The 57,671-nt window shown below is 59.3% G+C and carries 44 protein-coding genes, 1 pseudogene and 1 riboswitch (1 of these 46 running past the window's edge); of the genes and pseudogenes, 32 read left to right on the top strand and 13 right to left on the bottom strand.

The annotated features are described in order from the left end of the window. Positions 1-1,011 precede the first annotated feature (1,011 nt). The 6 genes from ACZZ0D_RS21810 (at position 1,012) to ACZZ0D_RS21785 (ending at position 4,983) form a co-directional block, all read left to right on the top strand. Positions 1,012-1,383: a hypothetical protein gene (locus ACZZ0D_RS21810; RefSeq protein ID WP_463554263.1), complete on the top strand. Its 372-nt coding sequence runs from the start codon at positions 1,012-1,014 to the stop codon at positions 1,381-1,383. 9 nt (positions 1,384-1,392) lie between these two features. Continuing rightward, positions 1,393-1,776, top strand: a complete 384-nt coding sequence (locus tag ACZZ0D_RS21805; RefSeq protein WP_463554262.1) for a hypothetical protein — start codon at positions 1,393-1,395, stop codon at positions 1,774-1,776. Positions 1,777-1,892: 116 nt separating this feature from the next. Then, positions 1,893-2,282, top strand: a complete 390-nt coding sequence (locus tag ACZZ0D_RS21800) for a hypothetical protein (RefSeq protein WP_463554261.1) — start codon at positions 1,893-1,895, stop codon at positions 2,280-2,282. Between the two features lie 126 nt (positions 2,283-2,408). Beyond that, positions 2,409-3,131: a DUF4123 domain-containing protein gene (locus tag ACZZ0D_RS21795; RefSeq protein WP_463554260.1), complete on the top strand. Its 723-nt coding sequence runs from the start codon at positions 2,409-2,411 to the stop codon at positions 3,129-3,131. Between the two features lie 318 nt (positions 3,132-3,449). Further along, complete coding sequence (locus ACZZ0D_RS21790; RefSeq protein WP_463554259.1) at positions 3,450-3,767, top strand: hypothetical protein; 318 nt, start codon at positions 3,450-3,452, stop codon at positions 3,765-3,767. A gap of 376 nt (positions 3,768-4,143) precedes the next feature. After that, entirely contained in the window at positions 4,144-4,983 is an 840-nt protein-coding gene (locus ACZZ0D_RS21785) for a 23S rRNA (adenine(2030)-N(6))-methyltransferase RlmJ (protein ID WP_053116708.1), read from the top strand. A 109-nt stretch (positions 4,984-5,092) separates the two neighbouring features. On the opposite strand, the gene msrA is transcribed toward ACZZ0D_RS21785, so the two are convergent. The 5 genes and pseudogenes from msrA to aceE all read right to left on the bottom strand — a co-directional run bounded on the left by msrA (position 5,093) and on the right by aceE (position 15,201). Next, the gene (gene msrA, locus ACZZ0D_RS21780) at positions 5,093-5,758 is read right to left on the bottom strand and encodes a peptide-methionine (S)-S-oxide reductase MsrA (protein ID WP_053116709.1); all 666 of its coding nucleotides are present in this window, start codon (positions 5,756-5,758) and stop codon (positions 5,093-5,095) included. A 180-nt stretch (positions 5,759-5,938) separates the two neighbouring features. Next, on the bottom strand, positions 5,939-8,662 hold the full coding sequence (locus ACZZ0D_RS21775) for a putative bifunctional diguanylate cyclase/phosphodiesterase (protein WP_463554258.1): 2,724 nt from the start codon (positions 8,660-8,662) through the stop codon (positions 5,939-5,941). 253 nt (positions 8,663-8,915) lie between these two features. Beyond that, positions 8,916-10,313 carry an alkaline phosphatase D family protein gene (locus ACZZ0D_RS21770; RefSeq protein WP_463554831.1) on the bottom strand — a complete coding sequence of 466 codons (1,398 nt, stop codon included), beginning with the start codon at positions 10,311-10,313 and terminating at the stop codon, positions 8,916-8,918. 266 nt (positions 10,314-10,579) lie between these two features. After that, the gene (aceF, locus tag ACZZ0D_RS21765; RefSeq protein ID WP_463554257.1) at positions 10,580-12,544 is read right to left on the bottom strand and encodes a dihydrolipoyllysine-residue acetyltransferase; all 1,965 of its coding nucleotides are present in this window, start codon (positions 12,542-12,544) and stop codon (positions 10,580-10,582) included. Between the two features lie 11 nt (positions 12,545-12,555). Beyond that, positions 12,556-15,201, bottom strand: a pseudogene (gene aceE, locus ACZZ0D_RS21760) (pyruvate dehydrogenase (acetyl-transferring), homodimeric type). Positions 15,202-15,585: 384 nt separating this feature from the next. Between aceE and glnE the strand changes: the two are divergent. The 14 genes from glnE to ACZZ0D_RS21690 all read left to right on the top strand — a co-directional run bounded on the left by glnE (position 15,586) and on the right by ACZZ0D_RS21690 (position 34,893). Further along, positions 15,586-18,525 carry a bifunctional [glutamate--ammonia ligase]-adenylyl-L-tyrosine phosphorylase/[glutamate--ammonia-ligase] adenylyltransferase gene (glnE, locus tag ACZZ0D_RS21755; protein WP_463554256.1) on the top strand — a complete coding sequence of 980 codons (2,940 nt, stop codon included), beginning with the start codon at positions 15,586-15,588 and terminating at the stop codon, positions 18,523-18,525. 1,795 nt (positions 18,526-20,320) lie between these two features. Beyond that, the gene (gene waaF / locus ACZZ0D_RS21750; RefSeq protein WP_053116714.1) at positions 20,321-21,355 is read left to right on the top strand and encodes a lipopolysaccharide heptosyltransferase II; all 1,035 of its coding nucleotides are present in this window, start codon (positions 20,321-20,323) and stop codon (positions 21,353-21,355) included. 1 nt (position 21,356) lies between these two features. Further along, entirely contained in the window at positions 21,357-22,418 is a 1,062-nt protein-coding gene (gene waaC, locus ACZZ0D_RS21745; RefSeq protein ID WP_053116715.1) for a lipopolysaccharide heptosyltransferase I, read from the top strand. Beyond that, positions 22,418-23,539 carry a glycosyltransferase family 4 protein gene (locus ACZZ0D_RS21740; RefSeq protein WP_053116716.1) on the top strand — a complete coding sequence of 374 codons (1,122 nt, stop codon included), beginning with the start codon at positions 22,418-22,420 and terminating at the stop codon, positions 23,537-23,539. The genes waaC and ACZZ0D_RS21740 overlap by 1 nt, the downstream gene beginning before the upstream one ends. Next, the gene (rfaP, locus tag ACZZ0D_RS21735; RefSeq protein WP_053116717.1) at positions 23,539-24,345 is read left to right on the top strand and encodes a lipopolysaccharide core heptose(I) kinase RfaP; all 807 of its coding nucleotides are present in this window, start codon (positions 23,539-23,541) and stop codon (positions 24,343-24,345) included. Before ACZZ0D_RS21740 ends, rfaP begins: the two co-directional genes overlap by 1 nt. Continuing rightward, positions 24,345-25,079, top strand: coding sequence for a lipopolysaccharide kinase InaA family protein (locus tag ACZZ0D_RS21730; RefSeq protein ID WP_053116718.1), 735 nt, complete (start codon positions 24,345-24,347; stop codon positions 25,077-25,079). Before rfaP ends, ACZZ0D_RS21730 begins: the two co-directional genes overlap by 1 nt. Further along, on the top strand, positions 25,076-25,828 hold the full coding sequence (locus ACZZ0D_RS21725) for a lipopolysaccharide kinase InaA family protein (protein ID WP_426618560.1): 753 nt from the start codon (positions 25,076-25,078) through the stop codon (positions 25,826-25,828). The genes ACZZ0D_RS21730 and ACZZ0D_RS21725 overlap by 4 nt, the downstream gene beginning before the upstream one ends. After that, on the top strand, positions 25,828-27,279 hold the full coding sequence (locus tag ACZZ0D_RS21720; protein WP_463554255.1) for a lipopolysaccharide kinase InaA family protein: 1,452 nt from the start codon (positions 25,828-25,830) through the stop codon (positions 27,277-27,279). The genes ACZZ0D_RS21725 and ACZZ0D_RS21720 overlap by 1 nt, the downstream gene beginning before the upstream one ends. A gap of 333 nt (positions 27,280-27,612) precedes the next feature. Further along, the gene (locus tag ACZZ0D_RS21715) at positions 27,613-29,370 is read left to right on the top strand and encodes a carbamoyltransferase family protein (RefSeq protein WP_008079282.1); all 1,758 of its coding nucleotides are present in this window, start codon (positions 27,613-27,615) and stop codon (positions 29,368-29,370) included. Beyond that, complete coding sequence (locus tag ACZZ0D_RS21710) at positions 29,354-30,484, top strand: glycosyltransferase (protein ID WP_053116722.1); 1,131 nt, start codon at positions 29,354-29,356, stop codon at positions 30,482-30,484. The genes ACZZ0D_RS21715 and ACZZ0D_RS21710 overlap by 17 nt, the downstream gene beginning before the upstream one ends. Beyond that, entirely contained in the window at positions 30,484-31,380 is an 897-nt protein-coding gene (locus ACZZ0D_RS21705) for an antimicrobial resistance protein Mig-14 (RefSeq protein ID WP_463554254.1), read from the top strand. Before ACZZ0D_RS21710 ends, ACZZ0D_RS21705 begins: the two co-directional genes overlap by 1 nt. Before the next feature lie 8 nt (positions 31,381-31,388). Then, on the top strand, positions 31,389-32,825 hold the full coding sequence (locus ACZZ0D_RS21700) for a PIG-L family deacetylase (protein ID WP_463554253.1): 1,437 nt from the start codon (positions 31,389-31,391) through the stop codon (positions 32,823-32,825). Beyond that, positions 32,822-33,976, top strand: coding sequence for a glycosyltransferase family 4 protein (locus ACZZ0D_RS21695; protein ID WP_463554252.1), 1,155 nt, complete (start codon positions 32,822-32,824; stop codon positions 33,974-33,976). The genes ACZZ0D_RS21700 and ACZZ0D_RS21695 overlap by 4 nt, the downstream gene beginning before the upstream one ends. A 32-nt stretch (positions 33,977-34,008) precedes the next feature. Further along, complete coding sequence (locus ACZZ0D_RS21690) at positions 34,009-34,893, top strand: glycosyltransferase (protein ID WP_463554830.1); 885 nt, start codon at positions 34,009-34,011, stop codon at positions 34,891-34,893. 18 nt (positions 34,894-34,911) lie between these two features. On the opposite strand, the gene ACZZ0D_RS21685 is transcribed toward ACZZ0D_RS21690, so the two are convergent. Both ACZZ0D_RS21685 and ACZZ0D_RS21680 read right to left on the bottom strand, forming a co-directional pair. Continuing rightward, the gene (locus tag ACZZ0D_RS21685; protein WP_463554251.1) at positions 34,912-36,129 is read right to left on the bottom strand and encodes an acyltransferase family protein; all 1,218 of its coding nucleotides are present in this window, start codon (positions 36,127-36,129) and stop codon (positions 34,912-34,914) included. After that, entirely contained in the window at positions 36,129-37,991 is a 1,863-nt protein-coding gene (locus ACZZ0D_RS21680) for an O-antigen ligase family protein (RefSeq protein ID WP_463554250.1), read from the bottom strand. Before ACZZ0D_RS21680 ends, ACZZ0D_RS21685 begins: the two co-directional genes overlap by 1 nt. 159 nt (positions 37,992-38,150) lie before the next feature. Between ACZZ0D_RS21680 and msbA the strand changes: the two genes are divergently transcribed. The 4 genes from msbA to hldE all read left to right on the top strand — a co-directional run bounded on the left by msbA (position 38,151) and on the right by hldE (position 43,042). After that, on the top strand, positions 38,151-39,953 hold the full coding sequence (gene msbA / locus ACZZ0D_RS21675) for a lipid A export permease/ATP-binding protein MsbA (RefSeq protein WP_159811690.1): 1,803 nt from the start codon (positions 38,151-38,153) through the stop codon (positions 39,951-39,953). Positions 39,954-40,209: 256 nt separating this feature from the next. Further along, positions 40,210-40,914: a sulfotransferase family 2 domain-containing protein gene (locus ACZZ0D_RS21670; protein WP_463554249.1), complete on the top strand. Its 705-nt coding sequence runs from the start codon at positions 40,210-40,212 to the stop codon at positions 40,912-40,914. Next, positions 40,907-41,518 (top strand): adenylyl-sulfate kinase, encoded by a 612-nt coding sequence (gene cysC, locus ACZZ0D_RS21665; RefSeq protein ID WP_212549870.1) that lies wholly within the window; start codon positions 40,907-40,909, stop codon positions 41,516-41,518. The genes ACZZ0D_RS21670 and cysC overlap by 8 nt, the downstream gene beginning before the upstream one ends. 102 nt (positions 41,519-41,620) lie before the next feature. Next, the gene (hldE, locus tag ACZZ0D_RS21660; protein ID WP_282356079.1) at positions 41,621-43,042 is read left to right on the top strand and encodes a bifunctional D-glycero-beta-D-manno-heptose-7-phosphate kinase/D-glycero-beta-D-manno-heptose 1-phosphate adenylyltransferase HldE; all 1,422 of its coding nucleotides are present in this window, start codon (positions 41,621-41,623) and stop codon (positions 43,040-43,042) included. 161 nt (positions 43,043-43,203) lie between these two features. Here hldE and ACZZ0D_RS21655 read toward each other — a convergent pair whose 3' ends face one another. The 4 genes from ACZZ0D_RS21655 to ACZZ0D_RS21640 form a co-directional block, all read right to left on the bottom strand. After that, complete coding sequence (locus ACZZ0D_RS21655) at positions 43,204-44,166, bottom strand: metal ABC transporter ATPase (RefSeq protein ID WP_463554248.1); 963 nt, start codon at positions 44,164-44,166, stop codon at positions 43,204-43,206. 31 nt (positions 44,167-44,197) lie between these two features. Beyond that, complete coding sequence (locus tag ACZZ0D_RS21650) at positions 44,198-45,010, bottom strand: aldo/keto reductase (RefSeq protein WP_463554247.1); 813 nt, start codon at positions 45,008-45,010, stop codon at positions 44,198-44,200. Beyond that, positions 45,007-46,182, bottom strand: coding sequence for an NAD(P)/FAD-dependent oxidoreductase (locus ACZZ0D_RS21645; protein WP_463554246.1), 1,176 nt, complete (start codon positions 46,180-46,182; stop codon positions 45,007-45,009). The genes ACZZ0D_RS21650 and ACZZ0D_RS21645 overlap by 4 nt, the downstream gene beginning before the upstream one ends. A 207-nt stretch (positions 46,183-46,389) precedes the next feature. After that, entirely contained in the window at positions 46,390-46,722 is a 333-nt protein-coding gene (locus ACZZ0D_RS21640; RefSeq protein WP_053116736.1) for a DMT family transporter, read from the bottom strand. 111 nt (positions 46,723-46,833) lie between these two features. On the opposite strand from ACZZ0D_RS21640, the gene ACZZ0D_RS21635 reads away from it, so the two are divergent. Next, entirely contained in the window at positions 46,834-47,730 is an 897-nt protein-coding gene (locus ACZZ0D_RS21635; protein WP_053116737.1) for a LysR family transcriptional regulator, read from the top strand. An 11-nt stretch (positions 47,731-47,741) separates the two neighbouring features. Continuing rightward, positions 47,742-49,016: a lipid IV(A) 3-deoxy-D-manno-octulosonic acid transferase gene (gene waaA, locus ACZZ0D_RS21630; protein WP_463554245.1), complete on the top strand. Its 1,275-nt coding sequence runs from the start codon at positions 47,742-47,744 to the stop codon at positions 49,014-49,016. Between the two features lie 169 nt (positions 49,017-49,185). Here the strand turns inward: waaA and ACZZ0D_RS21625 are convergent, their stop codons facing one another. Then, positions 49,186-50,619 (bottom strand): TolC family outer membrane protein, encoded by a 1,434-nt coding sequence (locus ACZZ0D_RS21625; protein ID WP_053116739.1) that lies wholly within the window; start codon positions 50,617-50,619, stop codon positions 49,186-49,188. A gap of 206 nt (positions 50,620-50,825) precedes the next feature. Next, positions 50,826-50,931: riboswitch (TPP riboswitch) on the top strand. 146 nt (positions 50,932-51,077) lie between these two features. Here ACZZ0D_RS21625 and thiC point away from each other — a divergent pair. Both thiC and cytX read left to right on the top strand, forming a co-directional pair. Next, positions 51,078-52,967, top strand: coding sequence for a phosphomethylpyrimidine synthase ThiC (thiC, locus tag ACZZ0D_RS21620; protein WP_463554244.1), 1,890 nt, complete (start codon positions 51,078-51,080; stop codon positions 52,965-52,967). 110 nt (positions 52,968-53,077) lie between these two features. Continuing rightward, positions 53,078-54,370, top strand: coding sequence for a putative hydroxymethylpyrimidine transporter CytX (gene cytX / locus ACZZ0D_RS21615; protein ID WP_463554243.1), 1,293 nt, complete (start codon positions 53,078-53,080; stop codon positions 54,368-54,370). On the opposite strand, the gene ACZZ0D_RS21610 is transcribed toward cytX, so the two are convergent. Next, positions 54,339-55,085, bottom strand: a complete 747-nt coding sequence (locus ACZZ0D_RS21610) for an RsiV family protein (RefSeq protein ID WP_463554242.1) — start codon at positions 55,083-55,085, stop codon at positions 54,339-54,341. The genes cytX and ACZZ0D_RS21610 overlap by 32 nt on opposite strands. 227 nt (positions 55,086-55,312) lie before the next feature. Here ACZZ0D_RS21610 and ACZZ0D_RS21605 point away from each other — a divergent pair, with 227 nt between their 5' ends. The 4 genes from ACZZ0D_RS21605 to ACZZ0D_RS21590 all read left to right on the top strand — a co-directional run. Continuing rightward, positions 55,313-55,930: an NUDIX domain-containing protein gene (locus tag ACZZ0D_RS21605; protein WP_053116743.1), complete on the top strand. Its 618-nt coding sequence runs from the start codon at positions 55,313-55,315 to the stop codon at positions 55,928-55,930. Beyond that, on the top strand, positions 55,921-56,373 hold the full coding sequence (locus ACZZ0D_RS21600; RefSeq protein WP_053116744.1) for a DUF1249 domain-containing protein: 453 nt from the start codon (positions 55,921-55,923) through the stop codon (positions 56,371-56,373). The genes ACZZ0D_RS21605 and ACZZ0D_RS21600 overlap by 10 nt, the downstream gene beginning before the upstream one ends. A gap of 99 nt (positions 56,374-56,472) precedes the next feature. Beyond that, a complete protein-coding gene (cpdA, locus tag ACZZ0D_RS21595; RefSeq protein ID WP_463554241.1) occupies positions 56,473-57,288 on the top strand; it encodes a 3',5'-cyclic-AMP phosphodiesterase in 816 nt (271 codons plus the stop codon). Positions 57,289-57,444: 156 nt separating this feature from the next. Continuing rightward, positions 57,445-57,671, top strand: partial view of a YqiA/YcfP family alpha/beta fold hydrolase gene (locus tag ACZZ0D_RS21590; protein WP_053116746.1) — the 5' end (the start) only. 382 nt of this gene lie beyond the right edge of the window; only the first 227 of its 609 coding nucleotides appear in the window; its start codon is at positions 57,445-57,447; the stop codon falls past the right edge of the window.

Genomic DNA, 57,671 nt, shown 5'->3' with positions numbered 1-57,671 from the left:
CCCAAAGTCCTCAGCCCGGCCGGCGCCTTCTAGCGTTGAGCCGGGCTTTCATATCGTTGAGCAGGGAATGTCTCGGTCTGCACTGGAATCGACACTGTTCCCGCAGCCGGATCCGGCCGTGCTGGAGAAATTTCGTAGCCTCAATCCGCAGCTCAGCCAATACGCCAAACCTGGGCAACTGATCGTTCTGAGCGATCCGCGTAATACGCTGTGCACTCGGGAAGAGGCGTTATTGATGGAGGCGGCGCAGAAAGTTGATGCCGTGTTGGCGCCGATGAATGATGCGGAGGCGGAGTTCATGGCGCGGCATCATGGGGAGATTGAATCGTTTTTGTCGCAGGGTTCGACTGGGGTGGGGATCGGTTCGGCGATGTTTGGTAGTCATCTTAAGAAACTCGCCGAGACTTTGGGTGAGTTGGAGGTTTTGCATAAACAGACGTTCGACAAGCATGGCAAGCTGCAGGGGGCGGATTTCTTTGCCACGCGCAAACAGTTGATGACGCAACTTGATAACAGTTTAAGTCCCTTGGTGCGTAAAACAGTCGGTTTGCCCAGTCATCCGAGTCTGAGGAGTGCGCTAGGTATTTCTAGTCGCAGCCTCGTCCATCACTGGAGCAAGGCTGGTACTTCAGCCGGCATTCCTGGATATGCGACGCATATTGATGGCGTCAGCAAGGCTAGCAAGGTTATGAAACTGGGAGGCTGGATTGGAATTGGTTTAGGTGCGGGTGCTGCCGGGTTCAAGATTAAAGATACTTGTCGCGCAGGAACGGAGGAGGCATGCAGGAGGGCCAAGTTCACTGAGGCCGGGAAATTGGGCGGTAATGTTGCCGGTGGATGGGGCGGCGCAATGATAGGTGGCTCCGCTTGCGCAGTCATCGGTATAGGTACTGTCGGGGTCGGTGGAATTGCTTGTGGTCTCGCTTTGACAGGCGTGGGTGCATTGGCCGGGGGCGAGGGTGGTGCTCTATTCGGTGAGTGGGTGGGTGAATTGTTATATGAGGCTGCGCAATGAAAATAGCACTGAATGAAGTTTATGTATGTGTGGTTTTGACATTGGCTGCATTGTTTGTCTTATGCTTGGCTCTGATGTTCTATCTTGCATATTGTCGAATTAAAGAGATGTTGGGCTATTTAAATAATTCTCCTGCTGTAATCGGTAGATCAATGCGTTTGAGTCTTGATCCACTCTCGCGATTGGCACTCCTCGGGCATATCAGCATGATGCTAATCATTCCTCGTCGCTCAATAAGAAAGCAGATCCTGAACGCTCAAGATTACGAACGGTTTCCACGCGGTTTGAAGGCATTAATCAGATTTTGTAACTATTCTATGTGGTTGCTGGCTGCGCTTATGGTGGTTATGTATGTTTTGTATCGCTGACTTTTACACATGACTGATGATGACGAAATTTGGTTTGTCTTGACGTTTGGTGCTTTATTTTTAGGGCTGGGGCTTGTATCTTTTTTTGGTCACGTTTGTTTGTATTTTTTTAAGATGCAGAGAATTCTGGATCTTCTTGGTAGATCCAGTGGAGTTTGGGTCAGTAAGTCTTTTTCATTTTTCGGTGCTTATTTTGTCTCTGATTTGTATAGGTTCTTTCATGCTCTTTCCATCTTTGCCATTAGGGGTGGCGCTTTGGATAAGGACGACTATCTGAATTTTCCCCGTGAATTAATGATGGCTGTTCGTATTTGTTATCTTTCTGCGCTCGGGGGAGGAGGGGCAATGATTGTGCTTTTGGCTGGTTGTAAGTATATGGGTTGGATTGAATGAATTTTTTATTGATTAAATAGAGTTTTTTCTGTTGGTAAGTCTTAATTGAATGGGTTTTGCTATCCATTCGGGGAGTGGGGCTAGCAAGGGGCTGATATTGTCTACGAGATCCAGAAATGAGATCGGATATTGAAATACTGTTCCTGTTAAGTGGTTTGGTATTGATTGCACTTGTTTTTCTGTCGTCATTGATTTTGCTATTTGTCGCTTATTTTTTTGCGCGGGATATCTTTAAGTGTTTGAGCAATTCACCGGCTGTTATTTCTAGAAGGCGCACCTTGGGATGGGAGCCGATTGGCCGATTTCTATTTATTAGTAGTGTGGGCACGCTCATGATCTTCTCGCGTAAATCCATACGAAATGGTGAGCTGGACGCCAAGGATTACGAAGCCTTGCCGGTAGGCTTGCGGCGAATAATTTTATTTTCCAATTGGATGATGTTGGTGTTAAGCACCATTGCAATAATCGGTGCGGTGTTGGGAAGGGTTAATGGTTGGCTGAGTTAACCATTTTTCGATGATCAATCTGTTTTTGCCATTCAGGTTGTTTCTTTACGCTGGTTTGTAACTCAGCCATTTGTTTTTGTAGATAACAGCATTCTTGATATTGTCGAGAGCTGCATAGGCCCTTGAATGAATAAACTGATTCCCCAGCATTGGTTACAGCTTCAGCCGCTAATGGCCGATGAACAACTGTTTGCAGTTCTCAGCAGCACCAGCGATGGCGAGCCGTTCAAGGTCTGGAGCGGGTCAACTACCGCACAAGCGCCAAGTCCGATTTGGGCGGACACTATTTACGCTGAGTGGGATACGGTGATGCCCTTCGTGGGAATTGTCGCTGTGGACAGTGAGTTTCTCGATTGGGTGGCTACTACCGAGTCCCGGGATTGGGGCTGGTTGGCAGTGTCTTCGGCGAGTCCTGAAGTGGTGGTCGAGCATTTTCGCAGTCTGACGCAGGTGCTGATGCCGGACGGGAAGACAGTGTTTTTTCGATTCTGGGATGGACGTTTTCTGTTGCCGATTCTGCAGTCTGATGCAGTGGATTCGGCACAACTGTTGCCCGTAATCTCGCGCGGTTTGATCAATGGTCAGGCCATTGATATCGGTGGCGTGGCGCAGGTTTCTGGACGAGTTTTTCCTTGGTGGAAGGTGCCGGATTCGGTGTTGGTTTCGACGGGTGACGAAGTCCGGGTCAGCAATACTCTGCAGTGGCTGAGCGAGGAACATCCGCCAATTTTCGAAGCGTTTCCCGAGCCGGTTTTGCGTTGCAAGGTCAGGCAGTTTTTTCAGGTTTCGGTGTCGGAAGATTCGTCGCAGTTAGCGTTGTTGGCCTATTTGCGGGACGAAGATAAGTAAGATTTCCGGGCGAAGGTGTCGGACTTTTCCTTCGAGTTGCGGCGGTTTCCATGAACTGGTGGGCGGTGGGTTGCAGGGATAGTCTTTTGGCTGTCACCGCAAATTCGGTGGCAGGGCGTGGAAGCCCTTTTATCGTTAGGCGCAGAAGCACCACCAGGCAGGCATTGTTTGCTCTCTGTTTTTATGGTGGCTGTGCGCGGGGCGCTTTCGAGTGCGCCGGGTGCCTAACGTCCCGGTCTTCCACACCTGCGTACAGCCGCCACCTATTGCGTGGAAGTAAAAGTGGCGGCTCCAGTTCATACGTTAGGAGTCAGTCCATTGAAAAATTTAAAACCCGATCCACCCTACAAAAAAATCACTCCCCATCCCGACAACCGCTTCATGGCCCTGACCAGCAACTGCAGCGATATGCCCACGCTGTTCATCGACACTCATGCGCCGCTCGACATCCTCATGGACGCCGCCAACTACCGCCTCCGCGCCGTCGCCCAAGTGCTGGAAAACATGTGCATGCGCGGCTCGATCGAGTGCGACTCCGTCATCCTCAGCGATTTCGCCATGCTGTGTGCGATTCCGCTACGTGATGGCTGTGATGTGCTGGATGTCATCGGTAAGCGGTTGAGTGCGGGGTCTTAAAATCAAAGCCCCTCACCCTAGCCCTCTCCCAAAGGGAGAGGGGACTGACCGAGTCGGCTGGGTGATGTACGCCGACTTGCGCCTTCAGCGGCGAATTTGGCTTGGCCAAGCCTGGATACGAGTTGTTCTTACAGGGGACTGACCGAGTCGGCCGGGTGAGGTACGCCGATTTGCGACTTCAGTGTTGAACCTGGCTTGGCCAAGCCTGAGTTCGCGCTGATCTTTCAGGTCGACATAAGCCGCAAGATCACCTTAATCAGTCCCCTCTACCTCTGGGAGAGGGCTAGGGTGAGGGCGCGCATTTGCCCGCTCAGCCGCCAACCCCTGACTTGCCGCGCGGTAAAAGGTAAACTTTGCGCCCTTCGCAGGAGCAGCCATGAATTATCGTCACGCCTTCCATGCCGGCAATCACGCCGATGTGTTCAAACACCTGACCTTGACCCGCCTCATCGCCTTGATGTCGCGCAAGGAGCAGCCGTTTGCCTATCTCGACAGCCACGCCGGCATCGGTCTGTATGACTTGCAGGGCGATCAGGCGAATCGCACCGGCGAGTACCTGGAAGGCATCGCGCGCTTGTGGGATCAGCCGGATCTGCCGGCGCTGACCGCCGATTACATGAAAGTGCTGCACGAGATGAATCCGGATGGCCAGTTGCGTTACTACCCGGGTTCGCCGGAGCTGGCGCGGCGTCTGACGCGGCCGCAGGATCGGGTGATGCTCAACGAGAAGCACCCGGAAGACGGCGTGCTGCTCAAGGACAACATGGCCGGTGATCGTCGGGTGAAAGTACACCTCGGCGAGGGTTGGCATGTGGCGCGGGCGATGTTGCCGGTGCAGGAGAAGCGCGCGGTGATGCTGATCGATCCGCCGTTCGAACAGCTCGACGAGATGCAGCGTTGCGCGGCGTCGTTGAAAGAGGCCATTGGCCGCATGCGCCAAACGGTGGCGGCTATCTGGTATCCGGTGAAAGACCAGCGTGCGCTGCGTCGTTTCTATCAGGATCTGGCCGGGAGCGGCGCGCCGAAGCTGTTGCGTGTGGAACTGCTGGTGCATCCGCTGGATACGCCGAACAGTCTGAACGGCTCCGGAATGGCGATTGCCAATCCGCCGTGGGGGCTGGAGGAAGAATTGCGTGAGCTGCTGCCGTGGTTGTCGAAGAAACTGGGGCAGACTCAGGGTGGCTGGCAGATGGATTGGTTGATTGCTGAGAGCTGATCGGTTGGTTTGATGGTGTCTGAGCGGACGCCTTCGCGAGCAAGCCCGCTCCCACATTTGGAACGCATTTCAAATGTGGGAGCGGGCTTGCTCGCGAAGCTTCTAAGCTTTAATTACCCGCCAGACTCGGTGGCATGCACACGCCGGTGCCGCCAATCCCGCAATAACCTTCAGGATTCTTCGCCAGATACTGCTGGTGATACGTCTCGGCGAAGTACACGGTCGGCGCCTGTTCGATCTCGGTGCTGATTTCACCCAGGCCAGCCTTCGACAATTCAGCCTGATAGACCGCTTTGCTCTTCAGCGCCGCGTCCAGATGCTCTGGCGAAGTCGCGTAGATCACCGAGCGGTACTGCGTGCCGATGTCGTTGCCCTGACGCATGCCTTGCGTCGGGTTGTGCAGCTCCCAGAACATCGCCAGCAGCTCTTCGTAGCTGACTTTATCCTTGTCGAAGACCACCAGCACTACTTCGGAGTGGCCGGTCAGGCCTGAGCAGACTTCTTCGTAAGTCGGGTTCGGGGTGAAGCCGCCAGCGTAACCGACGACCGTGCTAACCACGCCTTCGCGCTGCCAGAAACGGCGTTCTGCACCCCAGAAGCAACCGAGACCGAAGATCGCAAAATCGACGTCCTGAAAAAACGGGCCGAGCAGCGGGGTGTCTTCAAACACGAAGTGTTTTTCAGGCAGGGTCATCGCGGTTTCGCGGCCGGGCAGAGCTTGTTCTTTGGTTGGAAGCACGTTTTTGTTCACCAGAATTTCCGAGCGCAGAACCATGATCAGTCCTCTCAGTCAGGTTGGATGTAAAAAGTCAGACCGCCAGTGTGCCCAATGATGCCCGACTTCGCACTATCAAAACTGTGGGAGCGGGCTTGCTCGCGAAGGCGGTGTGTCAGGCTAGAGAAATATTGACTGATGCACTGCATTCGCGAGCAAGCCCGCTCCCACAGGGGGAATTCATCCATAGAGAGAGCTGCGGGGGGTTAGAGGGCGAGCGGACCGGCGCGGGTAGCGCTTGAGCGCCTGGATCAGTTCGCCGCCGGGGATCGGGCGGTCGAACAGGTAACCCTGGCCGACGTCGCAGCGATGGCGACGGAGGAATGCCAGTTGTTCGGCGGTCTCGATGCCTTCCGCCACAACCTTGAGTTTCAGGTTGTGCGCCATGGCGATCACCGCTGAGGTGATTTCCATGTCGTCCTGGTTGTCGGGGATTTCGTGGATAAAGCTGCGATCGATCTTGATGATGTCGATCGGGAATTTCTTCAAATAGCTCAGCGACGAATAACCGGTACCGAAGTCATCCATGGCCAGCGTCAGGCCCAGACGCTTGAGCTGATCGAGCTGCAAGTGCGTGTCTTCAGTGGCTTCCAGCAGCAAACCTTCGGTCAATTCCAGTTCGAGCAGATGGGCCGGCAGCGCTTCTTCCTTGAGGATGTTGGCGATGGAGGCGACCAGATCCGGGTCGGAAAACTGTTTCGGCGAGAGGTTGATCGCCACTTGCAGATTGCCCATGCCGGCAGCGGTCAGCGCTTTGCTCATGCGGCAAGCCTGACGCGCGATCCACTTGCCGATCGGAATGATCAGGCCGGTCTCTTCGGCAACGCTGATGAACTGGTCCGGGCGGATCATGCCGCGTTCCGGGTGGTTCCAGCGCAACAGTGCCTCCATGCCCAGCAAGCGACCGCTGCGCAGGCACAACTTGGGCTGATAGAACACGTCCAGCTCATTCTGGGTCAGGGCGCGGCGCAGGTTGTTCTCGACGAACAGTTTGTAACTGGCCTCGGCGTTCAGCGCTTCGGTGAAGACTTGCACCTGATGTTTGCCGTTGGCCTTGGCCTTATGCAGTGCCAGACCGGCGTTACGCATCAGGGTTTGCGGGTCGCGGCCGTGCAACGGCGCGCAAGCCAGACCGACCGAGCCGGTGACGCTGATCAACTGGTTGTCGACGAACATCGGTTTATCCAGCGTCGCCAACAATTGGTTGGCGATCTGCTGACCGGTCGCCAGATCGGTGTCGTCGAGCAGTACGGCAAATTCGTTACTGGCGAATCGCGCGAGGCTGCCACTCGGGCTGAGGCTGTTGCGCAGACGCCGGGCCAGACTGATCAGCAGTTTGTCGCCGGTCTGGTGGCCGAGGCTGTCGTTGATGCGCTTGAAGTTGTCGATGTCGACCAGCAACAGGCTGATCGGGGTATCGCTATCGCGGGCGAAGCGTTCGTCCAGATTGCGGATAAACGCAGGCCGGTTACCGAGGTTGGTCAGGTTGTCGGTGTAGGCCAGGCGCTCGATGCGCTGTTGCGCGAGCTTGGTCTGGGTGATGTCTTCGTAGATGCCGATGTAGTGGGTCAGCTCACGGTTGTCGCCGTAGACCTTGGAGATCGACAACTGGCCCCAGTACGGTTCGAGGTTTTTCCGGCGGCTCTTGAATTCGCCCTGCCAACTGTTGCTCTTGGCCAGTGCGGAAGGGGCATCGAACAGCAGCTCGCTAAGGTTTTCCAAGGCTGGCAGCTCGGATAGGCGCTGGCCGTGGACTTCCTCGGTGGTGTACTGGGTGATCGCGGTGAAGCTCGGGTTGACGTACTCGACCACGCCGTCGCAATTGACCAGCAAAAACGCGTTGGCGCTTTGCTCGACCGCACGCTGAAACAGGTGCAGGGCGCTGGTGGCGGTGCGGCGGTTGTGGTTGTTGATGACTTGCGCGAACTGGTCGGCCAACTCGCCGGCGAAGGCGATCTCGTCGGACTGCCAGGCGCGAGTGACGCCGGTCTGTTCCAGGCACAACACGCCGACGACCTGACCATCGACACGAATGCTGGCATCGAGCATCGCATTGACGTCGCGCGGGCGCAGGGCTTCGGCCATTTCGCGGGTGCGCGGATCACGCATCGCGTTGTGCGCGTCGATGGCGCGGCTGCTCTGCAACGCTTCCATGTAATCGGGAAAGGTGCTGACGTCGATCACGTCCGGCAGGATGTATTCCTGCGTCGTGCGGTGGTATGCCGAGATCGGCACCAGTTGCTGGCCTTCGAGGTTCCACAGGCTGGCGCAGTCGATTTCATAGATATCGCAGGCGCAGCGGGTGATCAGTTCGGCGGCTTCCTGCAAGGAATTGTGCGTGCTGTAGCGCTGACGGGCGAGCAGCAAAATCAAATCCTGCTGGGCGCGGACACGCTCCAGATGCAGCAGTTGTTCCTGCTGCGCGCGCTGATTCAGTTCGAGGGCGATCTGCAGGCGCGAGTTCTGGGTTTCGAGGTCGACCGAGGGTTGCAGCGGCGCATCGTCGAAGACGTCATCGACCGCCAGCAGATAGCCGCGCAGCAGGTGACGATTGTGTTGTTTGTAGGCTTCGCCCAGTTCAAGAATATTCAGCGCGCCGGCCGGGGTGTGCAGCGTGTAACGCACCAGATAATGCGGGCTGGCGCCGAGTTGTTGCTGGATCGCGTCGTGCAGTTGATAGCGCGCTTCCGGCTCCATCAGGCTGGCGTAAGGCGAGCCGACCAGAGCACACAGCTCGACAGCGGGCTGGCCGAACTGGCGTTCGCAATTTGGATCGAGAAAGAGCATCGCCCAACTGGCTTCATTCAAGCGCTCGAAACGCAGCATGCCGAGCCGCGAGGGCACAGGCAACTGCGTCACTACCTCGGCCACCATACGGCTGGCGGCATCGGGTTGGCTCTTCATGAAGGGAACTCGCTTGGAAATATGCTGAACGCGCCGGGCTCTCGCCCTCTTAAACGTTGCCTGCGGCAAGGTTGCATCATTGCAGCACTGACTGACAAGAGTGATGAAGGCCAAGTGCTATAAGAATATGTCGGCTGGAGTGAACATTTCTCCAGCGTCTATTTGAAAACAGCAAAAGATCGCAGCCAGCGCCCACGTTTGAAGAGAAATGCGATCCCTGTAGGAGCTGCCGAAGGCTGCGATCTTTTAAGGTTTAGCGCAGATCTATCGCAATCGACTGCAACGGCCTCCCATCGCGATCATGGTAATTCACCACAATCCGCTCAGCCTCGACCACCATGTGCGCGAAGTTATCCTGACTGATCACCTCGCTGGTCAACTCATGCACATAATCGCCCGCCGCCGTGCGCACCAACGGCTGATCCAGAATGAACGTGGATGCCTTGGCATACGGCAGCAGTTTGCTGTTGCACAGCGGCGATGACACTACGGTGTGCACTTCGAATTCAGGATCTTCACTGTGCGACAGACGCGCAGTCATCGAGCCGTGCACGTCGCCGGAAATGAAGATCACATTGCTGATACGCCGGGTACGAATGGTTTCCAGCAAGCGCAGACGCTGCTGCGGAAAGGCTTTCCACGCATCTTCGCCAAGGCCTTTGCCGTCCGGGTAGAACATCACGCTGGTGACCACGAATTTGACCCGCGCCGTGCTGTTGATCAGCCAGTCCAGCAGCGCTTGCTCCTGTTCGACGTCGAGGATGCGTCGATCGTCGGCCGACAGATTGCGCCGGGTGCGGCTGTCGGTGACAAACCATTCGAGATCGCCGTCGCTGAATTGATACCAGTAATGCTGGACAGATGAGTGATTAACTTGGCCGTTAGTTTTTAAAGAATAAACTGGGCTATGACTGGCTTGATACAGTTCATAGGCTTTGGTTGCGTTGTTATATAACGCGTCGTCACCTGCTTCGGCATTCGCCGGCCAGTTATCCTCGATTTCATGGTCGTCGAGAATCATATACGTCGGAGTTTCCGACATTAAGCGCTTTATGTTGGGTTGCGAAAAAGCTGCGCGGTACTTTGCGAGAATATCTTTGTATTCGCGATCAGGTGCAATCAAGTTGAGATCGTCGACATAGATCTGGTCGCCGGTCATCAGCATTGCACTAATGGGCGGTTGTATCCCTTCGATCAATTGACGGATTGAAGCAAAGATCCGGTCTCCCAACTGCGGCAGCACCGCAACCCCTGCCGTCATGCGTAGGTAACGGCACGAACCAACGATATAGGCGCGCGGCTGCAATGATTCGCCGGAGCGGGTGCGGAAGCGATAGATCTCGCGCGGCCATTGCAGCGGCAGTTCAGCGACACTGTCGACGGTGTGTACCGGACTCATCGGGCTGAACCAGCCGGTTTGATATTCGTACTCGGTGTCTTCATCCAAGTTATTAAGTGTGATCACATTGGACATGTCGCGAGATTCGTCGAGTTTGGCAAAAATGCCTTTAGTCCATTGTTGCGTGTCGCTGGCCCGATAACGAATGCCGGCGAACACCTGAAGATCTTTTTGAAACTCGCCGCGAATAAATATCCGCGCCTGGTTAGTTGTAACGTGGCCAATAATCGGGCCGATAGTCGGTTTTAACATGTTCGAATCCATTCGAATGAGTGTCAGATAAAACTAAAAGGTAGTTTGACTGTGCTGTGCCAAGACTAGTTGGCGTTTGCATAAAAAGATCGGCACGAAGTTGACTCGGGCTGTAGCCGATGTCAGCGCAATGTGTGGGAAAAGTATAAGAGACGAATTTCAGGCAAAAAAAAGCCCCGTCAAACTGACGGGGTTGAGGTACGAGCGTGTGGCGCTCGAAAACGTGAAACACAAGCGGCCCGCCGTTACCGGAGGGCCGCCTGGGATTACAGCAGGATGGTGCGGATGTCCGCCAGCAGGCTGCCCAGACGCTGGGTGAAGCGTGCGGCAGCGGCGCCGTTGATCACACGGTGATCGTAGGACAACGACAGCGGCAGCATCAGTTTCGGCTGGAAGGCTTTGCCGTCCCAGACTGGCTGAATGGTTGCCTTGGAAACACCGAGGATCGCCACTTCCGGCGCGTTGACGATCGGCGTGAAGCCGGTGCCGCCAATGTGGCCGAGGCTGGAAATGGTGAAGCAGGCGCCTTGCATGTCGTCAGCAGTCAGCTTCTTGTCGCGGGCCTTGGCGGCCAGCGCAGCGGCTTCGGCTGCCAGTTGCAACAGGCTCTTCTGGTCGACGTTCTTGATGACCGGTACCAGCAGGCCATCCGGAGTGTCGACGGCGAAGCCGATGTTGATGTACTTCTTGCGGATGATCGCTTTGCCGCTTGGCGCCAGCGAACTGTTGAAGTCCGGCAGCTCCTTGAGCATGTGTGCGCACGACTTGAGCAGCAGCGGCAGGATGGTCAGCTTGACGCCAGCCTTCTCTGCAACGGCTTTCTGCGCCACGCGGAACGCTTCCAGCTCGGTGATATCAGCCGAATCGAACTGAGTCACGTGCGGGATGTTCAGCCAGCTGCGGTGCAGGCTCGACGCGCCGATTTGCATCAGGCGAGTCATCGGCACTTCTTCGATTTCGCCGAAACGGCTGAAGTCGACGACCGGAATCGGCGGGATGCCCGCGCCACCGGTTGCGCCAGCAGCAGCGGCCGGTGCTTCCTTGGCCTTCTGCATCATCGCTTTGACGTAAACCTGCACGTCTTCTTTCAAGATACGACCGTGCGGGCCGCTGGCGCCGACAGCGTTCAGCTCGACGCCGAACTCACGAGCCAGTTGACGCACGGCTGGGCCGGCGTGAACTTTCGCGCCCGGCTTGGCCGGTGCGGCGGCTGGAGCTGCAGCAGGTGCAGCGGCAGCCGGAGCAGCAGTGGCAGGTGCCGGAGCGCTCGGAGCAGCAGCGGCGGCAGCTGGAGCCGGAGCCGGAGCAGCTGCAGGCGCCGCGCCTTTGACTTTCAGCTTCAGAATCAGGTCGCCAGTACCGACTTCGTCATCCAGCTTGATGGAAACGCTTTCCACCACGCCGGCGGCAGGCGATGGAATTTCCATGCTCGCCTTGTCGGATTCCAGGGTGATCAGCGACTGGTCGGCTTCAACGCTGTCGCCAGCCTTGACCAACACTTCGATGATCTTGGCTTTGCCAGCCGAGCCGATGTCCGGAACGTGGATGTCCTGAACGCTGTCAGCAACCGGAGCTGCTGGCGCGGCTGCCGGAGCAGGCGCAGCGGCCGGTGCAGCAGCCTGAGCCGGAGCGGCCGCAGCAGGGGCCGCAGCACCCGCCACTTCCAGATCCAGAATCAGGTCGCCAGTGCCGACTTCGTCGTTGAGTTTGACGCTGATGGCCTTGACCACGCCAGCGGCAGGCGACGGGATTTCCATGCTCGCCTTGTCGGATTCCAGCGTGATCAGCGATTGATCAGCTTCGACGGTGTCGCCGACCTTGACCTGGATCTCGATGATCTGCGCCTTGCCCGACGAACCGATGTCCGGCACGTGCACTTGCTGAACCGAAGCGGCAGCAGGGGCAGCGGCTGGCGCGGCAGCAGCAGGAGCGGCGGCCGGTTTTTCTTCAGCCTTTTTAGCCGGTGCAGCAGCCGGAGCAGGGGCCGCTTCAGCGGCGCCCTCGACTTCCAGCTCAAGCAGTTCGTCGCCTTCTTTCAGACGGTCGCCCAGCTTCACTTTCAGGCTTTTGATGACGCCGGCTTTCGGGGCCGGCACTTCCATGCTGGCCTTGTCCGATTCCAGGGTCAGGATGCTCTGGTCGGCTTCGATACGGTCGCCGACCTTCACAAACAGTTCAATTACTTCACCTTCACCGCTGCCGATGTCAGGTACGCGAATGAGTTCGCTCACAAAATGTCTCCTCAGCAGTCCAGTGGGTTGCGTTTTTCCGGGTCGATGCCGAACTTGGTGATGGCTTCAGCCACAACCTTAGGTTCGATATCACCACGGTCAGCCAGTGCTTCCAGGGCTGCCAACACCACGAAATGACGGTCAACTTCGAAGAAATGACGCAGTTTCTTGCGGCTGTCGCTGCGGCCGAAACCGTCGGTGCCGAGGACTTTGAATTCCTTCGACGGTACCCACTGACGGATCTGCTCGGCGAACAGTTTCATGTAGTCGGTAGAGGCGATGACCGGGCCTGTTACGGCCGTTCAGGCACTCTTCGACGTAGCTCAGCTTAGGCTTCTGGCCCGGCTTCAGACGGTTGCTGCGCTCGACAGCGAGGCCGTCACGACGCAGTTCGTTGAAGCTGGTAACGCTCCACACGTCAGCGCCAACGTTGAACTCTTCACGCAGGATCTTCGCCGCTTCACGGACTTCACGCAGGATGGTGCCGGAGCCCATCAGCTGTACGTGGTGCGCCGCATCGCGGGTGTCTTCTTCGAGCAGGTACATGCCTTTCTTGATGCCTTCTTCGGCACCGGCCGGCATGGCTGGCTGCTGGTACGACTCGTTCATCACGGTGATGTAATAGAAGATGTCCTGTTGCTCTTCGGTCATCTTCTTCATGCCGTCCTGAATGATCACCGCCAGCTCGTAGCCGTAGGTTGGATCGTAGGTGCGGCAGTTCGGGATGGTTGCAGCCAGCAGGTGGCTGTGACCGTCTTCGTGTTGCAGACCTTCACCGTTCAGGGTGGTACGGCCGGCGGTGCCGCCGATCAGGAAGCCACGGGTACGGCTGTCGCCAGCGGCCCAGGCCAGGTCACCGATACGCTGGAAGCCGAACATCGAGTAGAAGATGTAGAACGGCAGCATCGGCTGGTTGTGACTGGAGTACGAAGTACCGGCGGCGATGAACGAGCTCATGGCGCCTGCTTCGTTGATGCCTTCTTCAAGGATCTGACCTTTCTGGTCTTCCTTGTAGAACATCACCTGGTCTTTATCGACTGGCTCGTAGAGCTGGCCGACGGACGAGTAGATGCCGAGCTGACGGAACATGCCTTCCATACCGAAAGTACGGGCTTCGTCCGGGATGATCGGAACGATGCGCGGGCCGATTTCCTTGTCCTTGACCAGTTGCGCGAGGATCCGCACGAAGGCCATGGTGGTGGAAATTTCACGGTCGCCGGAACCGTCAAGGATGGCCTTGAGGGTGTCCAGATCCGGCGTCGGCACGCTGAAGCTTTGTGCGCGGCGCTGTGGCACGAAACCGCCCAATGCAGTGCGACGCTCGCTGAGGTAGCGGGCTTCGGCGCTGTTTGGCTCTGGCTTGAAGAACGGCAGGTTCTCCAGCTCTTCGTCCTTGACCGGGATGTCGAAACGATCGCGGAACAACTTCAGGCTGTCGACGTCGACTTTCTTGGTGTTGTGCGCAGTGTTTTTCGCTTCGCCGGCACCGGTGCCATAACCTTTGATGGTCTTGGCGAGGATAACGGTTGGTTGTTCTTTGTGGTTGACCGCTTCGTGGTACGCCGCATAGACCTTGTACGGGTCGTGGCCGCCACGGTTGAGTTTCCAGATCTCGTCGTCGGACAGATCAGCAACCATCGCCTTGAGTTCTGGCGTGTTGAAGAAGTGCTCGCGAACGAACGCGCCGTCTTTGGCTTTGTAGTTCTGGTACTCGCCGTCGATGACTTCGTCCATGCGACGTTGCAGGATGCCGTCGACGTCTTTGGCCAGCAGTGGATCCCAGAAACGGCCCCAGATGACTTTGGTCACGTTCCACTGAGCACCGCGGAACACGCCTTCGAGTTCCTGGATGATCTTGCCGTTGCCGCGAACCGGGCCGTCGAGGCGCTGCAGGTTGCAGTTGATGACGAAGATCAGGTTGTCCAGCTTCTCGCGGCCGGCCAGGGAGATGGCGCCCAGGGATTCCGGCTCGTCGCACTCGCCGTCGCCCAGGAAGCACCAGACTTTCTGTTTGCCCGGCTGGATGAAACCGCGGTGTTCCAGGTACTTCATGAAGCGAGCCTGGTAGATCGCTTGAATCGACCCAGACCCATCGATACGGTCGGGAACTGCCAGAAGTCAGGCATCAGCCAAGGGTGCGGGTAGGACGACAGGCCCTGACCGTCGACTTCCTGGCGGAAGTTGTTCATCTGGTCTTCGGTGATGCGGCCTTCCATGAACGCACGGGCGTAAACGCCTGGCGAGGTGTGGCCCTGGAAGTAGATCAGGTCGCCGCCGTGTTCGTCGGTCGGGGCCTGGAAGAAGTAGTTGAAGCCGATGTCATACAGGGTCGCACTGGAAGCGAAGCTGGAGATGTGACCACCGAGGTCGGAATCTTTCAGGTTCGTACGCATTACCATGGCCATCGCGTTCCAGCGTACCAACGAGCGAATGCGGCGTTCCATGAACAGGTCGCCAGGCATGCGTGCTTCGTGGGTTACCGGGATGGTGTTGCGGTAAGGCGTGGTGATGGCGTAAGGGAGCTGCGAACCGCTGCGGGTTGCCAGTTCACCCATACGGGTCATCAGATAGTGAGCACGGTCTTCGCCTTCTTTGTCGAGAACCGATTCCAGGGCGTCCAGCCATTCCTGGGTTTCGACGGGATCGAGGTCTTGCATGGCTTGCTCCAGGGCGGAAAGGCTTCCAGAATCGGTTGCCTGAGTTTGCGACTGGCCTTGTGGGCAGACGATTTAAAATTCTTGGATTGCCGACAGGTTGTTCCGGCGGCGTGTAGTTTTACTACAAATCTTTGAGCATTTCAGCCTTTCGGATGTATAGACGAGTAGTAAAACTACAGATGAAAGGCTTGTGGCCTCTGACTGCGTTGTGAGAATAATCGTTAAGGTTGGTCGATTACCATCCGTAAAAGGTGAAACTTTGATGCTGGATGCTAAAGAAGAAGAAATTTCAGCTATTTCTAACTTTTGTTCGACAGTCCTTCAGGTAGCGGGTTTTCACCATTCACTACAAGCGGCTGATTACACGCCGATCAAGGATAGACCATGACCCTGCCCGTGCTTGCCGAACTGCCTGCCATCCTCCTGCCGTTGGTCACTCGATCCGAACAGTCGTTCCGTACGGCCGTCGCCGAACTGGAAGACGATCACGGCTTCTCGACCTGGACGCCAGAACGCTGGGCGCAATTCGCCCGCGTCACCGCTGCCAGCGAGTTTGTCATTGAACAGAGCGTTCGTGACCCTTTGATGTTGCTCGCGCTGGTGCAGTCTGGCGAACTCGACCGGCCGTTCGCACCGGGTGAATTGTGTGCGCAGATTTCCGCTGCGGTGAACGCCGCACAGACTGAAGACGAACTCGGTCGCGCCCTGCGTCGCCAACGGGCGCGCCATCAAGTACGGATCATCTGGCGTGACCTCACCCGACAGGCCGATCTGGTGCAGACCTGCCGCGACCTCTCGGACATGGCCGACGCCACCATCGATCAAGCCTATCAATGGTTGTACAGCCGCCATTGCGAACAATTCGGCACGCCGACTGGCCGCCGCAGCGGTGAGCCGCAGCCGATGGTCATCCTCGGCATGGGCAAGCTCGGCGCGGTCGAGCTGAATTTGTCTTCCGACATCGATTTGATTTTCGCCTACCCCGAGGGCGGCGAAACGGTGGGCGTGAAGCGCTCGCTGGATAATCAGGAATTCTTCATTCGTCTCGGCCAGCGCCTGATCAAGGCGCTGGATCCGATGACCGTCGACGGCTTTGTGTTCCGCGTCGACATGCGCCTGCGCCCGTACGGTTCGTCCGGCGCGCTGGTGCTGAGCTTCAATGCGCTGGAACAGTATTACCAGGACCAGGGCCGCGACTGGGAACGCTACGCGATGATCAAGGCGCGGGTGGTGGCCGGCGATCAGGTCGCGGGCGCGCAGTTGCTCGACATGCTGCGGCCATTTGTTTATCGGCGTTACCTGGACTTCTCGGCGATCGAAGCGCTGCGCACCATGAAGCAGTTGATCCAGCAGGAAGTGCGGCGCAAAGGCATGGCCGACAACATCAAGCTCGGCTCGGGCGGAATTCGTGAGGTCGAGTTTATTGCTCAGGCCTTTCAGTTGATCCACGGTGGCCGCGACCTGAGTCTGCAACAGCGTCCTCTATTAAAGGTGTTGAGCACGCTTGAAGGGCAGGGCTACCTGCCGCCAGCGGTGATCAGCGAGTTGCGTGAAGGTTACGAATTTCTGCGTTACACCGAGCATGCGATTCAAGCGATTGCCGACCGTCAGACGCAGATGCTGCCGGACGGCGCGCAGGATCAGGCGCGCATTGCTTTCATGCTCGGCTTTGCCGATTGGGACGCTTTCCACGAGAAGCTGATGTTCTGGCGCGGCCGCGTCGCTTGGCACTTTGCGCAGGTGATTGCCGATCCCGACGAGGAAGAAGGCACCGAAAGCGAAGTGGTGGTCGGCGGTGAATGGTTGCCATTGTGGGAAGAAGAGCAGGACGAAGAGGCGGCTTGCCGACAGTTGGAAGAGGGCGGTTTCGCTGATGCCAGCAAAGCCCTGAAGGCACTGGCCGGTTTGCGTGGAAGCCCGCAATTGCGCGCGATGCAACGGCTAGGGCGCGAGCGTCTTGATGCGTTTATTCCGCGCCTGTTGGCGCAAGCGGTTGAGCATGCCAATCCGGATCTGGTGCTTGAGCGGGTGTTGCCGCTGGTGGAAGCGGTCGCTCGGCGTTCGGCTTATCTGGTCTTGCTCACGGAAAACCCCGGTGCGCTGCGCCGCTTGCTGACGTTGTGCGCGGCGAGCCCGTGGATTGCTGAGCAGATCACTCGCTTCCCGCTGCTGATGGATGAATTGCTCAACGAAGGGCGTTTGTTCAAGCCGCCCCTGGCGCCGGAATTGGCCGCCGAATTGCGCGAGCGGCTGACGCGAATCCCCGAAGACGACCTCGAACAACAAATGGAAGCCCTGCGCCATTTCAAACTGGCGCACCGCTTGCGCGTCGCCGCCTCGGAAATCGCCGGCAGCCTGCCGTTGATGAAAGTCAGCGATTACCTGACCTGGCTCGCTGAGGCGATTCTTGAACAAGTGCTGGCCCTGGCCTGGCGCCAGACCGTGGCCAAACACGGCACACCGCTGCGCACCGACGGCACCTTGTGCGATCCCGGCTTCATCATTGTCGGTTACGGGAAAGTCGGCGGGCTGGAACTGGGGCATGGTTCCGATCTGGATCTGGTGTTTATCCATGACGGTGATCCGCAGGCGGAAACCGACGGGGCGAAACCGATTGATGGCGCGCAGTTCTTTACCCGGCTGGGACAGCGGATCATTCACTTGCTGACGGCGCAGACCAACTCGGGCCAGCTCTATGAAGTGGACATGCGTTTGCGGCCGTCCGGTGCTTCCGGGCTGTTGGTGAGTTCGCTCGGCGCGTTTGCTCGTTATCAAGAAAATGAAGCGTGGACGTGGGAGCATCAGGCTCTGGTGCGGGCGCGGGTGCTGGTCGGGAGTCAGGATGTTGGCAAAGCGTTCGAGAAGGTTCGCGCGCAGGTGTTGGGCAAATCCCGTGATCTGGCGAAGTTGCAACAGGAAGTCAGCGAGATGCGCGCGAAGATGCGCGACAACCTCGGCACCAAGAGCACCGCGGCCGGCACCGCGGCGAATGCCTTCGACGCCACGGCGCCGTTCGACCTCAAGCAGGACGCCGGAGGTATCGTCGATATTGAATTTATGGTGCAATACGCGGCCCTGGCGTGGTCGCACAACCACCCGCCATTGCTGCGCTGGACCGATAACATCCGCATCACGGAAGAGCTGGAACACGAAGGGCTGATGCCTGCCGAAGACGCCAGCCTGTTGCGCGAGGCCTACAAAGCCTACCGCTCCGCCGCCCACCGGCAGGCCTTGCAGAAGGATCCGGGGGTGATTGCAGGCGACCAGTTCGTCGAAGAACGGCGACAGGTGTTGCGGATCTGGAAAGAGATGGGGCTAAGCTGAAAACACATCAGCAAGGCCGATGAGATTCAAAAAGGTGGGAGCGGGCTTGCTCGCGAAAGCGGAGTGTCAGGCAACATCGATGTTGAATGTGCCGGCCCCTTCGCGAGCAGGCTCACTCCTACAATAGATCTGCGGTGAATCGCAGATGTTGGAACGAATGCAAAACCCTGTGGGAGCGGGCTTGCTCGCGAAAGCGGAGTGTCAGGCAACATCGATGTTGAATGTACCGGCCTCTTCGCGAGCAGGCTCGCTCCCACAGTGATCTGCGCTGAAATGCAGATGTTGGAACGGACGCAAAACCCTGTAGGAGCGAGCCTGCTCGCGAAAGCGGAGTGTCAGGCAACATGGATGTTGAAGGCGCCGGCCTCTTCGCGAGCAGGCTCACTCCTACAATAGATCTGCGCTGAAATGCAGATGTTGGAACGGACGCAAAACCCTGTAGGAGCGAGCTTGCTCGCGAAGGCGGAGTGTCAGGCAGCATTGATTTTGGATGTGCTTGCCTCTTCGCGAGCGAGCTCGCTCCCACAGTGATCTGCGCTGAAATGCAGATGTTGGAGCGAATGCAAAACCCTGTGGGAGCGAGCCTGCTCGCGAAGGCTGGGTGTCAGGCAGCATTGATTTTGGATGTGCTGATCCCTTCGCGAGCAGGCTCACTCCTACAATAGATCTGCGCTGAAATGCAGATGTTGGAGCGAATGCAAAACCCTGTGGGAGCGAGCTTGCTCGCGAAAGCGGAGTGTCAGGCAACATCGATGTTGGATGTGCCGGCCTCTTCGCGAGCAGGCTCACTCCTACAATAGATCTGCGCTGAAATGCAGATGTTGGAACGAATGCAAAACCCTGTAGGAGCGAGCCTGCTCGCGAAGGCGGAGTGTCAGGCAGCATTGATTTTGGATGTGCTGGCCTCTTCGCGAGCAGGCTCACTCCTACAATAGATCTGCGCTGAAATGCAGATGTTGGAACGAATGCAAAACCCTGTAGGAGCGAGCTTGCTCGCGAAGGCGGAGTGTCAGGCAGCATTGATTTTGGATGTGCTGGCCCCTTCGCGAGCAAGCTCGCTCCCACAGTGATCTGCGCTGAAATGCAGATGTTGGAGCGAATGCAAAACCCTGTGGGAGCGAGCCTGCTCGCGAAGGCTGGGTGTCAGGCAACATTGATTTTGGATGTGCTGATCCCTTCGCGAGAAGGCTCACTCCTACAATAGATCTGCGCTGAAATGCAGATGTTGGAACGGACGCAAAACCCTGTGGGAGCGAGCTTGCTCGCGAAAGCGGAGTGTCAGGCAACATCGATGTTGAATGTGCTGGCCTCTTCGCGAGCAGGCTCACTCCTACAATAGATCTGCGCTGAAATGCAGATGTTGGAGCGAATGCAAAACCCTGTGGGAGCGAGCTTGCTCGCGAAGGCGGAGTGTCAGGCAGCATTGATTTTGGATGTGCCGGCCTCTTCGCGAGCAGGCTCACTCCTACAATAGATCTGCGGTGAAATGCAGATGTTGGAACGAATGCAAAACCCTGTAGGAGCGAGCCTGCTCGCGAAGGCGGAGTGTCAGGCAGCATCGATGTTGGATGTGCCAGCCTCTTCGCGAGCAGGCTCGCTCCCACAGTGGATCTGCGGTGAGTCGCAGTTGTGTGAGCAGATACAAAACCATGTGGGAGCGAGCCTGCTCGCGATAGCGGAGTGACAGTCGACAGTTATGTTGAAGGTAATGACCCATCGCAAGCAGCGCCGCTCCCTCAGTGATTCTCGAGGCGGGGAGGCGTAAATGCCTCCCCGGTTCGTTTTTGGAAACCACATGAATATTCTGATCGTTGGGCCCAGTTGGGTCGGTGACATGGTGATGGCGCAGACACTGTTTCAGTGTCTCAAACAGCGCCACCCGCAATGCGAAATCGACGTGCTGGCCCCCGAGTGGAGCCGGCCGATCCTTGAGCGCATGCCCGAAGTGCGCCAGGCCTTGAGCTTCCCGCTCGGCCATGGCGCGCTGGAGTTGGCGACGCGTCGGCGCATCGGCAAATCCCTGCGCGGTCAGTACGATCAAGCGATCCTGCTGCCCAACTCGCTGAAATCGGCGCTGGTGCCGTTTTTCGCCGGCATCCCGAAACGCACCGGCTGGCGTGGCGAATTCCGTTACGGCTTGCTCAACGACGTGCGCACCCTCGACAAAGAACGCTATCCGCTGATGATCGAGCGTTTCATGGCCTTGGCCTATGAGCCGAACGCCGAGCTGCCGAAACCCTATCCACGCCCAAGCCTGCAAATCGACCCGGTCACCCGCGAAGCGGCGCTGGCCAAGTTCGGCCTGAGCCTCGATCGCCCGGTATTGGCCCTGTGCCCCGGCGCCGAATTCGGCGAATCCAAGCGCTGGCCGTCCGAGCATTACGCCAAAGTCGCCGAAGCGCGTATCCGCGAAGGCTGGCAAGTGTGGCTGTTCGGCTCGAAAAACGATCACGCGGTCGGCGAAGACATTCGCGCCCGATTGATCCCGGGCCTGCGCGAAGAATCGGTCAACCTCAGTGGCGGCACCTCGCTGGCCGAAGCCATCGACCTGATGTCCTGCGCCGACTCGGTGGTCTCCAATGACTCCGGCCTGATGCACGTCGCCGCCGCCCTGAACCGTCCACTGGTCGCGGTCTACGGCTCTACCTCGCCGGGCTTCACCCCGCCGTTGGCCGAGCACGTTGAAGTGGTGCGTCTGGGTCTCGATTGCAGCCCATGCTTCGACCGTACCTGCCGCTTCGGCCATTACAACTGCCTGCGCCAGCTGATGCCGGACGCGGTCAACGATGCCTTGCAAAAATTGCAGGGCTCCGTGGTCGAGGTTCATTAAGTTGCGGGTACTGCTGATCAAGACCTCATCGCTGGGCGACGTGATTCATGCGTTGCCGGCGCTGACTGACGCCGCCAGGGCGATCCCCGGGATCAAATTCGACTGGGTCGTTGAAGAAGGCTTCGCCGAGATCCCGACCTGGCACCCGGCCGTCGACAAAGTGATTCCGGTGGCGATCCGCCGCTGGCGCAAAAATATCTGGAAAACCATCACCAGCGGCGAGTGGAAACGCTTCAAACAAAGCGTGCGCGCCAACAAATATGACTTGGTGATCGACGCCCAAGGCCTGCTGAAAAGCGCCTGGCTGACCCGTTACGTCAAAGCGCCGGTGGCCGGACTCGACAAAGGTTCGGCCCGTGAGCCGATGGCCGCGCGTTTTTACGATCGAAAACTGGCCGTGGCCCGTGGGCAACATGCCGTCGAACGCGTGCGCCAACTGTTCGCCATCGCCCTCGGTTACGACCTGCCAAAAGGCCTGGGCGACTACGGCCTCAACGTCGAACGTCTGGTCGAGCTGCCACGGAAAAACGCCTTCGTAGTGTTCCTGCACGGCACCACCTGGGACACCAAACACTGGCCGGAAGCCTACTGGCGTGAACTGACCGAACGCGTCGGTTACCTCGGCGTCGGCGTCAAACTGCCGTGGGGCAATCCGCAGGAAAAGGCTCGCGCCGAGCGCATCGCCGCCGGTTTCAAACACGCCGAAGTGCTGCCGAAACTCAATCTGGCCGGCGTCGGCAAAGTCCTCGCCGGCGCGCAAGCCTGTGTGGCGGTGGACACCGGCCTCGGCCATTTGGCGGCGGCACTGGACGTACCGACCATTTCGCTGTTCGGCCCGACCAACCCGGGCCTGACCGGCGCTTACGGCAAACTGCAGATTCACCTGGCCAGCGACTTCCCGTGCGCGCCGTGCCTGCAAAAGAAATGTACCTATCAACCGACCGCGCAGGATGCCCGTCAGTTTGACCTGAAGCGTGAACAGCCGCTGTGCTTCACGCGTCTGAACCCCGAGCGTGTCGCCAGCCGACTGAGCACGTTGTTAATGGCTGAGGAGCTGCGCTGATGCAATTGGCATTCGTCCTGTACAAATATTTCCCGTTCGGTGGCTTGCAGCGCGACTTCATGCGCATCGCCCTCGAATGCCAGAAACGCGGGCATCAGATCCGCGTCTACACGCTGATCTGGGAAGGCGACGTGCCGCCCGGTTTCGAGGTGCTGGTGGCACCGGTGAAAGCGTTCTTCAATCATCGTCGCAACGAAAAACTCAGCGCATGGATGGAAGCGGATCTGGCCAAGCGCCCGGTTGATCGCCTGATTGGCTTCAACAAGATGCCGGGGCTGGACGTCTATTACGCCGCCGACGGTTGCTTCGAAGACAAGGCGCAGAATCTGCGCAATTCGCTGTACCGTCGCTGGGGCCGCTATCGCCACTTCGCCGAGTACGAGCGCGCGGTGTTCGCCAAAGACGCGAAGACTGAAGTGCTGATGATTTCCGAAGTGCAGCAGCCGCTGTTCATCAAGCATTACGACACGCCGCTTGAACGCTTCCACTTGCTGCCACCGGGCATCGCTCAGGATCGTCGCCGTCCAGCGGATGCTGACGAAATCCGCGCCGGTTTCCGCGCCGAATTCAATCTGAAGGATGACGAGCTGCTGCTGGTGCAGATCGGTTCCGGTTTCAAAACCAAAGGCGTCGATCGCAGCCTGAAAGCACTGGCCGCATTGCCCGCCGAACTGAAGAAGCGCACGCGGCTGTTTGTAATCGGCCAGGATGACCCCAAATTATTCCAGATGCAGAGTGCAACTTTAGGTCTGGGCGACAACGTGACGTTCCTCAAAGGGCGCAGCGATATCCCGCGTTTCCTGCTCGGCGCTGACCTGTTGATTCACCCGGCGTACAACGAAAACACCGGTACTGTGTTGCTTGAAGCGCTGGTCGCCGGCTTGCCGGTGCTGGTCAGCGCGGTCTGCGGTTACGCCCATTACATCGCCGAGGCCGACGCCGGGCGAGTGCTGGACGAGCCGTTCGATCAAGCGCAGTTGACGCAATACCTGACTGACATGTTGAAAGACGACGCTGCACGAGCGGCTTGGAGCCGCAATGGTCTGGCCTTCGCCGAGACGGCCGACCTCTACAGCATGCCGCAGCACGCGGCCGATGTGATTCTGGCGGAGCACGCTTAATGAAGTTGATGCTGGCTGAACCGTTCAAAAGCCTTTGGGCCGGACGCGACCCGTTCGCCGAAGTCGAAGGCTTGCAGGGCGAGGTATACCGCGAGCTGGAAGCACGCCGGACACTGCGCACGGAAGTCGACGGCAACGGATTTTTCGTGAAGATCCACCGTGGCATCGGCTGGGGCGAAATCTTCAAAAACCTGCTGACCGCCAAGCTGCCGGTGCTCGGCGCGGGTCAGGAGTGGAAGGCGATCCAGCGTTTGCAGGAAGTCGGCGTGCCGACCATGACCGCCGTCGCGTACGGCGAGAAGGGCAGCAACCCGGCGGATCAGCACTCGTTCATCGTCACCGAAGAGCTGGCGCCTACCGTCAGCCTCGAAGACTTCAGCATCGACTGGATCAAGCAGCCGCCCGAGCCGAAACTCAAGCGCGCGCTGATCGCCGAAGTCGCGCGCATGACCGGCATGATGCACCGCGCCGGCGTCAATCACCGCGACTGCTACATCTGCCACTTCCTGCTGCACACCGATAAACCGGTGACGGCAGACGATTTCAAGCTTTCGGTGATCGACCTGCACCGTGCCCAGACCCGCGCGAAAATCACCCAGCGCTGGCGCAACAAGGATCTGGCCGCGTTGTACTTTTCCGCGCTGGACATCGGCCTGACCCGCCGCGACAAGCTGCGTTTCCTCAAGGGCTATTTCCAGCAACCGCTGCGGCAGATTCTCGCCGAAGAAGCGCCGTTGCTGAGCTGGCTCGAAGGCAAGGCCAACAAGCTCTATGCGCGTAAACAGCGCTACGGGGATGCGCTCTGATGGCGGGCTGGATTCTGGAGCCGCAATACAGTGAACTCGCCGAAGATTTTGGCAGCCTCGAAGCGGTGTTCGCCCTGCAAGGCGAACGGCTGACTCGCGATCCGCTGTCGGAAGTCGTCCGTGTCGAGCGCAACGGCGTCAACTATTACGTCAAACGCTACGTCGGCGCCGGTAAAGGCTTGCGCCGTTACCTCGGCAAGCCGCGCGTGAAGATGGAGTGGCAGAACCTCAAGCGCTTCGCCAAGTGGGGCATTCCCACCGCCGAAGTGGTGGCCTGGGGTCTGGAGCGACGTGGCGCGGCGTACGACCGTGGCGCGATGATCACCCGCGAATTGCCGCGCACCGAAGACCTCTCGGCGCTGGCCGAGCGCAACGATCCCAAGCTCAAGGATCGCGCCTGGGTGGATGGTGTCAGCCGGCAGTTGGCCGCTTACACGCGGACGATGCACGATCACCGCTTCACCCATAACGATCTGAAGTGGCGCAACCTGCTGATCGACGATCAGGATCGACTGTTCCTGATCGACTGCCCGAACGGCGATTTCTGGCGCGGTTTCTGGCTCAAGTACCGCATCACCAAGGATCTGGCCTGCCTCGACAAGGTTGCCAAATATCACCTGTCGAACACCCAGCGCCTGCGCTTTTATCTGCAATACCGTGGGCGTGATCGCCTGAATGCCGCTGACAAAAAGCGCATTCGCCACGTGGTGAGATTTTTCGAGGGACGCGAATGACTGATTTTCTGGCCGCTGAAGACCGTGCGCTGCTTGAGCGCCATGGCCTCGGCACCTTCGACGCGCTCTGGGCCAAACAGCTCGAAGCGGTGGACGAGCCGAACACCGACGGTGGCGGCTGGAGCAGCGTGTTTCGCCTGGAGCTGGAAGGTCACGCCTACTACCTCAAGCGCCAGAGCAACTACCTGACGCGCACCTTGCATGCGCCGTTTGGTGAGCCGAGTTTTGCTCGCGAATTTCGCAACATTAGTCGCTACAACAAGCTCGGTATCCCGGCGCTGCAAGCGGCGTTCTTCGGCCAGCGCAAGGTCGACGGCGAAGTCCGCGCGATCCTGCTGACCCGCGCCCTCGATGGCTGGGATGATCTTGATTCGTTGTTGCAGTGCTGGCCGGAACTGACCGCCGCGCAGCAATCAGCGATCCTCAAGGCCTGCGGGCAACTGGCGCGGCTGCTGCACGGTCTGCGTCAGGTGCACGGCTGTTTTTACCCGAAACATATTTTTTTGCAGGCCGACGGCGCTGAATATCGCGCGCAGTTGATCGACCTGGAGAAAACCCGGCCACTGCTGTGGGGCATGCGCGATCGGGTCAAGGATCTGGAACCGCTGGTGCGCCGTGCGCCGCAATGGAACGAGGCGCAACTGCGCGAGCTGCTTGCGGCTTATGTCGATCAGGCGACCGACAGTTCGTTGGTCGACGCCTGGGTTACGCGTCTGACCGCGCGGCGCAGTCGCAAGGAGACTCGCTGATGCAGTTGTCCGACCTGAAAAACGCCGGGCGCACGCCGAGTCTGCCGTTGACGATTTCCCTGGCCGATGCCGCCGGGCCGGCCGATTTGCAGTTGCTGAGTCTGCTGCGGGTGCTGCCGGGGCAACGTTATGTCGGTGCCGGGGTCTGGCGCGGTCGGCCAGTGCTGGCGAAGTTGCTGGTCGGCAGCAAAGCGGCGCGGCATTTTCAGCGTGAACTCAATGGCGTGAAGCTGCTGGCGGCGCAAGGCTTGACCACGCCGCTGCTGTTGGCCGATGGCTTGAAGGACGGCGAGGGCGGCTGGCTGCTGTTCGAATTTCTCGAAGACGCTGAAAGCCTTGGCGATGCCTGGCAACAGGTCGAGTCGTTGCCGGTGCTGGCGAATGAACAATCGGCGGTGCTGGGCGAAGCACTCGGCGCGATTGCGCAGTTGCACAGCAAAGGCCTCTGGCAGGAAGACCTGCACCTCGACAATCTGCTGCGCCATGGCGGCCAGTTGTACTTGATCGACGGTGCTGGCATCTGCGCGGAAACCGCCGGTCAGCCGTTGTCGCGGCAGAAAGTGCTGGAAAATCTCGGGGTGTTTTTCGCCCAATTGCCCAAATCGCTTGAGCCGTTCACTGAAGAATTGTTGGTGTATTACCTGCTGAGCAACGGCGAACACGCGTTGCCGCTGGAAGCGTTGCAGAAGCAGATCGACAAAGTGCGCGCCTGGCGTTTGCGCGATTACCTGATCAAGGTCGGTCGCGAGTGCACGCTGTTTGCCGTGCAGCGCGGAGCATTCGCGCTACGTGCTATTCGTCGTGAGGAAGAAGCGGCGATGGCGCCGGTGCTGGAACAGGCCGATGCGTTGCTCGATCAGGGCCATTTGTACAAAACCGGCGGCGCGGCGAGCGTCGGCAAGGTCGACGTGGCCGGGCGCAAACTGGTGATCAAGCGCTACAACATCAAGAATTTTGCTCATTGGCTCAAACGCTTCTGGCGTCCGAGCCGCGCCTGGCATTCATGGCGTGAAGGCAATCGTCTGGCGTTCCTCGGCATCGCCACGCCGAAGCCGCTGGCCGTGCTGGAAAAACGCTTTCTGTGGCTGCGCAGCCGCGCTTATCTGATCACCGAATACCTGCCGGGCCCGGACATCATCGAGCGCTTTGCGCCATATGTTGAAAACGGCAACGCGCCGGAATCCGAGCTGCAGGCGCTGGATCAACTGTTCGCCCGCCTGATCGCCGAACGCATCAGTCATGGCGATTTCAAGGGCCATAACCTGTTCTGGCAGGACAATCGCTGGGCGCTGATCGATCTCGACTCAATGTGCCAACACCGCTCCCTCGGCAGCTTCGCCCCGGCCTACGCCCGCGACCGCGCACGCTTCATGCGCAACTGGCCCGAGAGCAGCGCGCTGTATCGAGTGATTGATCAGCGTTTGCCCAAAGACATCTCCAGCGCTGCCTGAATCGGGTCTTCGACCCTTTCGCGAGCAAGCCCGCTCCCACATTTGACCGCATTCCAACTAAAGGAACACGGTCACCTGTGGGAGCGGGCTTGCTCGCGAAGAGGCCAGCCAAAGCCCCACAAATCTCTCTGACCCAATACGCCTCATCTCCGCAGCACCCGGTGCCGGGACAGGCTTTCATCAGGCTCATACCCCTGGGGCAATTCGCACAGGGTCATTCCCGCCACGTTTACGCTATAATCCCGCCCTTTAGCTGTCTCTCGCCCGGTGCGAGGGCACTTCAATTTTCAAGGCGCCTTGCGCCTGCATGCAGACTAAAGAGGCTAGACCCCTGTGGCATTGACGATTCTTGGCCTGTCCGGCGCCCTTAGCCATGATCCTTCAGCAGCCTTGTACATCGACGGCAAGTTGGTGGCGGCGGCTGAGGAAGAGCGCTTCGTACGCGATAAGCATGCAAAGAACCGCATGCCCTACGAATCGGCGAAGTTCTGCCTTGAGCAGGCTGGCATCAAGCCGTCCGACGTTGACGTGGTAGCGATTCCGTTCGCACCGATCAGCCTGTTCGGTGAGGCGCGCTGGCACTACGCCAAGCGCTACTGGTACGCACCGGATCGCGCTCTTGACGCGATTCTGATGGGCAACCGCCGCTACAAGCGCTATCGCAACAAGATCGTCTGGTGCCTGGAGCAACTGGGTTTTGATCCGAAAAAGATCAAGATCGAGCCGGTCGAGCACCACTTGGCTCACGCCTCCAGCGCCTACCACTGCTCGGGTTTCCAAGAGAAAACCGCGATCCTCGGCATCGACGGCAAGGGTGAGTACGCCACGACCTTCTTCGGTTACGGCGAAAACGGCAAGATCCACAAGATCAAGGAATTCTTCGATCCGGACTCCCTCGGCGGCCTGTACGGCGCGATCACCGAGTTCCTCGGTTTCGAGATGCTCGACGGCGAGTTCAAAGTCATGGGCATGGCGCCGTACGGCGACGCCAGCAAATATGATTTCTCGCGTCTGGCCTCGTTCGAGAACGGCGAACTGGTGATCAACACCGACTACGCCAACGTGATCGGCCTGCGTCGCTACAAAGAGAAGGGCAAAGGCTTCTACTTCTCGCCGAAGCTGATCGAATGGCTGGGCCCGAAACGCGAAGGCGACATCGCTGACGAGCCGTACATTCACTACGCCGCGAGCATGCAAGCGCTGTTCGAAAAGATCTCGCTGCAGATGATCGACCACTACCTGGGCGACATCCTCAAGGAAACCGGCAAACTCGCGTTCGCCGGTGGCTGTGCGTTGAACGTCAAGCTCAACCAGAAAATCATCGCCCGCGATGACGTCAAAGAACTGTTCGTACAACCTGCGTCCGGCGATGCCGGCACCGCTGTTGGCGCCGCCGCTTACGTGTCGCACGCCCGTGGCGTACCGGTCGAGAAGATGGAACACGTCTACCTCGGCCCGTCGTACAGCAACGAAGACGTGATCGCCGCGTGCGCCCGTCACGAGAACAAGCCGACCTGGCGCAAGCTCGACAACATGCCGGAGCAGATCGCCAAGATCATGGTCGACGGCAACCCGGTGGCCTGGTTCCAGGGCCGCATGGAATTCGGTCCGCGCGCACTCGGTGGTCGTTCGATCATCGGCTGCCCGAGCATTCCCGGCGTGGCTGACCGCATCAACCACCAGATCAAGTTCCGCGAGCGCTGGAGGCCTTTCTGCCCGTCGATGCTCGACACCGTCGCGCCACAGATGATCAAGATCGATCACCCGGCGCCGTTCATGACCTTCACTTTCGAAGTCGCGGATGAGTGGAAAACCCGTGTGCCGGAAGTCGTCCATGAAGACGGTACGTCCCGTGCCCAGGTGCTCAAGCGCGAATACAACCCGCGCTACTACGACATGATGAAAGCGCTGGAAGTCCTCACCGGCAACGGCGTGTCGCTGAACACCTCGCTCAACCGTCGTGGCGAACCGATGATCTGCTCGCCGACTGACGCGCTGAACATGTTCTTCGGCTCCGATCTGCAGTACCTGATCATGGAAGACATTCTGGTGGTCAAAGAGGGCGCAAACGCTTATGACTCGCTCGGCTGAACGCCATGTGTTGCAGTTCTGTCACGGCTATGACGGGCCGTTCCTCGACTGCGCACGGCAGTACGCCAGCCTGTTCGCGGGCACCGGTTATCGGGTGACCACGGTCTTTCTGACCGGGGCCGCCGATAGCGAGGTGGCTGCGGCGTGTGCCTCCGATGAAGTGTTGTTCATGGAATACAGCTCCAAGGCCATTCGTGGCCTGAAGCTGGGCGCCATCGGCGATCTGCGCAAGATCGCCGCTTCACGCAATTTCAGTTTCTGCATCGCCCATCGTTTCAAGCCGATCTACATCGCCTTGCTCGGCACGTCGCTGCCGGTGATTGGCGTGCATCACGCGTTTGGTGATTACCAACGCCGTACGCGCAAGCTGTTCGCGCACATTTTCCGTAAACGTCTGAGCCTGCTCGGTGTGTCCGACGCGGTACGTGACGACATGCGTCGTTGCCTGCCGAAGTGGCCGCAAACGCGGATTCAGACGCTGTACAACCGTATCGATCTGCCTGCGCTGCAATTTGCTCAGGTGTCCGCCCGCGAAGCCCGCGAGACCTTGGGGCTGGCGGCGGATGCGTGGATTGTCGGCAACGTTGGTCGACTGCACCCGGACAAGGATCAGGCGACATTGCTGCGAGGTTTCGCCGCCGCGCTGCCGGGGTTGCCCGAGAACAGCCAACTGGTGATTCTCGGCAAGGGCCGTCTGGAACAGGATCTCAAAGAGCTGGCGCTAGAGCTGGGTATCGGCGATCGCGTGCTGTTCCTCGGTCAGGTGCCGGACGCACGCAATTACTTCCGCGCCTTCAATGTTTTCGCGCTGAGCTCCGATCACGAACCGTTCGGCATGGTGCTGCTGGAGGCCATGGCCGCCGGCGTGCCGTTGCTGGCCACCGCGTGTGGCGGGGCGAAGGAAGTCGTCGAAGGCGTGGGCATTCTGTTCCCGCTGGGCGATGCCGAGCGTCTTGCCCAGGGCTTGCAACATTTGGCTGGTATGGATGATCAACAGCGCCATCAGTGCGCCGAGATGATGCTCGAACGTCTTCGTGAGCAATTCTCCGACCGTGCGGTGCGCGACACCTTCTGGCGTCTGCCGCAAGTTATCGATCTGGCACCGAGGGGCTGATGCTCAACCGATTCCAAGGCTGGCGCGAACGTGGCTGGTCGCCCGTTGACGCCTCGACCTATGCAACCACCTGGCAGCGTTTTGGCGGCAGCGTCGCCACGCATCCGCTGGTGGTTGAGCGTCTGGCCGATCTGGCCGGCATCCCGGTGCGCTATCTGGCCTGGGAGCAGCAAGGCGAAATCAAAGCGGCGATCCCGACCTGGGGCCGCGATCTCGCGCTATCCAAGGACGTGCTCAAGCGCAACGGCAAAAAAGGCCTGTTCGACCTCGGCAACGCCGAGCTGATCCTGCCGGCCGCCGTCGATGCCCAAGCCCCGCTGCGCCATCGCGCGCGCTACCTGTCGGCGCTCAACGAAAGTCGCTTCAGCGGTATGAAGTTGCAGGCCGAGCAACTGGCCATGGCCCGCACCCCGGAAGAATTGTCGAAGAAGTTTCGCTACAACCAGCGCCGCGAATTGCGTCTGCTGGAAGAGGCGGGCGGCGTGGTGCGTCCTGTCAGCGACTTCTCCAGCGTTGAGCTGGCGGCGATCTACTGCGATCTGTTTCAGCGCCGCTGGGGTTTCCCCGCTACCGGCGCGGCGCGCATGGCTGATGTCATCGAGCTGTTGCGCGAACTGCTGATCGGTTCGGTGATTTTCCTCAACGATGCGCCGATTGCCATTCAATTGGTGTACCGCGTCGAAGCGCCGGAGTGGATCAGCGTTGAATACATCAACGGGGGCGTCGACCCAGAAACCCGTGAATTCAGTCCCGGCAGCGTGTTGAGCTTCCTCAATACGCAAAGCGCCTGGGAACATGCGCGCGCGCTGAACAAGCCGTTGCGCTTTTCCTTCGGTCGCGCCGACCGTGAATACAAGGATCGCTGGTGCAATCCTGTGCCGGTGTTCACCGTATGAGTCAGCCCATGAGCCGCAAACAGCAACTGCTCAAGCGCCACCGGCGCAATAAACGTATCGGCCTGCTGATTGCGTTGATCGTATTGATTGCGATCGGTGTGCTGGTCGCCTGGTGGTTGCCGCTGCTGCTCGCGGTGATTGGCTGGATCGCCCATGAGGCGTGGTTCGCCGATCATTTGTTCTATTCGCCGAAAGACGATTACCAGTACAGCTTTCCACCGTTTACGCCACAGCCGAAAGTGCATCTGAACGGCGAGCAATTGCGTCTGGATGATGGCGTGATGGTGATGGATGACGCCACGCTGATTCTCGCGGTGCAGGTCAAAAGCACGTGGCTGGGACGCTTCTTCGATCCGCGCATCGAACTGGTGGGCGGTACGAATCCTGATGCGCAAACCTTCGAGCGCGGCGTCAACGGTCTGCGCTATCTGAACCTCAGCGGTCAGGCGCAAGCCTTGTCGCAAAGTGTGCTGCGCTTGCGCGGGCGCTTCTGTCGCGTCTCCGGCGAGCCGGTGCTTTGGGCGTTGGAGCAAACCGATTACCGCCGTTCACGGGTGATGGTCATCGCACCGCATGCCGACGACGCCGAACTCGCGGCGTACGGTCTGTACAGCCAGGCCGATGAAGCCTGGATTGTCACCCTGACCGCCGGCGAAATCGAGGCCGAGCATTATCAGCAGATGGGCCTGAACAAGGTCGAAGCCGCGCGGCTCAAGGGTCGGTTGCGCGCCTGGGACAGCCTCGCCGTGCCGCGCTGGGCCGGTGTGCCGGCGGAAAACTGCGTGCAACTCGGTTACTTCTGTCTGCAACTGGCAGCGATGCAGGCGGCGCCGAATCAAGCGATGGCTTCACGCGAAGCCGATCTGAGCGATACCCGTCTGTTCCGCCAGTTGAACCCGTTCAGCTTGCCGAGCGATGTCGATGGCGCGCCGACCTGGAACAATCTGCTGGCCGACCTGCGCGAAGTGCTGCTGCGCGCACGTCCGGACGTGATCGTCCTGCCGCATCCGACGCTTGATCCGCATCCTGATCATCTGTGCAGCCAGCAAGCCGTGCAGCAAGTGCTGAACACTCTGGACTGGCAGCCAACCCTGCTCGGGTACGCCAACCATTTGCACGACAACGATCGCTGGCCGATGGGCAACGCCGGTGAGGGCATCGCGCTGCCGCCGGCGTTCGATGGCGCCGCACTGATGCAGCCGCTGTGCCTGCCACTGACTATCGAACAGCAACGCGACAAAGCCATGGCACTCGGCATGATGCACGACTTGCAGCCACCAGCGCCGTTCAAGCGCCGCTTGCGCCGCGTGATCCAGCGTTTGCTGGCCGGTCGCGCGCCGTCGGTGTACGGCGAAAACGAATTTTTTCGAAAAACGGTCAGACGCCAGGAATTGCTGTGGCTGCTGAAACCGGGTGAATCAGGCGTCAATCGGGGAGAGTTATGAGTCAACGGTCAAAGGTGCTGCAGTTGCAGCCTGACTACAACGTCAAAGCCCATGATTTCGCTGACCTTGCCGAGCAGATCGTCAAGGCGCTGCCGTCGGATCGTTATGAGATCACCGCTGCGTTTCTGCGCGGCAAACCCGCGCCCGGTGAGCCGGTCAGCCGCGCCGATCGCTCGGTGTATTTCGAGTTTTCCGACAAATCCCTGAAAGGCATGCGCCTGCGCGCGATGTGGGAACTGTACAAGTTCTGCCGCCGGGAAAAGTTCGACGTCGTCATCTGCAACCGTTTCAAACCGGTGAACATGATGCTCACCCTGAACCGCTGGTTGAAGGTGCCGTTGTGCATTGGCATCTCTCACGGTTTTGGCGAGTACGACCGCTTCTATCGTCGTCGTCAAACGCAGCGACTGATTGATCGGCACTGGCGCTTCGTCGGTGTTTCGCCAGCGGTTAAGCAGTACCTGCTGAACTGCGATTGCGGTTTCACCGACCAGAATACTTACGCCATCACCAACGCCATCGACATCGAACAGGCCGAAGGTTTGCAGCACAGCCGCGAAAAGGCGCGTGAGCTGCTCGGCATCGACCCGAATGTGCGCCTGATCGGCGCGTTGGGGCGGCTGGTTTCGGTCAAGGGTCACACCTATCTGTTGCAGGCATTTGCCGCGCTGAAAGACAAATACCCGAACACGCAGTTGGCAATCATCGGTGCCGGGCGCTTGCAAGCACCGCTGGCTGCCGAGATCGAACAACTGGGTTTGAAGGGTCGCGCGCACTTGCTGGGTTTCAAGGAAAACGCGCTGCAATACGTGCGCGCATTTGATATCTGGACGATGCCGTCGCTGGCCGAAGGTTTGGGTCTGGCCTTGCTGGAAGGCATGAGCGGACATTTGCCGGTGATCGCCTCGAACGTGCCGGCGATGGTGCCGCTGATCGAAGGCGCCGGCGGTCTGGCGATTACGCCGAAGGATGTGCCGAGTATTGTTGCGGCGCTGGATCAGTACCTCGCGCTGTCCGACGACGAACTCAAGGCCAAGGGCGAGCAAGCCTACCGCTATCTGCAGGAACAACATGACATCGAGGTGTTCCGTCAGGAGTACCTCAATCTGATCGACTCTGGCCTCGAACAGGCACGCAAGGAGCAGCCATGAGCGAGCAGAAAGCCATGGGCGAGCAAATAGCCATGAGCGAAGCGAACGCCCTCGTCACCGTGATCATCGCCTCGTACAACCACGGCCCGTACATTGAGGAGAGCATCCTCAGCGTCATCAATCAGACCTATAAGAACATCGAATTGCTGGTGGTTGATGACGGCTCGAAGGACGACAGCGTCGAGCGCATCACTGCCTTGCAGGCACAGTACGGTTTCGATTTCCGTGTGCAACAGAATCAGGGCCTGACCAATACGCTCAACGGCGCCATCGCGCGGGCCAAGGGTAGCTTGATCGTGCCATTCGGCTCCGATGACATCATGTACCCGGAGCGCATCGCGATTCAGGTGGCGTACATGGACGGCAAGCCGGAAGTGGGGATTTGCGCCGGCAACATCGAATTGATGGACGCCGACGGCAACCTCTACCCGGAAAAGCGTCAGCGCCGTGATGTGCCGTTCCGTCGTCTGGATTTCGACGACATGTTCCTTGAGCGCAAGCCTTATCCGCCAGCCCCGACCCTGATGATCCGCCGCGAAGCGCTGGACAAGGTCGGTGGCTTCGACCCGACGATTCGCCTCGAAGACCTCTACATCGAGCTGAAGGTGACGCGCGCCGGTTATTTCATCGATGGCTTGAACGTGGTGATGGCGCGCTATCGCAAGCACGCGACCAACTCGTATAAGAATCACCGCTTCATGATCGAAAGCATTCTGCGCATCTATGCGTTGTTCAGCGATCATCCGCTGTACGACGAAGTGCGCTACAAGTCGCTGAATTCGATGTTCCTGAAAACCGCCAACCGCAATCGCAAGCTGGCGTGGGAGCTGCTGAAGCAGATCCCGTTCAAGGCGTGGAACAAGAAGACCTGGCGCGGTCTTGGGCGGTTACTGTTTTCGCCGCAGGAAAAGGGCTGAAACAGCGGTCGCCCGCGCTTAGCGGGCGACTTTCTCCGAGAGCTGCTTATCGCCTTTCTGGCGCGAGCGAATCCACTGCAGTACCTTCTTGCCGGCGGCCATCCCCGGCAACTCGATGTACAGAAAGCTCAGGCTGCTGATCAGAATCAGCAGGCAGGTGCAGATCGCGATCAGCGGCAGATAGACATCCGCTTCCCGCGCGTCGAGATTCAGCAGCAGCGGCAGACGCTGCACCATCAGCCACAAGACAAAACCGTGCAGCAGATAGGTGCTGTAGCTGATCTCGCCGAGCCAGCGGATGCTGCGTGGCTTGAGCGCGCCGAACAGGTTGTTGCCCGACGCCACGATCACGAAAAACAATGACAGCAGGAACAGCGGCCCGGTCTTGAACGCACGGTTGAACGCGGTGAAGGCGATCACCAGCGCCAACACGGCAATCACGCCCGCCAGACGTGTGCGGCTCCAGGCCACCAGCGCAGGCTTGCGAATCCAGTACGCCGCGGCGATGCCACCGAGAAAACTGGCGAGGAAGTGCTTCTTCAGCGAGTGCTCCCAGCCGACCACTTGATACAGCGCGTAAATGCCGATCAGGCACAGCACCACTTGTACCCAGCTGCCGCGATAGATGAACACCATCCCGGCCAGTGGCAGCGCCAGATAGAAGAACACTTCATAGGCCAGCGTCCAGGTGACGTTGGAAATCAGCATGCCGGTTTGCGGGTATTGGTTGATGTCCGGACGGTCGAAGGTCAGCCACGCCAGAATCTGTTTGAACAGTGCGCTGCCAGGCTCTTTCAGTTCCCAGTTCTGCAAATGGAACACGGTGACGAAGACGATCAACATCAGCGGCAGGTACAGCGGATACAGGCGAAACACCCGCGAAATGCCGAATGCCAGCCAGTCGTGCTGACGCCCTTGGGTCAGCAGACGGTTCCAGAACAGGAAGCCGGTGATCATGAAGAACAGCGCAACGCTGCCCTGGCCGATCATCGAGTAGAAGTTGCTCGGCGGAAATCCGAACTCTCCGGTGCGCAGAAAGATCCAGGTAATGACGGCGTGGTGCACGAACACGCCAAACGCCAGGTAACCGCGCAGGCCATCGATGCTGGCATAGCGGCTTTCACCGGAATGCTGCAGGTGGCGGGCGATTTTCGGTACGACGCGCAACAAAAGCGCGGCGGATACGATGGCCAGCAGATAGGCTGCCAGCGCAATGAGGGGGTTGGTTTCGATCATCAATGAACTCGGGCCGCAGTGTTGCCGGCCAGCACTTGCCTGTGCAGATTATCCACCGCAGATTGCGACGCCATGACGGCGTAGCCCTGGAGTAATGCTTCGAAGTGGTCTTCGAACAACCAGCGTTTGTCGACGGTATAGCGCTGCATATGGCGCAAATTTCGCTGGCGCAGGGCCAGACTGAGCGGGCTAGGGTAAACGCGCAGGTCTGCCAGATCAATCAAACCGAACTCGCCATCCTCCAGTACCAGCACGTTGCCCAAGTGCAGCGAGCGGAAATACACGCCTTTTTCATGCAGTTGCGCCATGAATTTGCCAAAGCGCTCGACCAGCGCCTGACGAACGGCCGGTGCGGTAATGCTCTGCAATACCTGACGCAACGTGTGGCCAGGCAGCGGGGCGTAATGCACGGCGCTGCTGCCATCGTTGAGGCGATAAAGATTGAGCACTTGCGGGGTGGGAATGCCCATAAGGCGCAACTGCTCGCTGTTGACGGCAAAGCGCTCTGAATAGGGATTGAAGCTGCCCGAGGTGTACCAGCGGCGACGGCGGAACAGTTTGAGGAAACTGCCATCGCTCAAGCGCAGGACTTTCGGGCCCAGGCCATCTTCTTCGATCACTTGAGCATCGTTGCTCAACTGTTGCAGCCCGCTCGCACTGAGTTTTTTTATCGGCATGCTCAGCAAGCGTCGCGCACGCTGATTGATGCTCAGTGCCGCGATCAGTGCCAACGGGATCCACAGCAGAAACCAGTGTTCCTTGGGGCGCGAAATGATCCCGCCGCCTTCGGTGAGGCCGGCGCCGATGCCGAAGATCAGCAGCGTCGAGGCAACGATCAACAGTGGTTGTACGCGCTGACGCCAACTGCTCAGCAGGCCCCTGAAAATAAAGAACAGCCACGGCACCAGACCGACAATGCCGACGTAATACAGCACGCCCAGGACAAAGCTGTGTGGCTCCTGGAAATTGATGCCGACGCCGGGGTCGACGGACAACGTGGCGCTGTAACCATGTCCGATCCAGGGATGGTCGGCAATCATGTGCAGCACTTGCTTCCAGATCTCCAGTCGATAAGAGTCGCCGCGTTCGAGGATCATTTGCGCAAACAGTACCGCGACGGTGACGCCGCTAAGTGCCAGTCCGGCCAACAGTCCCAGCGAGCGGCGGTTCCAGCAGATGAAGCACAACCACAGCGCGGCCATGGTCAGTGCTACCAGCGGCGTCCTTGATCCGGTACCGATCACGGCCATGAACATGATGGCCATCGCTGGCACGCTCAGCCACATCATCTGGCGGCGTTTGCAGGTCATGGTCACGCTGAGCCAATAGGCGGCGAAAAATCCGAACAAGTGGGAACTGAGCAGCGGGTTGTCGAAAGCGCCACCGCCGATCAGGCGCATACCCGGTTGATACATGTGGGCAAAACGGAACAAGAACCAGGTCGTCGCGGCCAAGGCTACCAGCGCCGCGCCAAACAGCAACGGTTGCAGAATCTCACTGCGATAACGCACCAGCAGATAGGTGCCGGCAAACAGCAGCAAGGTGTGCAATGACGGTTTGAACATCCCGGCGAGGCCTTCTTCGCGCGGCCCCCAACTGAGACTGAGCAGCGCCCAGGCAACAAACACCAGCAGCGCGACGAAAATCGGTTCACGCAGCAACTCTTTGAGTTCGCGCGGACGCAGGCACAAAGCGATCAAGGTCGGAATGCTGAACAAGCCGTAAAACAGCTTGTGATGCAGACTTCGGCCCGGCAGGAAAAACAGCGCGCACAGGAGCAGGAAATAGCCGACGGGAAGTATCCACAGGCTAATGAAGTCGAAGACTCGATTGGACGTACTGCTGAAGCCGCGAAGTTGCATGCTGAGAGATTCAATCCTGAAGAAGTTGATCGACCATTCGGATGATGGCTATTTGATGCTTAAAAAGGTGTCTAACAATAACAGCCTTTCGCCGATTGCCAGAACCCCGAAGAAGCTGTGTTAAAGTCGGCGTCCTTATTTATCGACTCTTCGCGTGATATGACCGACTCCAGTCCTGCCGCAAGCCCCTCGAGCTTGAAAATCTACTTCCGCCTGCTCGGCTATGTTCGGCCGTACATCAGTCTGTTTCTGATCAGCATCGTCGGTTTTCTGATTTTCGCTTCGACCCAGCCGATGCTTGGTTACATTCTCAAGTATTTCGTCGACGGCCTGTCGAACCCGGAAGCCGTGCTGTTCCCGACCGTGCCTTACCTGCGTGACCTGCAACTGCTGCAGGCCGTGCCGTTGCTGATCATCCTGATCGCCGCGTGGCAGGGTCTGGGATCTTATCTGGGCAACTATTTTCTGGCCAAGGTTTCCTTAGGCCTGGTGCATGACTTGCGTGTGCAGTTGTTCAACAACCTGCTGGTGCTGCCGAACCGCTACTTCGACAAGCATAACTCCGGTCATCTGATTTCCCGCATCACCTTTAACGTGACCATGGTCACGGGGGCGGCAACGGATGCGATCAAGGTCGTAATCCGTGAAGGCATGACGGTGATCTTCCTGTTCGCCTCCCTGCTGTTCATGAACTGGAAGCTGACGCTGGTGATGGTCGCGATCCTGCCGCTGATCGCCGTGATGGTGCGCACTGCGAGCAAGAAATTCCGCAAACAGAGCAAGAAAATCCAGCTGGCCATGGGCGACGTCACTCACGTGGCGTCGGAAACCATTCAGGGTTATCGCGTGGTGCGCAGCTTCGGCGGCGAAGTCTACGAAGAGAAGCGCTTCCTTAAGGCCAGCCAGAGCAACACCGACAAACAGCTGCGCATGACCCGCACCGGTGCGATCTACACGCCGATGCTGCAACTGGTGATCTACAGCGCCATGGCCGTGCTGATGTTCCTCGTGCTGTACCTGCGCGGTGACGCTTCGGCCGGTGACATGGTTGCCTACATCACCCTGGCCGGCCTGCTGCCGAAGCCGATTCGCCAGTTGTCCGAAGTCAGCTCGACCATCCAGAAAGGTGTGGCCGGTGCGGAAAGCATTTTCGAACAGCTGGATGTTGCGCCTGAAGTCGACACCGGCACGGTTGAGCGCGATGCGGTCACCGGTCGTCTGGACGTGCGTAACCTGAGCTTCACCTACCCGGACACCGAGCGTCAGGTGCTCGACAACATCAGCTTCAGCGTTGAGCCGGGGCAGATGGTTGCGCTGGTTGGTCGCTCCGGCAGCGGCAAGTCGACGCTGGCCAACCTGATTCCGCGCTTCTATCACCACGACAAGGGCGAAATCCTCATCGACGGTGTGGAAGTCGAAAACTACAAATTGTTGAATCTGCGTCGCCATATCGCTCAGGTGACTCAGCACGTAACCCTGTTCAGCGACACCGTGGCCAACAACATCGCCTATGGCGATCTGGCCGGCGCGCCGCGTGAAGACATCGAGAAAGCCGCGCGTGATGCCTACGCGATGGACTTCATCGCGCAACTGCCTGAAGGCCTCGACACTCAGGTTGGCGAGAACGGCGTGCTGCTTTCCGGCGGTCAGCGTCAGCGTCTGGCGATTGCCCGTGCGTTGCTCAAGAACGCGCCGCTGTTGATTCTCGACGAGGCCACCTCGGCCCTCGACACTGAATCGGAACGGCACATTCAGGCGGCACTCGATCAAGTGATGAAGGGCCGCACCACGCTGGTGATCGCGCACCGTCTGTCGACCATCGAGAAGGCTGACCTGATTCTGGTCATGGATCAGGGCCGCATTGTTGAACGCGGCACCCACGATGAATTGCTGGCGCAGAACGGTTACTACGCGCGTCTGAACGCCATGGGCCTGGATGCTCCGGCTGAAGACATCGCCTGATAATGTTCACGCGGCCCGGTAGGAGCTGCCGCAGGCTGCGATCTTTTGATCTGTTTTCATAGAAGCAAGATCAAAAGATCGCAGCCTGCGGCAGCTCCTATAGGGAAAGTGCATTGCAGTCGTGGGACGTTGTTTGTATCCAGACCTTTACCCTTCTTGACCAAACCGGCATAAAACCGGGCACCGCGCTTGTTAAGGTTCCTCAACGAACTCTTACATCTATCGAGGGGGACATCCCCGTCGCGCGGGTATTCTCATGTTGCAACGCTATCTGTGGAAACTGCTGCCCAAACCGCAGCGGGCCTTCCTGCTTGGGCGCTTGTCGGTGGTTGATCGGCAGGTCGTGAACAAGTCGATGTCGGCCAGTCTCGCGTTTCCAAAGGCTTTCCAGCAGCACTCCTGTTTATTCATTCATGTGCCCAAGTGCGCCGGCAGCAGTGTCTGCGAAGCGATGTTCGACGGCTGGCGTCCGGGGCATCTGCCGTTGTACTGGTATCAGGAACAGTTTCCGCAACAATTCGCCACGGCCTGGAAGTTTGCCTTCGTGCGCGACCCGCTGGAGCGCGCGTACTCGGCTTTCGCTTTTCTGCGCGGTAATGAACTGAGTGGCCGCGATCAGGCCGCGCAGCAACTGGTCAGGCAGTACCGGGATTTCGACGATTTTGTCTTGCGCTGGCTGCATCCCGAGAACATTCCCCGGCAATTGCACTTTGCGGCGCAAACCGATTTTCTCACCGACTCGCTGGGCCATCTGGCGCTGGATTTCATCGGCTATCAGGAACATCTGCAGCGCGACTTTCAGTTGGTCTGCGAGCAGTTGGGTCTGGCCAGTCAGTTGCCCCACGTCAACAGCTCCCGGCAACGTCAGCCCATGCCCGCACGCGAGTTTTGCACCACGCGCACCCGGCGATTGGTGAGACGGGTTTATCAACGTGACTACGAGTTGCTCGGTTATGAATGAATCCCTGTCGCTGCCGTCGCCAGCGCCGGCTATTCGCCCTTATGGTCTGGCGCTGTCGCATCAGGCCCGCGCCATGATCAAGGGGCAGCGTCCGCGTTGCCTGTGGCTGACCGGGTTTTCCGGCGCAGGCAAGTCAACACTGGCCAATGCGCTGGAGTTGTATCTGCATCAGTTTGGCCTGCACACGTTTTTGCTCGATGGCGACAATGTGCGCAGTGGCCTGTGTCGCGATCTGGGCATGGGCGATGGCTGTCGTCGCGAGAACATTCGGCGCATGGCGGAGGTGGCGCGGCTGATGGTCGATGCCGGGCTGATCGTGATCGTCGCGGCCATCTCGCCGTTTCGCGCCGAGCGCGAGGCGGCACGCCGACTGTTTGCGCCGGAGGATTTTATCGAGGTGCATGTCAGCACCTCGTTGCAGGTGTGTGCGCGGCGCGATCCGAAAGGTTTGTATCAAGCGGTTCGCGAGGGCCGGATCAGCAACTTCACCGGCGTCGACAGTCCCTACGAGCCCCCGCTGAGTGCGGAATGCCGAATCGACACTGAAGCCCTTGAACTGCCCGAAGCCTGTCAGCAGTTGGCGGCGTTGCTGCTCAAAAAATGAACAGAAAACCCACCTGTTTCATCCTGTTGCAGCCTGCGCGCAAGCCGGCGCCAACCCTGTGTTAATATCGCGCCCCTGTTCATTTTGTATGTGGGTTGCTCCATGAAGTTGTCCATGCCGCGATTCGATCAAGCCCCTGTCTTGGTGGTCGGCGATGTCATGCTCGACCGTTACTGGCATGGTGGTACCTCACGGATTTCCCCTGAGGCGCCGGTGCCGGTCGTTAAAGTCGAGCAAATCGAAGACCGTCCGGGCGGCGCTGCCAACGTTGCCTTGAACATTGCCGCGCTGGGTGCGCCGGCGTCGCTGGTCGGTGTGACCGGCGATGACGAAGCCGCCGACAGCCTGAGCAACAGTCTCAAAGGTGCGGGCGTTCGTGCCCTGTTCCAGCGCATCGCGCATCAGCCGACCATCGTCAAACTACGGGTCATGAGCCGGCACCAGCAATTGCTGCGTATCGACTTTGAAGAACCGTTTGCCACTGATGCATTGGCCTTGGCCTCGCAGGTCGAAGACTTGCTCGAAGGCATCAAGGTGCTGGTGCTGTCGGACTACGGCAAAGGCGCGTTGAAAAACCATCAGGTGCTGATCCAGGCCGCGCGTGCCAAAGGCATTCCGGTGCTGGCCGATCCGAAGGGCAAGGATTTCTCGATCTACCGTGGCGCCAGCCTGATCACGCCGAACCTCAGCGAATTCGAAACCATCGTCGGCGGTTGCGCCGATGAGCACGAGCTGGTGAGCAAGGGCGCGACCCTGATGCACGACCTCGAGCTCGGCGCGCTGCTGGTGACCCGTGGCGAACACGGCATGACTCTGTTGCGCCCGGATCATCCGGCGCTGCACTTGCCGGCACGTGCCCGCGAAGTGTTCGACGTCACCGGTGCCGGCGATACCGTTATTTCCACGTTGGCGGCAGCGATCGCGGCGGGCGAAGAATTGCCTCACGCGGTGGCCCTGGCCAACCTGGCCGCCGGCATCGTCGTTGGCAAATTGGGTACGGCGGCGATCAGCGCCCCGGAACTGCGTCGCGCAATCCAGCGCGAAGAAGGTTCGGAGCGTGGCGTGCTGGGTCTGGAGCAACTGCTGCTGGCGGTTGACGATGCTCGCGCGCACAACGAACGCATCGTCTTCACCAATGGCTGCTTCGACATTCTGCATGCCGGCCACGTGACCTATCTGGAACAGGCGCGCGCCCAAGGTGATCGCCTGATCGTGGCGATCAACGATGACGCCTCTGTCAGCCGTCTGAAAGGCCCGGGCCGTCCGATCAACAGTGTCGACCGACGCATGGCGGTACTCGCCGGTCTGGGTGCGGTGGACTGGGTGATCAGCTTCCCTGAAGGCACGCCGGAAAACCTGCTGCGCGAGGTCAAGCCGGATGTGTTGGTCAAGGGTGGGGATTACGGCATTGATCAGGTGGTTGGCGCGGATATCGTCACCGCTTATGGCGGCACGGTGAAGGTGCTGGGGCTGGTGGAAAACAGCTCGACCACGGCGATTGTGGAAAAAATCCGCAAGTCCTGATGAAGGGCAATTGTGGCGAGGGGATTTATCCCCGTTCGGCTGCGTAGCAGTCGTAAAACCAGTCACCGCGATAAATCTCAATCACCGCGGTCACAGGTTTTGGGGCGGCTTCGCCACCCAACGGGGATAAATCCCCTCGCCACAAGGTTATGGTGAAACCTTCAAATCGCTTTGCGCGGTACGATTTTCTTCAGCAATTGCTTGGCCTTGCCGCGTAATCGCGCGAGGCCAGTCGTCTTCTCCGGTGGCGTCAGACCTTGTTGACGCAACCAGTCCTTCCAGCGAATCCGCTCATCGCGCACCAGCCAGCCCTCCTGACGGGCAAAGCTTTCCGCCAGATATAAACCGCGAGTACTCGCCGGGTACAGTTGATCCTTTTTCAGGGTGTACAACTCCGGCAACGGCTGACCGTCCTGCAACGGCATCAGGTACAAATCGGGCCGCTTGCGATCCAGCCGCGCCACCAGTTGATCGCCTTCCAGCCGCTCATCCACATGAAACAGGCTCAAGGATTTGGCTTCCTTGGGCACGTCCAGACGCAGGTCGTAAATCAATTGCAGCGACGCCGTCGGCAAATGCACATAAGCCCGTGGCCGTTCCTGCAATTGCAGATTGGCGCAGCGCACCGGTCGCGCTGAACCCGACAGCGGCGACAGGCGAAACGGCAGCGCTTCACGATAATGCAGGGCAGACGAGTAGGGCGCCGGCAGCCACGTATCGTTGAATCGGCCGCCGAGCCAGCCTTCCGGGGTTTCCAGCAAACACTCTTCAGCAATTTCCTGAATCGCCGTGTGCAGCGGAATGTTCAGTTCGTGCGCCGGCACATAACCGGAAATCAGTTTCAGCACCACGTCGCCGCGATCCTGCCGACGCTGGCGCACCAGCACCCAGTAATCGCGATTCTGCCAATGCAGGGTCAGGCGCACCGACACACCGAGGTTGGCCAGCTCCAGCGAAAACCGCTCGGCGTCCGCCACGCTCACCGGTTTGCGCCGTTGCAGGGTCTGGGAAAAATTCAGCGGCATGCCGACGCTCTGATAGGCCAGGCCTTCAGGCGTGGCTTCGACGAACAGTGGCAGGGTTTTGAAGTTGCTCGGGTTCTTTCTGATGAGCGTGCGCGGCATGTCGGCTCCTGCTTAATGCCGCGGGGCGGCGTCAGTGACCACGAAGGACTTGGGCTACGGTCGCAACGTTGTGGGCGAGGTGCAGCGGATTGATCGTTCCGACAATAGCACTGGCTACGCCTGGCTGGGCAAACAACAACTCGAAGCTGGCGCGCACCGGATCGACTCCCGGACTCAGGCAAACGTGACCGCTGGCCAGCGCCTTTTTCACCAGAATGGCTTTGCCGTGGGCAGCAGCATAGTCAATGACTGCTTTCTCGCTCTGTTCGTTCAGATTGTAGGTGACCATCGCGCAGTCCCCTTGCTCCAACGCTTTCAAGCCGCCCTCGACAGTTTTGCCGGAGAAGCCGAAGCCGCGAATCTTGCCTTCGGTCTTGAGCGCGGCGAGGGTCGCGTAAACTTCTTCGTGCTCAAGAATCGCCATATCGTTGCCGTCGGAATGCACCAGAACCAGATCGATAAAATCGGTTTCAAGACGTTGCAGGCTGCGTTCAACCGACATGCGTGTATGCGCAGCGCTGAAGTCGTGGTGCGACAGGCCATCGGCAAATTCTTCACCGACTTTGCTGACAATCACCCAGTCCTGACGCTGATCGCGCAGTAGCGGGCCGAGGCGTTCTTCGCTGCGACCATAAGCGGGGGCAGTGTCGATCAGGTTGATGCCCAGCTCGCGCGCCTGGCGCAGCAGCATCCGCGCTTCGTCATCGCCGGGGATCTGAAAACCGTTGGGGTATTTCACGCCTTGGTCGCGGCCGAGTTTGACCGTGCCCAGACCCAGCGGCGAAACCGTCAGGCCGGTGCTGCCCAGCGGGCGGTGGAAGTCGTGCAGGCTCGGAAGGCTCATGGCAGCAGTTGCTCCCAGGCAGGAACGCCCATCGGTGGTTTCGGCAGGGCCGGTAACGGTTCGCTGGCGTGGGGCTGAATGCCGTCGCGCTCAAGTGCAGCGATCACGCGATCAGCGAAGTCTGGCGCCAGCGCCAGTTTGGTCGGCCAGCCGACCAGCAGACGACCTTGTTCGGCGAGGAAGGCGTTGTCCGGGCGGGTCAGCCCGGTTTGCAGCGGTTCGGCACGGTCAACGCGCAAGGTCGCCCATTGCGTGGTGCTGAGGTCGATCCACGGTAGCAACTGTGCAATCTCTTTTTGTGCTGTGGCGATCTGCTCGGCGGGCTCACGGTGTACGCCTTCGCTTTCGGCGATGTCGCCGCCCATGTACCAGACCCACTGACCGTCAGCGGCAGGATGGGTGGTCACGGTGATGCGCGGTTTGGTGCCGCCGCCCAGGCAGTGCGCGTACAGCGGCTTCAGGCCCGGGCCTTTGGCGATGATCATGTGCAGCGGTCGACGTTGCATGGCCGGTTGGCTCAGGCCGAGGTCTTCAAGCAATTGCGCAGTACCGGCGCCGGCGCTGAGCACGATGCGTTGCGCACGGATTTCGCGGCCATCGACTTTCAGGCCAACCAGCACGCCCGCTTCCAGCAGCGGTTCGATGGTTTGTCCGGCGAGCAGGCCGTCACCGGCCAGATCGGCGAGACGTTCGACCAGACTCGGCACATCCACCACCAGTTCGGCGAGGCGGTAGACCTTGCCCTTGAAGCGTTTGTCTTGCAGGGCCGGCGGCAGTTGCTCACCCTTGACCTGATCGACACGGCCACGCACGGCTTTACTGGCGAAGAAACTGGTGAGGTTGCCGGCGAGGGTGCCGGGCGACCACAGATAGTGAGCTTCGGAGAGCAGGCGCACGCCGGACAGATCCAGCTCGCCGTCTCCTGCCAGCGCTTCACGCCAGCGGCGCGGCATGTCGGCGATGGCTTCCGAAGCGCCGGTCAGCGCACCGTGCAGCGCGTATTTGGCGCCGCCATGGATGATGCCCTGGGACTTCACAGTCTGCCCGCCACCGAGGCTGGCGCTTTCCACCAGCACGGTCGAAAAACCCTGACGGCGCAGACGCGCGTTCAGCCAGAGGCCGGCGACACCAGCGCCGACAATCAGAACGTCGGTGGAAATAACGGATGGCATGCAACGACCTCAGGTGTTCAAGACGAGGGCGCAGTATACAGACTCGGCAAAGCGCGGGATTTGTCGATGATCAACCGGACAAACACAAAACCAAATGTGGGAGCGGGCTTGCTCGCGAAAGCGCTGTGTCAGACAACATATTGTTAACTGACACACCGCCTTCGCGAGCAAGCCCGCTCCCACAGGGGGGAATTGCGTTACTTCAAATTAATGGCCGGCGGTTTTCGAGAACAGCTGGATGACGACGACGCCCAGTACGATCAGCGCCATCCCGAGCATCGCTGGCACATCCAGTTTCTGCCCATAAATAAATAGCGCCGCGACGCTGACCATCACAATCCCCATCCCCGCCCACACCGCGTAGGCCACGCCGACTGGCACCGTGCGCACCACCAGCGTCAGCATCCAGAACGCGATGCCGTAACCGACGATGACCAACACCAGCGGCAGCGGCGTGCTGAAGCCTTTGACGGCTTTCATCGACACGGTGGCGATCACTTCGGCGCAAATGGCAATGGCCAGGTAGGCGTAGGCGTTCATGGTTCAAATCCTCAAGGTGAAACGTTGCTTTACTGAGCCGGCATTTTAGAGGTTCACCAGATGGGGTAAAGTCATTACCTATCTGTTCTGAAGATGGGTTGGTGAGTCAGCATGCAGTGGAATCTGGATCAACTTCGGGTGTTTGTCAGCGTCGCCGAGCAGCGCTCGTTTTCAGCCGTGGCACGGCAACAGCGCAAGGCGCAGTCAGCGATCAGCAGCGCCATCGCGATGCTCGAAGACGACCTCGGTGTCAGCCTGTTCGAGCGTAGCAGCGGTCGCCAGCCGACCCTCACCGAAGCGGGGGAGGCGTTGCTCGAAGAGGCGCGGGAAGTGCTGCGCCAGTGCGAGCGCCTCAACGGTCGGGCGATGGCAATGATGCGCGGCCAGGAAGCGCAGTTGCGCGTGGCGCAGGATGAAGCGATGCCTTATCAGGCATTGGTGGAAAGTTTCGGCGCACTGGCCGAGCAATTCCCCAGCCTCGAAGTGCAACTGACCAGCGCCGCGCAAGGTGAGGTCGCGCGCAAACTGGAAGAGCGTCGCGCCGACCTTGGCCTCCTGTTCTATCACGACGAAATCCCCGAAGCGTTGGAGCGTCGAGTTCTTGGCAGCGTGGAAATGGTCACTGTCTGCGGGATCAATCATCCGTTGGCGACGCAGAGCTACGTCACATGTCAGCAAATGGCGCAGCATCGGCAACTATTGATGTCGACCCAAACCAGTGTCTACCCCGGCAACGAACCGGCCAGCCCGCAAGTCTGGCGCGCCGACAGCTACTACGTGATGGCCGAATGGCTGGTGCGCGATCTCGGCTGGGCGTGGCTGCCACGCCACGTCGTGCAGTACTCGGCCTATCAAGGTTTGATGGTCGAACTCGACAGCGAATGGACACCGCCGGCGCTGGTGGTGGAACTGGTCTGGCGCCGTGACGAGCCGCTCGGCCCGGCGGCGCGTTGGCTGGCGGAGCGTTTTGCCGTGCACTTGCGGGCGATCGGCGACAAAAGTCGATAAACTCCGCCGCCATGAATAGAACTCTCTACACCGCGCTGTTTTACCTGGGGCTGCCATTGGTGGCGATTCGGCTGTGGCTGCGGGCGCGCAAGGCGCCGGCGTATGCCAAGCGGATTGGCGAACGTTTTTCCTATGGGATGCCGACGCTGCAACCCGGCGGCATCTGGGTGCACGCGGTGTCGGTGGGCGAAAGCATTGCCGCTGCGCCGATGATCCGCGCGCTGCTGCAACGCTATCCACAGCTGCCGATCACCGTGACATGCATGACCCCGACCGGTTCGGAGCGGATTCAAGCGCTGTTCGCCAACGAGCCGCGCATCCAGCATTGCTACCTGCCGTATGACTTGCCGTGTGCGGCGGCGCGGTTTCTTGATCGCGTGCAACCGAAACTCGCGGTGATCATGGAAACCGAGTTGTGGCCCAACCACATTCATCAGTGCGCTAAACGCGGGATTCCGGTGGCGTTGGCCAACGGACGCTTGTCCGAGCGTTCGGCGCGCGGTTATGGGCGGTTCCGCAAACTGACGGCGCCGATGCTCGCCGAGATGAGTTTTTTCGCCATTCAGACGGAGGCAGAAGCGCAGCGCTTCCGTGATCTGGGTGCGCGTCCGGAAACGGTCGAGGTGACGGGCTCGATCAAATTCGACCTGACCATCGACCCCGCACTGCTGCAACGCGCCGCTGAACTGCGCGGGCAATGGCAGGCGCAAGAGCGTCCGGTGTGGATCGCCGCCAGCACTCACGAAGGCGAGGACGAAGTGGTGCTTGATGCCCATCGTCGTTTGCTGGCCAATCACCCGGACGCGTTGCTGATTCTGGTGCCGCGCCATCCTGAGCGTTTCAACTCGGTGTTCGAACTGTGTCAGCGTGAAGGTTTCTCCACGGTGCGACGTTCGACCGGGGCCAATGTCGATGCGCAGACTTCTGTACTGCTCGGCGACACCATGGGCGAGTTGCTGTTTCTGTATGCCTTGGCTGACAGCGCGTTTGTCGGTGGCAGTCTGGTGGCGAACGGCGGGCACAATCTGCTGGAACCGGCCGCGCTGGCGAAACCGGTACTCAGCGGCCCGCACCTGTTCAACTTTCTCGACATCGCCGCGCAATTGCGTGAGGCCGGGGCGTTGGCAGAAGTGGAAGATGCCGAAGGGCTGGCGGTGGAAGTGCAGCGCTTGTTCGAGTTGCCGCGTGATGCACAACGCATGGCCGACGCCGGGCTGGCCGTGATGCGCCGCAATCAGGGCGCGTTGCAGCGCTTGCTGGATGGCTTGGCGCGGCTGATCAAATAGTCGCTTGGAATATTACTGTGGCGAGGGGATTTATCCCCGTTGGGTTGCGAAGCAGCCCCAAAAACATTCAACGCGGTGATTCAGGAAAAACCTGTTCACCTGTATTGCGACTGCTGCGCAGCCGAACGGGGATAAATCCCCTCGCCACAGGGGATTCATTCCAGATTGTTTACGGGCGGGCCTTGAGTTGCTCTTCCGCAGCCTTGGCCAGATCCGGCGGCAGGAAATCCTTGTCCGGGTTGTAGTCGGCTTTCAGATAGCGTCGCAGATCTTCCAGATCACCCGGATTCAACGTCCCCGCCGCCTGCTTCAAACGCAGGTTGTCGAGGATGTAGTCATACCGCGTGTTGTTGTAGTTGCGCACCGAGGTGTACAGCTGACGCTGCGCATCGAGCACGTCAACGATGTTGCGCGTACCGACCTGATAACCGATTTCCGTGGCTTCCACCGCGCTCTGGTTGGAGATGATCGATTGCTTGCGCGCCTGTACCTGCTCGACGTCGGTGTTCACCGCGCGGTGCAGGTTGCGGGTGTTTTCGACGATCTGCCGACGCAGCGATTCGCGCTGTTGTTCGCTCTGATCCAGCTGCGCATACGACTGACGCACTTGCGAACTGGTCAGCCCGCCGCTGTAAATCGGCACGCTCAGTTGCAGGCCGACGGTGGTCTGTTCAACGTTGCCACCGTAAGGCGCGCCGAACGAATTCGGGTTGGCGAAACCGAGGGCGTCGTTGTCACCTTTTTCGTATTTGGCCACAGCATCAAGGGTCGGCAAGTGACCGGCCTTGCGCTGCTTCAATGTCTCTTCCGCCGAGCTGACGGCGTAGTTACTGGCCAGCAGATTCAAGTTCTGGCGTGCCGCCGTATCGACCCACGATTTAGCATCGTTCGGCGCTGGCGGCAGGATCGGCAGCGAGTGAACGATGCCCTGAATCGAGTTGTACTGACGGTTGGTCAGGGTGATCAGCGCTTCAAACGCATCATCGACCTGACGCTGGGCAACGATGCGGTTGGCCCGTGCGGTGTCGTAACTGGCTTGCGATTGCAGGACGTCGGTCTTGTCCGACAGGCCGACATCGAAACGCTCGTTGGACTGGTCGAGCTGGCGCTTGAACGCGGCTTCTTCAGCCTTGGTCGAGGCCAGGTTGTCCTGACTGCGCAGCACGTTGAAATAGCTTTCCGCCGATTGCAGGATCAGGTTCTGCTCGGTTGCCGACAGTTGCAGTGCGGCTTGCTCGTTGACGTCCTTCGCGGCTTGATACTGGAACCAGCGATCGGCGCGGAACAACGGTTGGGCGAGGGTCGCCTGATACGAATGCGCGCTGCGGTTGGCGATGGCTGAAGGCTGATCAATCGAGGTGCGCACGTTGGCGGTTTCGGCGCCGCCGGACAGGTTTGGCAGCAAACCTGCGCGGGCCTGTGGCACCACTTCTTTCTGTGCACCGTACTGGGCGCGGGCGGCGGCCAGATCGGCGTTGTTATCGACCGCTTCCTGGTAAACGCTGACCAGATCGGTTTTGGTCGACAAGGGCGCTTCTGCTGCCCAAGCCATTGCGTTGGACGCACAAGACACGGCAATAGCCAGTGAGAGTTTGCGCAGCATGAGGCGATCCCTAGCATTAATATTATGGAAATAATGTACGCGCCAAGGCTACGGCGCGGCCCCTGTAGCGTCAAGGCGCGGCAGGGCAAAGCGAGTGTAGTTGCGCAATCGGTTCACAACAATCGGCCAAGCCCCTGTATTTGCGCCATTCATCATGGTGTTTGCCGCGGTGTTGGCGTTCTTTGCCAGTTGTGTCTAGACTGGCCGGGTTCTTGTCGGGGTGCCTTGCTATGAGGCTGAGATCGAATAATTTCGGATCCCGTTGAACCTGATCAGGTTAGCGCCTGCGTAGGGAACAAGATTTCTCGTCACCCGGCGAGTCCTCTTGTGCTTCGTCCGGGAAATTGTTCGACAATCGAACGCTCGACGACGATGCACAGCACCAGTCCTGGTGCGTCCGTGCCTTTCAGGTTCTGCTCCGACAATCCACTGCCTGGATGCTGTCTGGAGAGCCCGTGATGACTACAAAATCAAAAAACGCGATCAACCTGAGTGACTCGGCCAAAGTCGACGAGCAATCGGTCAAGCCGTTCACCCGTTCGCAAAAAGTCTACGTTCAGGGCTCCCGCCCGGACATCCGCGTGCCGATGCGCGAAATCAGCCTCGACGTGACGCCGACCGATTTCGGCGGTGAAATCAACGCGCCGGTCACCGTTTACGACACCTCCGGCCCGTACACCGATCCGAACGTGGTGATCGATGTGCGCAAAGGTCTGGGCGATGTGCGTTCGGCGTGGATCGACGACCGTGGCGACACCGAGCGCCTGCCAGGCCTGAGCTCGAACTTCGGCCAACAACGTCTGGCCGATGCCGAGCTGACCAAGTTGCGTTTCGCCCACGTTAACAACCCGCGCCGCGCCAAGGCCGGGGCCAACGTCAGCCAGATGCATTACGCCCGTAAAGGCATCATCACCGCCGAGATGGAATACGTCGCCATCCGCGAAAACATGAAGCTGCAAGAGGCCCGCGCTGCCGGCCTGTTGACGCAACAACACGCCGGCCACAGCTTCGGCGCGAGCATCCCGAAAGAAATCACTGCCGAATTCGTCCGCGAAGAAATCGCCCGTGGCCGCGCAATCATTCCGGCCAACATCAACCACGTCGAACTGGAACCGATGATCATCGGCCGTAACTTCCTGGTGAAGATCAACGGCAACATCGGCAACAGCGCGCTGGGTTCTTCGATCGAAGAAGAAGTGGCGAAACTGACCTGGGGCATTCGCTGGGGTTCGGACACCGTGATGGACTTGTCCACCGGTAAACACATTCACGAAACCCGCGAGTGGATCATCCGCAACTCGCCAGTGCCGATCGGTACCGTGCCGATTTATCAGGCGCTGGAAAAAGTCAATGGCGTCGCCGAAGACCTGACCTGGGAGCTGTTCCGCGACACGCTGATCGAGCAGGCCGAGCAGGGCGTCGACTATTTCACCATCCACGCCGGCGTGCTGCTGCGTTACGTGCCGCTGACCGCCAAACGCGTAACCGGCATCGTTTCCCGTGGCGGTTCGATCATGGCCAAGTGGTGCCTGGCGCACCATAAAGAGAACTTCCTCTACACCCACTTCGACGAAATCTGCGAAATCATGAAGGCCTACGACGTCAGCTTCTCGCTGGGCGACGGCCTGCGTCCGGGCTCGATTGCCGACGCCAACGACGAAGCGCAGTTCGGCGAACTGGAGACCCTCGGCGAGCTGACCAAGATCGCCTGGAAGCATGACGTGCAATGCATGATCGAAGGCCCGGGCCACGTGCCGATGCAGTTGATCAAAGAGAACATGGACAAGCAGCTGGAGTGCTGCGACGAGGCGCCGTTCTACACCCTCGGCCCACTGACCACCGACATTGCGCCGGGCTACGACCACATCACCTCGGGTATCGGTGCGGCGATGATCGGCTGGTTCGGTTGCGCGATGCTTTGCTACGTGACGCCGAAGGAACACTTGGGCCTGCCGAACAAGGATGACGTGAAGACCGGGATCATCACTTACAAGATCGCGGCGCATGCGGCGGACTTGGCCAAAGGGCATCCGGGCGCACAGATTCGCGACAACGCCTTGAGCAAGGCGCGTTTCGAATTCCGTTGGGAAGACCAGTTCAACCTCGGCCTCGATCCGGACACCGCGCGTTCGTATCACGATGAAACCCTGCCGAAGGATTCGGCGAAGGTCGCGCACTTCTGTTCGATGTGCGGGCCGAAATTCTGCTCGATGAAGATCACCCAGGAAGTCCGCGAATACGCGGCCAACCAGCGGATCGACGCGGTCGACGTGGACGTCGCCCTAGGCCTGGCGGAACAGGCCGAGCGGTTCAAGAAGGAAGGCAGTCAGCTGTACAAGAAAGTCTAGCCCCGAGCGGCAAGCTACAAGCTGCAAGATCAGAAGCAGTCCGCGCACTGCTTCTAACTTGTAGCTCGCAGCTTGCAGCTTTTTCTCTGCTCCTTTTTGAGATAACACCCTTGAGCATTCAACCCAGCACTTACTCCCCCGACCTCGCCGTACCCGCCGACAAGCGTGTATTCGGTGGTCGCGATCTGTTTTCCCTGTGGTTCTCCCTCGGCATCGGCCTGATGGTTTTGCAGACCGGCGCATTGCTCGCGCCAGGTTTGGGCCTGTCCGGTTCGCTGTTGGCGATTTTCCTTGGCACGCTGGTCGGCGTGCTGCTGCTGGCCGCCGTTGGCGTGATCGGCAGCGACACCGGCCTGTCGTCGATGGCCGCGCTGAAGCTCAGCCTCGGCAGCAAAGGCGCGAGCCTGCCGGCGCTGCTCAACCTGCTGCAACTGATCGGTTGGGGCTCGTTTGAAATCATCGTTATGCGCGACGCTGCCAGCCTGCTCGGTACCCGCGCGTTCAGCGAAGGTTCGTTGTGGTCGAACCCGATGTTGTGGACGCTGTTTTTCGGCGCTCTCGCGACGTTGCTGGCGGTCAGTGGCCCGTTGACCTTCGTGCGGCAGATCCTGCGCAAGTGGGGCATCTGGTTGTTGCTCGCCGCGTGCATCTGGCTGACCTGGAACCTGTTTGCCAAAGCCGATCTGGTCGATCTTTGGTCGCGCGCCGGTGACGGTTCGATGCCATTCGCCGTGGGCTTCGACATTGCCATCGCGATGCCGCTGTCGTGGCTGCCGCTGATCGCCGATTACTCGCGTTTCGGCAAGCGTGCGAAGAATGTGTTCGGTGGCACTGCGGTCGGTTTCTTCATCGGCAATTTCTGGCTGATGAGCCTTGGCGTCGCCTACACCCTGGCCTTCGCGCCAAGCGGTGAAGTCAACGCGCTGCTGTTGGCCTTGGCTGGCGCCGGTCTGGGCATTCCGCTGTTGTTGATTCTGTTGGACGAGTCGGAAAACGCCTTCGCCGACATTCACTCGGCAGCGGTTTCGAGCGGGATTCTGTTGCGCCTGAAAGTCGAGCATCTGGCCTTGGCCATCGGCGTGATCTGCACGCTGATCGCCTTGCTGGCGCCGTTGGCGCAGTACCAGAATTTTCTGCTGTTGATCGGTTCGGTGTTTGCGCCGCTGTTCGGCGTGGTGCTGGTGGATCACTTCATTCTGCGCAAGCGCAGTGCTCAGGTCGCGTCAGCCGCATTGCGCTGGCCGGCGTTGTTGGCGTGGCTGGGTGGCGTGAGCACCTACCATTTGCTGGCGAATCTGTATCCGGATATCGGCGCAACCCTGCCGGCGCTGGTGCTGGCAGGGCTGTTGCAGCTAGTGCTGGGTCGGGCCTTCAGTTACGGCCGGGAAACAGCTCAGGCTTGAGAATGCCGTTCAGACGCGGATAAGGAATCTTCAGTTCGACGTGGCCCAGCGCGTAAGGCGCAATAGTGGTCACGTCGTACTTGAGGATCACGCCGCCATAGGTCAGCGCCACGTTCGGGGTTTTCACGAACGGCCAGTTCCTCACGAACTCCGCTTCCTGATCGAGCTTGGTGCTGATCAACCAACTGTTGTGCGCAACCTGCGCCGCTTTCCAGAATGCGTCTTCCTGACCCGGCAGCAACATGTCGGACAGGTTCAGCACCTTGTGCTGCTGGCGCGAATAGTTGATGAAACCGCGACCCGGATTGCCATGCGCGCCGCCGGTGTCGAGGTAGCTCGACAACTCGATGATCACCAAGCCGTCATGCTGCTCACGTACTTTCGCTTGCAGGTAGCTGCTGTTGCGCGGGCCGGCACTGGCCAGAAACTGATCGCGATAAGCCGCCAGGGTCGGCGCTACCGGGGCATTTTTCTCGGTGCGGGTCATTTGCAGCAGACGTTTTTCGATGATGCCGTCCAGTGCAGGTTCGGCCGGAAAGCGCAGGGTGTCGATGTTCACCAGCGGACAATCCGGGTTGGAACAGCCAGGTTTCAACTGTTCGGATGCGTCGCGAGTGGTCTCCAGCGGCGTGCGGTAGTTGGGCTGGAACAGGCTCGCGCAGGCGCCCAGAGTCAGGGCGATGGCGGCTACGGAGGCAATTTTGAAAAGCGACATAGGCGTCCTTTCGAAAACAAGGGAAGGCAAAAAGTTACCGCTTCGACTCTCAACGAGGCAGTCAGTTCGCCACTAAGCTAATTAGAGTGGGTTTCGCCTCCACCGTCCATCCCGCTGACGGTAAAGGGGCTGCATCAAACCGTTCGGGCGCGTTAGGATGGCGCGAAGTCGAGGTTGCCAATCAAGCAGCGCAGCCTCGTAATGGAATTGCAGTAAAGAGGATGCTCATGACTGATTTTGCCAACGCCATTCCGACCGCCGTCGATATCGTGCGGCGCGAAAAATGCTACGAGGGCTTTTACAAGCTCGACCGCGTGCACCTGCGCCATGAATTGTTCGCCGGTGGCATGAGCCGCGAAATCAACCGTGAAATCTTCGTGCGTCACGATGCTGTGTGCATGCTGCCTTACGATCCGCAGCGCGACGAAGTGGTGCTGATCGAGCAGTTTCGCATCGGCGCCATGGGCAAGACCGACAACCCGTGGCTGGTCGAGCTGGTCGCTGGTCTGATCGACAAGGATGAACAACCGGAAGAAGTTGCTCACCGCGAGGCGCAGGAGGAAGCTGGGCTGGACATCAAGGCCCTGTGGCCGATGACCAAATATTTCCCGTCGCCGGGCGGCAGCAACGAGTTCGTGCATTTGTACTTGGGGCGTTGCAGCACCGAAGGCGCAGGCGGCCTGCATGGCCTGGAAGAAGAGGCAGAAGATATCCGCGTCACGGTCTGGGCCTTTGAAGATGCCTTGCAGGCCGTCCGTGACGGACGCATTGCCAACGCGGCGAGCATCATCGCCTTGCAGTGGCTGGCGCTGAACCGCGCCGAAGTGAGGGGGTTATGGTTGTAAACAAGTTGCGCGATCGTTATCGAGTCGACCTCGCGGGGCTGCAAGCCGCCTGCGAGGCCAACTACGCGCGCCTGATGCGGCTGGTGCCGGACATGCGCAACGACCCCGAAGCGCGGCGCATCGCCGTGACCCAGGGCGAGCAGATGCTCGGCGTGCTGGCCCTCGAAGTGCTGCAAACCTGCCCGTACACCACCACTTTGCAAGTGCGTCAGGAACACAGCCTGCCGTGGCTGCCGGTGCCGCAACTGGAAGTGCAGGTCTATCACGACGCGCGCATGGCCGAAGTGGTCAGCGCTGAACATGCACGACGCTTTCGCGGCATCTATCCTTACCCGAATGCCGCGATGCATCAGCCGGATGAAAAGGCTCAGCTCAATCTGTTCCTGGGGGAATGGCTGAGTCATTGCCTGGCGCTGGGGCACGAGTACGAAGTCGTACGCTAGTTGTGAACTGCGTCCGGTTCACCGCTTTCCTCTTTTACTGATCCCCCAGCATAATTGCGGCACTTGATCGATTCCGTGCTTTTGCCTTGGGAGAACGCCTTGCCGAGCGTATCCACGTTGACCCCCGCCGATGCGGCGTTGCTGGTGCAGTTGTCCGACAGCCATCTGTTCGCCGAGGCGGACGGTTCGCTGCTGGGCATGAACACCCGCGAGAGCCTGCAAAAGGTCATCGAACTGGTACTGGGGCAACAGCCGCAGATCGACCTGATTCTGGCCACCGGGGATATTTCCCAGGACGGCACGCTGGAGTCGTATCAACAGTTTCGCCAGATGAGCGCGCAGATCGATGCGCCCGCGCGCTGGATTCCCGGTAATCACGATGAACCGCAGATCATGGCGGTTGCCGCCGTGCAAAGCGCATTGCTGGAACCGATTGTGGACATCGGCAACTGGCGGGTGACGATGCTGGATTCGGCGGTGCCGGGTTCGGTGCCGGGGTATTTGCAAGACGATCAATTGCAGCTGCTGGCCCGTTCGCTGAGCGAAGCGCCGGAGCGGCATCATCTGGTGTGCTTTCACCATCATCCGGTATCGATTGGGTGCGCGTGGATGGAGCCAATTGGTTTGCGCAATCCGGAGGCGTTTTTCGAGGTGCTGGATCGTTTCCCCCAGGCCCGCGCGGTGTTGTGGGGGCATGTGCATCAGGAGATTGATCGCGAGCGTAATGGCGTGCGGCTGATGGCTTCGCCGTCGACGTGCATTCAGTTTGAGCCGGGCAGTGAGGACTTCAAGGTGGGGGAGCAGGCGCCGGGGTATCGCTGGTTGCGGCTGTTGCCGGATGGCCGCTTGGAAACCGGCGTCGAACGCGTCACCGGTTTCGCCTACACAGTCGATTACGGCTCCGAAGGCTACTGAGACCACACTGGCCTCTTCGCGAGCAGGCTCGCTCCCACTTTGAAATGCATTCCCTGTGGGAGCGAGCCTGCTCGCGAAGGCTTCCGCACAAACACCCACGATCTCCCTGACTCCCTGTAAACTCCGCTATCTTTCGCCGACACTCAGGGAGCTCAAATGTCCGGTTCGATCCTCTATATCCACGGTTTCAACAGCGCCCCGGCCTCGAAAAAGGCCTGTCAGCTGGTAACGGTGATGGAGCAACTGGGTTTGAGCGACAAACTGCGTGTCCCGGCCCTGCATCACCATCCGCGCGAAGCCATCGGTCAGTTGGAGCAGGCAATCGCCGAGCTGGGCAGCCCGCTGCTGGTGGGAAGCTCACTCGGCGGCTACTATGCGACTCA

This window comes from Pseudomonas sp. AC193 (assembly GCF_979258075.1).
This window is presented reverse-complemented; position numbering and strand designations above follow the sequence as displayed.

Excerpts from the sequence above, each read along its gene's own strand:
- ACZZ0D_RS21810 (WP_463554263.1), top strand. The coding sequence starts at position 1,012 with ATGAAAATAGCACTGAATGAAGTTTATGTATGTGTGGTTTTGACATTG.
- ACZZ0D_RS21805 (WP_463554262.1), top strand. The coding sequence starts at position 1,393 with ATGACTGATGATGACGAAATTTGGTTTGTCTTGACGTTTGGTGCTTTA.
- ACZZ0D_RS21800 (WP_463554261.1), top strand. The coding sequence starts at position 1,893 with ATGAGATCGGATATTGAAATACTGTTCCTGTTAAGTGGTTTGGTATTG.
- ACZZ0D_RS21795 (WP_463554260.1), top strand. The coding sequence starts at position 2,409 with ATGAATAAACTGATTCCCCAGCATTGGTTACAGCTTCAGCCGCTAATG.
- ACZZ0D_RS21785 (WP_053116708.1), top strand. The coding sequence starts at position 4,144 with ATGAATTATCGTCACGCCTTCCATGCCGGCAATCACGCCGATGTGTTC.
- msrA (WP_053116709.1), bottom strand. The coding sequence starts at position 5,758 with ATGGTTCTGCGCTCGGAAATTCTGGTGAACAAAAACGTGCTTCCAACC.
- ACZZ0D_RS21775 (WP_463554258.1), bottom strand. The coding sequence starts at position 8,662 with ATGAAGAGCCAACCCGATGCCGCCAGCCGTATGGTGGCCGAGGTAGTG.
- ACZZ0D_RS21770 (WP_463554831.1), bottom strand. The coding sequence starts at position 10,313 with ATGTTAAAACCGACTATCGGCCCGATTATTGGCCACGTTACAACTAAC.
- glnE (WP_463554256.1), top strand. The coding sequence starts at position 15,586 with ATGACCCTGCCCGTGCTTGCCGAACTGCCTGCCATCCTCCTGCCGTTG.
- waaF (WP_053116714.1), top strand. The coding sequence starts at position 20,321 with ATGAATATTCTGATCGTTGGGCCCAGTTGGGTCGGTGACATGGTGATG.
- ACZZ0D_RS21740 (WP_053116716.1), top strand. The coding sequence starts at position 22,418 with ATGCAATTGGCATTCGTCCTGTACAAATATTTCCCGTTCGGTGGCTTG.
- rfaP (WP_053116717.1), top strand. The coding sequence starts at position 23,539 with ATGAAGTTGATGCTGGCTGAACCGTTCAAAAGCCTTTGGGCCGGACGC.
- ACZZ0D_RS21730 (WP_053116718.1), top strand. The coding sequence starts at position 24,345 with ATGGCGGGCTGGATTCTGGAGCCGCAATACAGTGAACTCGCCGAAGAT.
- ACZZ0D_RS21725 (WP_426618560.1), top strand. The coding sequence starts at position 25,076 with ATGACTGATTTTCTGGCCGCTGAAGACCGTGCGCTGCTTGAGCGCCAT.
- ACZZ0D_RS21720 (WP_463554255.1), top strand. The coding sequence starts at position 25,828 with ATGCAGTTGTCCGACCTGAAAAACGCCGGGCGCACGCCGAGTCTGCCG.
- ACZZ0D_RS21710 (WP_053116722.1), top strand. The coding sequence starts at position 29,354 with ATGACTCGCTCGGCTGAACGCCATGTGTTGCAGTTCTGTCACGGCTAT.
- ACZZ0D_RS21705 (WP_463554254.1), top strand. The coding sequence starts at position 30,484 with ATGCTCAACCGATTCCAAGGCTGGCGCGAACGTGGCTGGTCGCCCGTT.
- ACZZ0D_RS21700 (WP_463554253.1), top strand. The coding sequence starts at position 31,389 with ATGAGCCGCAAACAGCAACTGCTCAAGCGCCACCGGCGCAATAAACGT.
- ACZZ0D_RS21695 (WP_463554252.1), top strand. The coding sequence starts at position 32,822 with ATGAGTCAACGGTCAAAGGTGCTGCAGTTGCAGCCTGACTACAACGTC.
- ACZZ0D_RS21690 (WP_463554830.1), top strand. The coding sequence starts at position 34,009 with ATGAGCGAAGCGAACGCCCTCGTCACCGTGATCATCGCCTCGTACAAC.
- ACZZ0D_RS21685 (WP_463554251.1), bottom strand. The coding sequence starts at position 36,129 with ATGATCGAAACCAACCCCCTCATTGCGCTGGCAGCCTATCTGCTGGCC.
- ACZZ0D_RS21680 (WP_463554250.1), bottom strand. The coding sequence starts at position 37,991 with ATGCAACTTCGCGGCTTCAGCAGTACGTCCAATCGAGTCTTCGACTTC.
- msbA (WP_159811690.1), top strand. The coding sequence starts at position 38,151 with ATGACCGACTCCAGTCCTGCCGCAAGCCCCTCGAGCTTGAAAATCTAC.
- ACZZ0D_RS21670 (WP_463554249.1), top strand. The coding sequence starts at position 40,210 with ATGTTGCAACGCTATCTGTGGAAACTGCTGCCCAAACCGCAGCGGGCC.
- cysC (WP_212549870.1), top strand. The coding sequence starts at position 40,907 with ATGAATGAATCCCTGTCGCTGCCGTCGCCAGCGCCGGCTATTCGCCCT.
- hldE (WP_282356079.1), top strand. The coding sequence starts at position 41,621 with ATGAAGTTGTCCATGCCGCGATTCGATCAAGCCCCTGTCTTGGTGGTC.
- ACZZ0D_RS21655 (WP_463554248.1), bottom strand. The coding sequence starts at position 44,166 with ATGCCGCGCACGCTCATCAGAAAGAACCCGAGCAACTTCAAAACCCTG.
- ACZZ0D_RS21650 (WP_463554247.1), bottom strand. The coding sequence starts at position 45,010 with ATGAGCCTTCCGAGCCTGCACGACTTCCACCGCCCGCTGGGCAGCACC.
- ACZZ0D_RS21645 (WP_463554246.1), bottom strand. The coding sequence starts at position 46,182 with ATGCCATCCGTTATTTCCACCGACGTTCTGATTGTCGGCGCTGGTGTC.
- ACZZ0D_RS21640 (WP_053116736.1), bottom strand. The coding sequence starts at position 46,722 with ATGAACGCCTACGCCTACCTGGCCATTGCCATTTGCGCCGAAGTGATC.
- ACZZ0D_RS21635 (WP_053116737.1), top strand. The coding sequence starts at position 46,834 with ATGCAGTGGAATCTGGATCAACTTCGGGTGTTTGTCAGCGTCGCCGAG.
- waaA (WP_463554245.1), top strand. The coding sequence starts at position 47,742 with ATGAATAGAACTCTCTACACCGCGCTGTTTTACCTGGGGCTGCCATTG.
- ACZZ0D_RS21625 (WP_053116739.1), bottom strand. The coding sequence starts at position 50,619 with ATGCTGCGCAAACTCTCACTGGCTATTGCCGTGTCTTGTGCGTCCAAC.
- thiC (WP_463554244.1), top strand. The coding sequence starts at position 51,078 with ATGACTACAAAATCAAAAAACGCGATCAACCTGAGTGACTCGGCCAAA.
- ACZZ0D_RS21610 (WP_463554242.1), bottom strand. The coding sequence starts at position 55,085 with ATGTCGCTTTTCAAAATTGCCTCCGTAGCCGCCATCGCCCTGACTCTG.
- ACZZ0D_RS21605 (WP_053116743.1), top strand. The coding sequence starts at position 55,313 with ATGACTGATTTTGCCAACGCCATTCCGACCGCCGTCGATATCGTGCGG.
- ACZZ0D_RS21600 (WP_053116744.1), top strand. The coding sequence starts at position 55,921 with ATGGTTGTAAACAAGTTGCGCGATCGTTATCGAGTCGACCTCGCGGGG.